Source organism: Mycolicibacterium austroafricanum, from assembly GCF_902705885.1.
GTDB classification, from domain to species: Bacteria; Actinomycetota; Actinomycetes; order Mycobacteriales; family Mycobacteriaceae; genus Mycobacterium; species Mycobacterium vanbaalenii_A.
In genome coordinates this window covers 1-55,719 of sequence record NZ_CACSIP010000040.1, presented here as the reverse complement: position 1 = coordinate 55,719, position 55,719 = coordinate 1, and the positions used below count along the sequence as shown (strand labels likewise).

Here is a 55,719-nt window from a genome sequence, read left to right as displayed (position 1 = left end):
GCCCAACCGCCCCCGCCGCCCCCCGGCGCCGAATGCAACTACCCCAACTGCACGCCGGGCATCGCGCCCAACATCGTGTTGGGCTCTTACTGCAACAACACCACCTACTACGTGTTCGGGGTGACCGACTGGGGTCGGCTGGTGTTCTGCGGATCGCCGCGGCGGTATGAGCCACGATGGTTCCGGTCACCGGAGATGCACGGCATCAAGAACGAGGGTGACCTGTGCCCGAGCCTCGACGGGGAAGTGGCGCAGGCGCCGGACGGACTTTTCCTGACCTGCGTGGCGAAGGACAACCGGTCCTACTGGGCGCGCGGGGACCAGTCGGTGGGCGGCGGCAATCCGCCACCGCAGTAGTCACCAGGTGCGCAGCGAACAGAGCGCACCCTTGGTTCCCGAATCGGTCGCCACCACGACGTCGTCGACACGCAATTCGCAGACAAAGCCCGGCTCCGTCAGTGGCGCGGTGGTGGGTCCCGGCAGGCCGACGACCACCATCGCCCAATCCTCGGGGTCGGCCAACATCGCTTCGAGCACCCACGGCTGTCCCGGACCGAGGTTGGCTTCGGCGTTGGGCGTGTAGAGATAGGTGTTGTGGCTGTACTCGGCCCAGTTGGGCGGCTGGGTATCGCGGTAGTAGATCTCCGCGTTCGCGATGTCCTCGCTGGCCCCCACCGTGTAGCGCACGTGGTGCAGGCCCGGCTGGGCGCCGGCGTCCACATCGGCGATGACGGCACTGGCTGCGAACAAGCCGACCGCGGCGGCAGCGACAAGTGGAAGCGGTTTGCAGAACAGCATTTTCAGATCTTAGAACACGCTTCCCGCGGTGTGCCCGAATTGGCCGACCCACCTCCCGCCGGAACGGTATTCCAGCAGCCGATCTGCGAGTGGGCGCCTGCTGGAATGCAATTCCGGCGGCAAGAATGGGCTACCCCTGCGGGGTGAACGTGATGTTCAGCTCGGTCAGGCCCCGCAGGATGAAGGTGGGCTCGTAGTTGTAGGCACGGTCGCCGGCCGGGCCGTGCTTCTCCTCGTCGATGGCGATGTCGCCCATCCGGTCCAGGATGCGCTCGATGGACACGCGCCCCTCGACGCGGGCCAGCGGGCCTCCCGGGCAGGAATGCACGCCCCGGCCGAATGCGATGTGCTCCCGGACGTTCTTGCGGTTCAAATCGAACTCGTGGGGATGCTCGAACCGCTTGGGGTCCCGGTTCACCGCCCCGGGGCACACCATCAACGTGGTGCCCGCCGGCACCTCCATGTCCCCGACCGTGGTGTTCTTCTTCGCGAGCCGGAACTGACTCTTGACCGGGGCGTCCATCCGCAGTGCCTCCTCCACGAACACCGGGATGCGGCTGCGGTCGTGACGCAGGGTGTCCTGGATGTCGGGGTGGTCACCGAGCACCCGCAGCGAGGCGGAGAGCAGCTTGGTGGTGGTCTCCTGCCCCGCCGCGAACAGGAATGTCGCCGAGCGCGCCACTTCGAGCACCGGCGGTGTTGATCCGTCGGGGTACTTGGCGGTGGCCAGTGCCGTCAGTACGTCGTCGCGGGGTGCGGCGCGACGGTCCTCGAGGTATCCGACGAACTTGTCGTCGAGCCACTCCAGCGGGTTGAGGCCCACCAGGTCGCTGTGGTCGAGAGATCCGACGGTCGCGCCCGGCCTGGGTGAGCCGAGGACTATGCGGAACTCTTCGTGATCAGCTTGCGGAACACCGAGCAGATCGGCGATCACCAACAGCGAGAAAGGTTTTGCGTATGCGCTCAGGAATTCGCATTTGCCCGCGGAGATGAAGTCGTCCAGAACCTCGTCGGCCAGCCGCCACATGAAGTCCTCGTTCTCCTTCAACCGGCTGGGGGTGAGCAGGCGGTTGAGCAGCGAACGCGCGTTGGTGTGTTCGGGCGGGTCCATGGTGACCATGTGCTCGAACATCGGCATCTGTGACCGGTGAGCGATGATCTGTGCGGTGATGTCGTCACCCTCGGGCGTGAACGGCAACGGCGGGAACGGACCGGCCACGGCGATGCACGATGAGAACGTGTCGGGGTCCTTGAGGACGGTCGCGGCCTCGTCGTAGCCCGTGATGGCCAGGACGCCGTAGTTGGGCTCGCGCACCACCGGACACTTGCTCCGGAGATGGTCGAAATACGGGTGCGGGTCCGGCACAAGAGACTGATCAGTGAAGTAATCGATCGTGTCGAAGTCGCTCATGTGCTGTTGCCTCCCGGGGCTGCTGCTGATCGAGGGATCGGCTGATTCGCTCAATGTGGGTGTTTCGCGATAATGCTGAGCACCTGCTTAGCATGGTGTAAGAGTTAGGGTCAAGATCGAAGCGACACGCAGGCAATGAGCGGGCGAGTTGGGGAAGCGGGAATTGGGCATGGCATCGCCGCGACGGATCGGGGCGCCGGACGCGAAGAACCGCGTCGTGTTGCTCGATGCGGCCGAGCAGCTGCTGATCGAGGAGGGCTACGCGGCGGTGACCTCGCGCCGGGTGGCCGACCGGGCAGGGTTGAAGCCGCAGCTGGTGCATTACTACTTCCGCACCATGGAGGATCTGTTCCTGGCGGTGTTCCACCGCCGGGCCGAAGAGGGTCTCAGGGTCCTCACCACGGCGCTGCAGTCGCCGCAGCCGCTGTGGGCGCTGTGGCGGTTCAGCACCGCTCCCGAGGCCACTAGACTGACCATGGAGTTCATGGGTCTGGCCAACCACCGCAAGGCCCTGCGCGCGGAGATCGTCTACTACGCCGAGCGGTTCCGCGACGAGCAGAACCGGGCCATCGCCGCTGCGCTTCGAAGCCATGGCATCGAGGTCGCCGACGTGCCACCGGTGGTGTGGACGGTGTTCGCGACGAGTGTCTCGCAGGCGATGGTGATGGAGCGGGCGCTCGGGATGTCCACCGGTCACGAAGAGACTTTCGCGTTCTGTGAAGGATGGCTGCGGCGCCTCGAGGGCGAGCCACAGGAGGACATGGCGCCTGCCGTCCCGGTCGCCGACGACGGCGACGGCGCCGGCGCTCACCAGAGGTAGATCACCAGGATCGTCGTCCACAGCACGGTCAGCCAGAGGTCGGTGCTGTGCCGCAGCCACCCCGGGGCGCCGCGGACCTCCATGAAATACCGGATGATCAGGCGGCCTTTGATGAACCCCAGCAGAATCGCCGCGACGGTGATGGGCACGCTGGCGCTCGCGTGAGCTCCGGAATGTCCCGGAGCGAGCCACCACGAGACCACCGTGATCGCCGACAGGGCGAGCCAGGCAACTGTGATCGCGCGGGTGGACGCGGTCGCGTGGGGTGTGGTCGTGGTCAACCGGTCACCTCATCACATACAGCAGGCCGAAGATCACGACCCACAGCAGATCGACCATGTGCCAGTAGGTCGCGCTCGACTCGACCATCGACATCCGGCGTTTACGCGGATTGTGCAGTTCCCGCACGACGATTCCCAGGATCAGCAGTCCCAGCGAGACGTGGAACAGATGGACGCCGGTGAGCATGAAGTAGAACATGAAGAACTCGCTTCCGGTCATCGTGTGACCCTCGGCGACCTTCGTCGTCCACTCGTAGGCCTTGATGACGATGAACAGCGCCCCGCACGCGCCTCCGGCGTAGGTCAGGCGGAGCGCTGCATGGTGGTCGCCACTGCGGGCGGCCAGCACGCTGCGCGCCACAAACCACGAACTCGTCAGTAGCACAAGGGTGTTGAGGACTCCGACATTGAGGTTGAGATGCTGCTGCGCCTCGAGGAACTCCTGTGGCGCCATCGCACGGTGCACCATGAAAATCAGGAAGTAGGACCCGAAGATGACCAGGTCGCCGAGCACCATCACCCACATGGCCCCGTCGCCGGGCAGGTGCGTGTCCTGTGCCCCCTTGGCGTGTGCAGGTGCCTCCTGCGTCGTGTCCGTCATGGCAGCGGAGCCTGGTCGGCGGGTTGTTCCTCGTTGGCCTTCTTGAGGAAGAAGATCACGCACGACAGCCAGAAACCGAAGATCACCGTTCCGGTCCAGAACGACATCGAACCGTTCCAGGCGAACGGACCCGCCGGTGAAATGAACACCGGCACTGCCATGATCTCCGTGACGATCTGCCAGATGGTCACGTAGCCAAGCCATTTCGGAAATATTCGGTTGCGGTCGTAGAGGATCGCGATGGCGAAGCCGAAGTATGCGGCGGTGAAGCAACCCAGCGAACCGACGTAGGACAGGCACCCCAGGTCGTAGAGCAGGGCCAGCACCTCGGGATCGCGGTCGGGACGGAAGGCGGCCACCAGGAAGCAGAAGGCGACCAGAAGGCAACCCGGAAGCGCCCCGACGGCCATCCCGCCCATGTACACGTAGGCCATCGTCGAACCCGCCGACATGCGCTTCATGTGGTACACGACGATGCCGTTGGCAACCCCGGCGCCACCGACGATCAGGATCAGAAAACCGAACCCGATCTGGATCGTCAGGCCGTGCGTGGTGAAGAACTCGACCTTCTGCTCGGTGGTCACGTCCGGCCGCGGCGGCGGCATCGTCCTGGCGAGCAGGAAGAAGATCGCGCCGAATGCGGCGTAGAACGCCGGCACTATCGAGAAGACGATCCAGATGTCGCGCTTGCTCGTCGTGGCGAAGGGCTGACCGGCCGCAGCGGTTTTCGAGTCCGGTGAGATCACCGCACTCATCGCGCCACGCCCTCCTCGACGGCCTGCCTGTGTACCGCCGACCGCAGCACGAAGAACATCACCACGACGAACAGGGTGAAGGCGCCGGCGCGCAACCAGAAGGAGATCGCGCCGTTCCAGGCGAGCGGGCCGGTCTGAAACACCGCTGCGGCTGCCGCCGGGGCCATGGCCAGCCCGGTCACGACCGCGAAATGGCCGACCCAGCGCGGAAACACGGGTTTCGGCCCGGTGTCCAGGTAGACAGCGAGCGCGAGCAGGAGGTTCTGCGCCACGAGCATCCCGACCGGAGCCACCAGTGTGATCCACGCCAGGTCGTTGAGCAGCAGCAGGAGCTCCGGGCTGCGCTCCGGACGGAACGCCGCGACCAGGTAGAAGATGTCGGCCAGCGCGAAGATGGTAGCGCCGCTGACCACCGCGGTGAGATAGCAGTAGGCCAGCGCGTGGCTCTGGGTGGCCATGCGCTTCATCTGCACGACGATCACCGCGAAGAACGGCAAAAGCATGATGGCGCACAGGTTGTAGGTGATCATGCTGAACCGGATCATCGCGGTGTTGTCCGCATAGAACGCGGCGACCTCGTCGGCTGACATCGTGGGTGACATCGGCGGCAGGAAGCCGGGGAAGGCCAGGAACGCGACCAGCAGGATCGCACCGATGACCGGGGTCGTCCACAGGGCGATCAGCTGGGTCCTGATGTTCGCCGTCTGCGGCAACTCCTCGGCCTCAGCAAGAACCTGCATGACGCCCCCCGTCTATTGGTTGCCGATCGGCTACTCGACCAAAGAGTAGCCGATCGGCAACTGGAGCTCCAGGGGGGTGGGTGGCTACCGCGAGAGAATGGTCGCCGAGGCGGTGCCGGGGGCGCCGTAGACCTGGGCGAGACCCACGCGTGGCTCTCCGGGGACCTGGCGATCGCCGGCCTCACCGCGCAGTTGGCGCACCAGTTCGTGTACCTGCCGAAGTCCGGAGGCGCCGATGGGCTCGCCGTTGGCAATCAAACCGCCATCGGTGTTGACGGGTATCGTGCCGTGGATCTCGGTGGCGCCGTCGGCAAGCAACTTCTCCTGTTCGCCGTCGGCGCACAGTCCCGTCTCGGCCATGTGGATGACCTCGGCGCCGGCGTCGGTGTCCTGCAACTGGGCGATGTCGATGTCCTCGGGACCGATGCCCGCCGCCTCGTAGGCGGCCTTTGCCGCGTACACGGTGGGGGAGGCATCCTCGTCGAGGGGTGCCGACGTGGCGTGGACTTCGTAGGCGCCGAAGGTGCGCGTACGAATCTCGCTGGCGCGCACGAATACCGGCTTGTCGGTGTACTTGTGGGCGAGGTCGGCCCGGCACATGATGACTGCGGCCGCACCTTCGTCGGGAGCGCAGAACATGTACTGCCGCAGCGGATAGTTCAGCACCGGCGAGGCCATGATCTCTTCGACCGAGATTTCCTTGCGCCGAAAGGCATTCGGGTTCAGTGCGCCATTCCGGAAGTTCTTGTTGGCCACCCGCGCCAGCGTCTCCTCCGAGATGCCGTGCTTGTGGATGTAGTGGTTGGCCTTCATGCCGAAGAACTTGGTGGTGACGAACTGCCCGTTCTCGGCATACCACTGCGGTAGCGCGAGCTTGGCGGGATCGTCGGTGAACGCGCCGCGCGGGTGCTTGTCCAAGCCGATGGCGATCCCGATGTCGTACTTGCCCAGCCGGATCGTGTCCGCGGTCTGCTGGATCGCCGAGGCCGCGGTGGCGCAGGCATTGAACACGTTGGTGAACGTGATGCCGGTCAGGCCGACCAGTCGGGTCACGGCGTCCGGATTCGACACCTCATAGCTGCCCCCGAAGCCGAACTGAATGTTCTTCCATTCGATTCCGGCGTCGGCCAGCGCGAGATCGATTGCCTCGGCGCCCATCTCCATGGCGGTCTTGTCGAACCGGCCGAACGGATGAAGGCCGACGCCGATGATCGCGACGTCGTTGGCGGAGTCGGAATTGCTCATCTTCAGTCCTTTAGCTGCTGACCGGCTGGAATGCGAAGGTGACGACGTCGTTGCCATCGGCGTCGGTGGTGAACGGGATCATGGTCAACTCGACGGCCTGCCCGAATTCCAGCTTGGCCGGGTCGTTCTCGGTGAGCCGGCCCTCGACGCGGATGACGGCGTCATCTCCCATGCCGAGCTGCACCAGACCCACGCCGAATGGCACGAAGTCCCTACCTGTCGGGCCGGCGTACGGCGCGCCGGGTGGAAAGCCCTGGGTGGTCCAGGCGATCAACGTGCCTTCGCGGGGAAGTAGCAGCTCCGACATCGACCCCGAACTGCATCGGGGGCAGCGTTGCTGCGCCGGAAAGGTGGCTGCGCTGCAGCTGTCACATCTGCTGCCGATCAGCTGGGGATTGTCTTCCGGCCAGGTGGAGATCTCGGGTGCGAGTGCCCGCTGCGTTGTCGACACGCGATTGACCATAATCGGAAACGACATTCTCGTCTAGAGAGAACACATGCGGGGGAACGCGCTGTGACTCGTCTGCGCACAACAGCAATTCCCCCTGGGGGGTCACTTGCCTCGCTTGACGACCTTGTCCGCCGCCTCCCAGTGTTCCTCGGAGACCCACAGACGGGCGAACGCCGCGACGGCCTCGGTGGTGGGCACGCCGCGCAACACCTTTTTGACCTCACCGGCGGGGGCGGTGGCGAGCGACCGCGCGATCAACCGCCATTGCTCGTCGAAGGATGCGCGAGGGATCACCTGGTCGATCAGTCCGATTCGCTCGGCCTCGGGTGCCCCGACGATACGACCGGTGCCCGCCAACAACAGCGCCCTGCTGTAGCCGACCAGGGCGGCGAGGCGCTCGGCACCACCCCAGGCCGGCATGATCGCCAGCGCGACCTGGTTGAACCCGATCTTGATGTCGTCGGCTGCCACCCGGATGTCGGCTGCCACCGCGAACTCTGCGCCACCGCCGAGTGCATGACCGTTGAGCGCGGCCACCGTGGGCGCCGGGAAGGCGCCGATGCGGTCGCAGATCGACCTCATCCGGAAGGCCATCGCGGAGGCCTGCGCCTCGGTGCGCAGCGCGCTGAGTTCCTTCAGGTCTCCGCCCGAGACGAACGCCCGGTCGCCCGCCCCGGTGAGTGCGAGGGCGGCCGCCCCTGCCGCGCCGTCGAGCGCTTTGTCCAGTTGGTCCATGGTCTCCAGCGAGATCGCATTACGCGCGTGCGGCCGGTCGATGGTGATGATCGCCAGACCGTCGTCGACTTCAAGGTCCACCATCAACGTTCTCCATCTGCGGTATTGGCATTCTCGCGAGCGGAGAATAGCATCGCCTCCCGAACGGGAGGTGGTCCCAGGCATGCGAGAAATTCCTGTTGAGCTGACCAAGCTCTACCAGCAACAGGGCTGGTGGACCCAGGAAACCCTGGGTGATCTTCTCGCTCAGGGCCTGGCGGCCAGTCCCGACACCGGCTTCCATGTCCATTCGGCAGTGCGGCCGTACGCCGGTACCTTCGCCGAGGTCGAACACGACGCCCGCCGCTTGGCCGCCGGTCTGCGTTCGCGTGGGATCGGCGCCGGCGATGTCGTGGCGATACAGCTGCCGAACTGGCGCGAAGCGGCCGTCGCGTTCTGGGCGGCCTCGTTCCTGGGGGCCGTCATCGTGCCGATCGTGCACTTCTACGGCCGCAAGGAGCTGGCGCACATCCTGGCGGCGGCCAAGCCGCGGGTGTTCATCACCGCCGAGGCGTTCGGTCGGATGCAGCATCAGCCCGATCTGTGTGCCGACGTGCCGATCGTCGGTCTTGTGGGCACCGCCGGCTTCGACGAACTCTTCGACGACGAGCCCCTGGCCGGGACGTTGGCGACCGACCCGGTCGGTCCCGCACTGATCGCGTTCACGTCGGGCACCACCCGCGCTCCCAAGGGCGTCATCCACAGCCATCAGACGCTGAGTTGTGAGACGCGCCAGCTCCTGGCGAATTATCCACCAGACCGCGGCCGCCAACTCACGGCCACGCCCGTCGGGCATTTCATCGGAATGCTCGGTGCGTTCCTGATACCGGTGCTCGAAGGTGCCCCGATCGATCTGGTCGACGTATGGGATCCCGGCAAGGTCCTGGCGCTGATGAAATCCGACGGTCTGTCGATCGGCGGAGGGCCCCCGTACTTCGTCACCAGTCTGCTCGACCACCCCGACTGCACCGACGACCACCGTCGGCTGTTCACCACGGTCGGCCTCGGTGGGTCCACGGTGCCGGCGGCGGTGACCCGCCGGCTCGCCGACCTCGGCATGTACGTCTTCCGGTCCTATGGCAGCACCGAGCACCCGTCGATCACCGGGTCCGGCCCACAGGCGCCGGAGGACAAGCGCCTCTACACCGATGGCAATCCGCGACCCGGCGTCGAGATCAGGATCGCCGAGGACGGAGAGATCCTCTCGCGCGGTCCCGATCTGTGCCTGGGGTACACCGACGACGAGTTGACTGCCAGCGCCTTCGACGACGAGGGCTGGTATCACACGGGCGATGTCGGCGTACTCGACGAGGACGGCTATCTGACGATCACCGACCGCAAGGCTGACGTGATCATCCGCGGTGGTGAGAACATCAGCGCCGTCGAGGTCGAGGAAGTACTGCTGGCGATGCCGGAGGTGGCCGAGGCTGTCGTCGTGGCGGCGCCGGATGCCCGCCTCGGCGAGCGGGCCGCGGCCGTGCTGCGCATTCGGCATGGCCACCGGATGCCGTCGTTGGAGGACGTCCGCGTTCACTTCAAGGACGCCGGGATGGCACGTCAGAAGTGGCCGGAGGAGCTGCACCGGGTCGACGACTATCCGAGGACGGCGAGCGGCAAGGTCCAGAAGTTCGCCGTGCGGGAGCACGTGAGGGCGGAGTGCGGGAGCACGTGAGGGTGGTGTGCGGGAGCACGTGAGGGTGGTGTGCGGGAGCACGTGAGGGCGGAGTGCGGGAGCACGTGAGGGCGGAGTGCTCATTGCGGCGGACAGCCAATGAGAATAGGATTCTCCCAAGAAGAAAAGGAGTGTTCCATGGGTCAACTATCGCACCGGGTCGACATCCCGTTTCCGTTGTTCGACGCGGACAACCATCTGTACGAGCCGCCGGAGGCGCTGACGAAGTTCCTGCCCAAGGAGTACAAGGACATCGTCCAGTACGTGGAGGTCAACGGACGCACCAAAATCGCCCTGCGCGGCCAGATCAGCAACTACATTCCCAACCCGACCTTCTCGGTGGTGGCCAAGCCTGGTGCGTGGGAGGAGTACTTCAAGTTCGGCAACCCCGACGGCAAGAGCAAGCGCGAACTCTTCGGCGAGCCGATGAAGGCGATCCCGGCGTTCTTCGAGCCCGGGCCGCGGCTCGAGAAGATGAACGAGTTGGGTCTGGACCGCACGCTGATGTTCCCGACGTTGGCCAGCCTGATCGAGGAGCGGCTGTCCGACGACCCGATCGCCATCCACGTCATCGTCCATGCACTCAACGAGTGGCTCCACGAAGTGTGGGGATTCAACTACCAGAATCGCATCTTCACCACCCCGGTGATCACGCTGCCGATCGTCGAGAAGGCGATCGAGGAACTGGAGTGGGCGGTCAAGCGTGGCGCCAGGGCCATCTTGATCCGCCCTGCGCCGGTGCCCGGATTCCGTGGCCCGCGGTCGTTTGCGCTGCCGGAGTTCGACCCGTTCTGGCAGAAGTGCGTCGAGTACGACGTCTTTGTCGGAATGCACTCCAGTGACAGCGGCTACTCGCGCTACACCTCGGAGTGGGATGGCGCCGCGCAGGAGATGCTGCCGTTCCAGACCAACGCGATGTCGATCCTCAACGAGTGGCGACCGATTCAGGATGCGGTGGCGTCCTGGGTGATCCACGGTGCGCTGTTCCGATTCCCGACGCTGAAGGTGGGCATCGTCGAGGCGGGCTCGAAGTGGATGTTCCCGCTGCTGGACTCTATGACGGAGGTGTACAAGAAGGCCCCCGAGGCCTTCCTGGGCAACCCGATGGAAGAGATCAAGAAGCGCATCTATGTCAGCCCGTTCTACGAGGAGGGCATCGACGACCTGATCAACCTGATCGGGGTGGACCAGGTGCTGTACGGCTCGGACTGGCCGCACCCCGAGGGCCTGGCGGAGCCGACGCACTACGTGACCGCGCTCGAGCATCTTGCCGTCGAGGACCAGGCGAAGATCATGGGCGGCAACCTGGGTCGCCTCGTCACGGTGTGACGTACCAGCCACGCGCGGTGACAGCCAACGACGCCCGGCGCCCGTCGAGGGACGGCGCGAGATGACACGCTGGTCGACCATCCCCGAGATGGTCGCGAGCGCGGCGGACCGATTCGGCGACGCAGAGGCAGTTGTCGACGGTCCGCTGCGCTTGACCTTCGTCGAACTGGTCGAGCGGATCCGTTGTGCTGCAGGAGCGTTCGCCGAGCTCGGTATCGCGAAGGGGGATCGCGCCGCGATCTGGGCGCCCAATGGCGTGGAGTGGATCGTCGCGGCGTTCGGTCTTGTCAGCGCCGGCGGCGTGCTGGTTCCCGTCAACACCCGGTTCAAGGTCGACGAGGCAGCCGACATCATCAGCCGCAGCGGGGCCAAAGCGGTGCTCGTCCAGCAGGGCTTCCTCGGCGTGGACTTCGTCGCGCCCCAGGGTGTTCCGGTCATCGACGTGAAGTCCGACTTTCTGTCGAGCGGTCGCCCGTTCAGCCGTCCGGTCGACGGCGAGGACATCTCTGACATCATCTTCACCTCGGGCACCACCGGGCGACCCAAAGGCGTGATGATGAATCATCGGCAGAATCTGCGCCTGTACGAGGAGTGGTGCGATCTGGCGGACCTCCGCCGAGATGACCGCTACCTGATGGTCAATCCGTACTTCCACACCTTCGGTTACAAGGCCGGCCTGATCGCCTCGTTCATCCGGGGTGCGACGATGCTGCCGGTTCCGGTTTTCGACATCGACCGTGTCGTGGAACTCATTGCCGCAGAGCGGGTCACGATGTTGCCTGGACCGCCGACGCTGTATCACTCGCTGTTGGGGGTCGAGGACAAGGCCGCCCTCGCGACGCTTCGCGCGGGGGTGACAGGTGCCGCCGACATCCCGGTCGAGCTGGTGCGCCGGGTGCACGAGGAGCTTCCGTTCCAGACCCTGGCGACCGGGTACGGCCTCACCGAGGCGGGCACGGTGACCTTGTCGCGGCCGGGAGACTCGTTCGAGGACATCGCGACCACTGCCGGGGTGGCCTGCGACGGCGTCGAAATGCGTATCGCCGAGGACGGTGAGGTGCTGGTCCGCGGTTACACCGTGATGCAGGGATACCTCGACGACCCGGTGGCCACGGCTGAGGCGATCGACCCGGACGGGTGGCTGCACACCGGCGATCTCGGCACCATCGACGACGCCGGTCGGTTGCGTATCGTCGGTCGGAAGAAGGACATGTTCATCGTCGGGGGCTTCAACGCCTATCCCGCCGAGATCGAAGGATTCCTACTGGAACACCCCGCGGTGGCCCAGGCTGCGGTCATCGGGGTGCCCGATGACCGCCTGGGCCAGGTGGGGAAGGCGTTTGTCGTGCCGAAGACGCACGAGGACACCGATGGTGTTGTGACCGCCGAGCAACTGATCGCGTGGAGTCGCGACCGAATGGCCGGTTTCAAGGTGCCGCGGTATGTAGAGTTCCTCGACGAGTTGCCGTTGAACGCCACCGGCAAGGTGATGAAGGACAAGTTGCACGAGCGTCACCGCTGAGCATCCGCACAGCGCGTAAACAGTATTTCCGCAGACGAGGGCTCTTTGCCGGGCCTCGCAGAGACGGGTATCGTCGCGGCAATACTCAAAAATGAAGAATGTCATTCTCGCAGAAGTGCACGCGCATGCGCGTGCCTGACGGTTCAGATCAGGAGGTCGGTGTGCCGTCTTTCAGGCGCCGTGACTCGGTGATCGACGCAGACCGCGTCGATCCGCCGCCGCAGGCCGCTGACCGTCCGCTCGACGCCGAGCAGGCGCGAGCGCTGGCGGAGGAAGCCGAAGCAGAGGCCGCTGAGGCCGAGGCGATGGCGGCCGCCGCCCGCGCGCGGGCGCGCGCGATCAGGTTGCGGCGCGAAGCCGGAGAAACCGTCGAGGTCGACGACCACTCGGTCGAGGTCGAACCGGAACCGGATGCCGAGCTCATCGTCACCGAAGCCGTCGATCCCGAGCCCATCGACACCGAAGCCGTCGATCCCGAGCCCATCGACACCGAGCCCGTCGATCCCGACACCGGCGACGAGGCGATCGTCGAAGAGTCCGCACCGGCCGGCCGGCGCACTCGCCGGTTGCCGCGGCCGGGCTGGAAGGGGCTGCTCGCCGCGCTGGTCATCGTGTGCACGGCGGCCCTGCTGGCTGTCAGCGGATACATGGTCTGGCACCATCGCGAAGCGGTCGCACTGCAGCAGTTGGACGCCGAGTACACCGCGGCGGGTCGACAGAGTGTGGTGACGCTGATGTCCCTGGACTTCAACCAGGCGCAGGAGGACGTGCAGCGCATCATCGACAACTCGACAGGTCAGTTCAAGACCGACTTCGAGCAGCAGGCTGCCGACTTCGTCGAGGTGGCGCGCGCGTCGAAGGTCATCACCGAGGTCACGGTGAACTCCGTCGCCGTGGAATCGATGACCGAGGATTCGGCGGTGGTGCTCGTCGCGGCCTCCTCCCGCGTCACCAACTCCGAGGGCGCCAACCAGGAGCCGCGGACGTGGCGACTCAGCGTGGACCTGCAGCGAGAAGGTGACCAGATCAAGATGTCGAAAGTCGAGTTCGTCCCGTGAGCGATGGAGACAGCGAAAAAGACAAGGACGTCGACGCGACCGTCGTTGCGGACGACGGTGGGGTCGGTGACGAGCCCGGCGACACCGACACTGAGTCCGCTGACGTGACGCCGAGCTCCGAGACCGTTGATGACAGTCCCCGCAGTTCGCGGCGCGGCGTCCGATCGAAGGTGACCGCCGTCCTGCTGGCCGGCGCACTGCTCGGGTCCGCGGGACTGGCCGGCTGGCTGTATGTCAACCAGTATCGACCGGACGAGCAGACCGATGCCGCCGCAGCCAAGGTCGCGCTCGATGCCGCCACCACCGGGACGATCGCGCTGCTGTCGTATTCGCCTGAGTCGCTCGATCAGGACTTCGCTGCGGCCAAGGCCCGCCTCACCGGTGACTTCCTCTCGTACTACACACAGTTCACCGAACAGATCGTCACGCCGGCCGCCACCGAGAAATCGGTCAAGACCGCGGCATCTGTGGCGCGGGCCGCGGTGTCGGAGATCCATCCGGATTCTGCGGAAGTCCTGGTGTTCATCAACCAGACCACCACCAGCAAGGAGAACCCCGACGGGGCGTTCGCAGCCAGCAGCGTCAAGGTGGGCCTGACGAAGATCGACGGCGCTTGGCTCATCGAGTCGTTCGACCCGGTATAGCGGTATAACCTCAGCGCCGTGACTGTGACGGCGATCCTGCCGGTGCCGATGGTGTTCGCGCGGCGCCGGGACGCGGTGTTCGCCGCGGTAGCGGGAGTCTCTCCGCTGATCCGGGCTGTCCGGGCTCTCGAGGCGGCAGCTGACGTCGTGATCGCGGTGGCCGTCCCTCTTGCCGATGAGGTTGCTGAAGCCCTTGTCGGACAGTCTTTTTCGAGGGTGCGGGTGGTCGTTTCCGATTCGCCCGGTGAACGCGTGCACTGCCTGGCCGCCGGTCTGGCGGCCGTCGACACCAGTCATGTGGTCGTGCACGACCTCCAGTGGCCCACGATCGGTACCGGTGTCGTCGACCGCATCGCGGTCGCGCTGCGGGAGGAGGCCGTGGCGGTGATGCCCGCCCGGCCGGTGACCGACAGCGTGAAGGCGGTCGACTCGGGTGGTGTCCTGACCGCGACGTTGGACCGCTCCCAGCTGCGTACCGTGCAGTATCCCCGCGGGTTCACCGCCGACGTGCTGGCGCAGCTGGTGCACCGGCACCGATCGGGCCCGTTCGATGAACTGGAGGCGGCGCTGTCGGCAGGGATCCCGGTGACCCTCATCGAGGGTGACGACGAAGCGCTGCGCGTCGAGTTGCCGCGTGACGCAGGCTATCTCGCGGCCCTCATCGCGACTCGGCAGGACCCGCCGGTGCGGTGAGAAGGCGTTCCGCGACGGCGATGTCACGCGCGTAGGTGACCTTCAGGTTGGTGGCGTCGCCAGGGATGGTGCGCACCTGGGCATCCGTGTAGCGCTCGATACACGACGACGTGTCCGTGCCTTCGAACCCGTCGGCTTCGGCGCAGCGATACGCGTGCAGCAGCTCACGCGCCCGGAATGCCTGGGGCGTCTGCACTCTGACCAGCGCGCCGCTGTCGGCCACCGATTCCAGCCCGCCCGCGCCCACCCGGACAAGCCCGCCGATCGGCAGCGCGGGCAGCGCGCCGCCGAACTCCCGGGCCACCGAGATCGCCGTCCGGAACAGCTGCGGTCCGGCCAGCGGGCGCGCGGCGTCGTGGATGGCGACCACGTCCACGGCACCCGATTCGATGTCGGCGGACAGGTACTGCAGCACCCGGAACTCCGACCCGTGCCTGGTCTGGCCACCTTCTACCAGTTCCACGTGCGCGTCGGGAAGTTCGCTCGCGACGCTGTCGCGGGCTAACTCGCGCTCGCCCTGGCGGTACACCAGGACGGTTCGCGTGATCTCCGGCAGCGTCGACAGCGTGTGTAGGGACCAGGTCACCATGCTGCGCCCGGAAAGCGGCAGATATGCCTTGTTCCCGTCGGCGCCGACCCGGGTCCCCAGGCCGGCTGCCAGCACCACACCGACCGCCTCACCCATGGACGCACAGTATCGCGGCGGGCGCTTGGCCCGCGCCGACCTGCCCAACGGCTGGGTCGGGTGAGCGATACGGTCTACATCCAGTGGAAAGGGGACGCTCTGTGAGCGAGCAAGCGCAGCAACGTGGCGGCCGGGCCCATCGGGTGCGGCGGATGGTCGGACGGGACCCGCACGAGTCGACTCGCGCGGCGACGCCACTGGAGCTGCTCTTCGACCTCACGTTCGTCGTGGCCTTCGCCATCGCCGCCTCGGAGTTCACGCACGCGCTCACCGGCGGGCACATCGGCGCCGGGCTCGCAGGTTTCTTCTTCGCGATGTTCGCGATCTGCTGGGCGTGGATCAACTTCAGCTGGTTCGCCTCGGCCTACGACACCGACGACTGGATCTATCGCCTCATGACCATGGTCCAGATGGTCGGCGTGGTGATTCTGGCGCTCGGGCTCCCACAGCTCTACGCATCGATCGAACACGGCGAGCACGTCGACAACACCGTCGTCGTCGCCGGTTATGTGGTGATGCGGACCGCGATGGTCGGCCAGTGGTTGCGCGCCGCCAGGCAGGACCCGCCGCGGCGGTCAGCGTGCCTGACGTATGCGTTGTGGATCACCGTCGCCCAGTTCGGCTGGGTGATCGCGATATTCGTCCACACCCCGGTTCTGGCGACCGCGGCCGTCGTGGTGGCGCTGATCCTCGTGGAGATGATGGGGCCGGTCATCGCGGAGTCACGGCAGGGGGGCACCCCATGGCACGCCCACCACATCGTCGAGAGATACGGACTGTTCACGATCATCGCCCTCGGCGAGGGCGTGGTCGGGACTGTCGCGTCGTTGTCGGCGGTGGTGGGCGAGCAGGGCTGGTCTGTCGAGGCGGTGTTCATCGGTGTCGCCGGGATGGGTCTGACGTTCGGCATGTGGTGGACCTATTTCGTTCTGCCGCAGGCCGACATCCTGCACGCCCGCCGCGAACGGTCCTTCTTGTTCGGCTATCTGCACATTTTGGTGTTCGCCTCGATCGTGGCGACCGGGGCCGGACTGCACGCTGCGGCCTACTACATCGAGCGGCACTCGGAGCTGGGATCGGTGGGCACGGTGCTGTCGGTGGTGATTCCGGTCGGGGTGTACATCTTGATGATCTACGTGCTCTACGCGGTGATGACGCACACCGTCCGGCTCTTGCACCTGCTGCTGTTCGCCGGTGGTGCCGCCGTGCTCGGCGTGTCCGTGCTACTGGCGGTCAACGGATTCTCGATGGCCAACTGTCTGCTTGTGGTGACGTTGGCGCCGGTGGTTTCCGTCGTGGGGTACGAGTGGCGAGGACATCGACACGCCGCCGAGGCCGTCGAACGCAATCACCGCGACCCCTGACCGTCGAGGCTCCCCGCGCCCTCGAGAAGCAGCTGGTCGTTCTGCTGCTGTAGTAGTTTGCGCGCCTTGCTCCGGGTGATCAGGATGCCGACCACCGCGAGGGTCCACACCGCGTATTGCAGCGTCCAGGCCACCCGAAACGAATCGAAGGAGATACCACCCCGCGCCTCCAGGATCAGCCCCATTCCCTGCATGAGCAGCAGCGACGCAAGGAAGCCGCCCATGTTGACCATGCCCTGGGCAGTGCCCAGGGTGGCGGTGGGGTTGAACGTGCGCGCGAAGTCGAAACCCACCATCGACCCCGGCCCGCCGACGGAGATGACCACGACCAGGACAACGAGCAGCCAGGCCGGCGCCGGCCCGGGAAGCGCCAGCACCACCGTCCACACCAGAGCGTTGCTGGCGATGATGGCGAGCACCAGCCGGGAGCGTCGCTGGGGGTGTCGGCCGGTGAAGATACCCACCAGCACGCCGGAGGAGATCGCGGCGACGACCGACACGGTCAGCAGAGTTCCGGCTGCCGCTGCGGACAGTCCCTGGGCCACCGTCAGGTAGGGCACGCCCCACATGAGCGCAAACACGGTGACCGAGAACTGGGTTCCCATGTGGGTGAAGAACCCCAGCCGAGTGCCCGGCCGTAGCCACACTGTCCGGACGCTGATCAGGGTCTGCCGGACCGACATCGCTTCTGCGGTGACGACATGGCCCTCGGGGGCGTCTTTGACGACGAGCATGATCAGGACGATCGACAGCACGCCCAGGGCCGCCACTGATGCGTAGGCGACAGACCAGCCGGCGGCGGACAGCACCGCGAGGAACGGCACTGCCGAGAGCACCTGACCCAGTTGCCCGCAGATCCCGGTCAGCTGCGTCACCAGCGGGACCTGGCGCGGGGTGAACCAGTGAGGCACCAGGCGCAGTACCGAGATGAAGGTGACCGCGTCGCCGAGACCGACGACCGCCCGCGCCGCGATGGCCGCCGGCAGCGACTCGGTGAATGCCAGGACGAGTTGGCCGGACGCCATCAGCGCCGCCCCGGCCACGATCAGCGCTTTCGACCCGAATCGGTCGAGCAGCAACCCCGCGGGTACCTGAGCGCCGGCGTATACGACGACCTGGAGGACGACGAACGTCGCCAGCAGGCTCGGGCTCGCATTGAACCGGTCGGCGGCCGCCAGTCCGGAGACGCCCAGCGTCGTGCGGTCCAGAACAGCCACGATGTATGCGAGAAGCCCGGTCGCCCAGATTATCCAGGGACGCACGCGGCACCTCTCGCAATTTGTCTTAATGTCCTGCAACTGCAGGGGCGGCCTACCCATGATTCCCCAGACTCGGGGGCCGGCGCCAACTGATATGTCGCGGGAGGGTAGGACGGTGGGGTCCCGCGACCGCCCAGTAGTTGGCTGAAAGTGTGGACCCACGTCGAAAGTCGTGTGCTGCTACCAGGGTTTGCCCAGATAGAGAGGGTCTGATCGTCGTAGTTCGCTGGGTCCTGCCCGGTGAAAATACTTCGCTCGTCCGGTTGGCGGCGCGGTTACAGTTGATCCATGGAGTGCTGCGGTCCCGGTTCATCCGGCCTCAGGCAGAGCACGGGGAAGCGATGCGATGGCTGAGTATCGGCTACAGGAGCTCGCGCGGGTGTCCGGTGTCAGCACCCGCAACATTCGCGCCTACCGGGAACGCGGCCTTCTCGACCCGCCCCGCAGGGTGGGTCGATCGGCTCTCTACGACGACTACCACCTCTCGCAGCTCAACACCATCAGCGAGTTGCTGCGCAAGGGCTACACCTCGACCCACATCGCGGAGTTCTTCACGAGCATGCGCCAGGGCACCGACCTGGCCGACATCCTGGGGCTTCAGCGGGCTGTGCTCGGACCGCCGACCACGCCGGAGGACCGGGGGGAGGCCGTCGGTCTCGACGCCGAGACCGAGGAGGCCCGTAGGTTGGTGTCCTATGGTCTGGCCGAGATCGTCGACGGCGAGGTGGTGATGGCGGTGGACGGCGTGATCGGCGAGATCCTGGGCCGGTCGCCGGACCGCCTGCTGCATGTGCGTGCGCTGTTGAAATTCATCGAGGCCGCCGATGGCCCCATCGACGATGCCGCCAAGGCGTTCCAGGCGAGCTTGACCAGTTTGTACCGTGCCCGGGTCGGCACTCATTACCTGCCCCGGCCCGACGAGATGGACAGCTTGCGTCAAGTGGTCCAGGACTTTCGCGAGCTGGTGGCCGCCGTCCTGGGCGCGCGCTTCGACGAGGCCACCCGGCGCCTGATGGTGAACTCGGCGACCGATTACACCGCCGGGATCCTGTTCAGCGGCGAGTGGGAGCCACGGGGAACGCAGAAGGCCGAATGACGATCTGGGAAATTCGACGCCTCCCTCGATCGACGACCCGACGCGCGCTTCGCCGGCGCTGCGGGTGTGGGCGACGACAACAACCACATTTTCAAGCCGCGTTTTTGTCAGTGGACTGAGACTTACCGACTAGTAAGTTTCGTCAGCAAACTTGGACACATCGCGAAAACACGGGACAAGACGTTTGCGCGTACGTTGTCGTGTAGGCACCTGCCCATGCCAACGCATTTGCGAACAGGCATTCTCACATAACGATTGTGTAACAATACTGCCTTGATCTGCGCTTCTATCCTACTCGACCGTAACCACCTGCATGCAGGACGTTTGTCCCGGAAGGGTTTCGGCCGTCCTGAACAGCGTGTTATGCAATCTCTGTTACCCATGCGTAGAACTCGCCAGTAACCATTCTCGGCGCAAAAATGGTGCTGTCTCTTATGACACTCTTAGTACGGCTGGAGTGTCCACCGCGATCCGCGAGGATGCGTCGGAGTGCTCGCGCGTTTCTTGGCGGCACCCAGGTCGCGGACGACACCAGCCGGATTCGACGCCGAATCGCACGGCCCAGCCGGAGTGCAGACCAGCACCCTGACGAGGCCGCCCAGAGCCCACGACGAGCCCAGAGCCCACGACGAGCCCAGCAGACGACGAGCGATGCAGCGCGCAACACCCGCGCAACACCGAGGAGACAACAAGACGTGACGATCAACGACCAGCAGCGTGCCACCCAAACCTCCGAGCACGGGGAGGTCTTCGAACCGTTGTCGGGGACGCACGCACTCGTCGATCGACTGCACGCCGGGGAGCCGTACGCAGTGGCGTTCGGCGGCCAGGGCGGCTCCTGGCTGGAGAATCTGGAAGAGCTGGTCAACTCGGCCGGCATCGAGTCCGAGATCACCGCACTGGTCGGCGAGGCCGAACTGCTGCTGGAGCCGCTGGCGCGGGAACTGGTCGTGGTACGCCCGATCGGCTTCGAACCGATGAAGTGGATCCGCGCGCTGGCCGCCGACGAGCCACTGCCCGCCGCGAAGGACCTGACGACCGCGGCCATCTCCGGCCCCGGGATCCTGCTCACCCAGATGGCGGCCATGCGCGCCCTCAAGCGACAGGGGCTCGACCTCACCGGTCACCCGCCGGTGGCGATCGCCGGCCACTCGCAGGGCGTCACCGCGGTCGAGGCGCTGAAAGCCGGCGGAGCCCGCGACGTCGAGTTGCTGGCGATCGGTCAGCTGATCGGTGCCGCGGGATCGCTGGTCTCGCGCCGCTGCGGCATGGTCGGCCGTGGTGACAAGTCGCCGATGGTGTCGGTGACCAACGTCGACCCCGGCCGCGTGGCCGAACTCCTCGATGAGTTCGCCCAGGACGTGCGCACCGTGCTGCCGCCCGCCCTGTCGATCCGTAACGGCAGGCGCTCGGTGGTCATCACCGGGACGCCCGAGCAGTTGGCCCGGTTCGAGCTCTACTGCGAGAAGATCACCGAGAAAGAGGAAGCCGAGCGCAAGAACAAGCTGCGCGGCGGCGCCGTCTTCCGGCCGGTGTTCAGCCAACTCAACGTCGAGGTCGGATTCCACACCCCACGGTTGGCAAGCGGCGTCGATCTGGTCAACGAGTGGGCCTCGCGCACCGGCCTGGACCCCGAGCTGACGCGTCGACTCACCGAGATCATCTTCGTCAAGCCGGTCGACTGGGTCGCCGAGGTCGAAGAGCTCGCCGCCGCGGGCGCCAAGTGGATCATCGATCTTGGCCCCAGCGACACCGTGACGCGACTGACGGCGCCGGTGATCCGCGGCCTGGGCATCGGCATCGTGCCCGCCGCCACCCGCGCCGGTCAGCGCAGTCTGTTCACCGTCGGTGCCGCGCCTGCTGTCGCGCCGGCCTGGTCGAGCTACGCACCCTCGGCGATCCGGCTGCCCGACGGCTCGGTCAAGGTGGCGACCAAGTTCACCCGCCTGACCGGGCGGTCGCCGATCCTGCTCGCGGGCATGACCCCGACCACTGTGGACGCCAAGATCGTGGCCGCTGCGGCGAACGCCGGCCACTGGGCCGAGTTGGCCGGTGGCGGTCAGGTCACCGAGGAGATCTTCGACGCCCGGATCGCCGAACTCACCAAGTTGCTGGAGCCGGGTCGCGCGGTGCAGTTCAATTCGCTGTTCCTCGACCCGTACCTGTGGAAGCTGCAGGTGGGCGGCAAGCGCCTGGTGCAGAAGGCCCGGCAATCCGGTGCCCCCATCGACGGGCTGGTCGTCACCGCCGGCATCCCGGACCTCGAAGAGGCCGTCGACCTGATCGCGGAGCTCAACACCGTCGGCATCAGCCACGTGGTGTTCAAGCCGGGCACGGTCGACCAGATCAAGTCTGTCATCAAGATCGCCGCCGAGGTGCCTGACAAGGACGTCATCGTCCACATCGAGGGTGGCCGCGCCGGCGGGCACCATTCGTGGGAGGACCTCGACGACCTGCTCCTGGCGACCTACGGCGAGCTGCGCAAGTACACCAACGTCGCGATCTGCGTCGGCGGCGGAATCGGCACCCCCGAGCGGGCGGCCGAATACCTGTCCGGTGACTGGGCCAAGGACTACGGCTTCCCATCGATGCCGGTGGACGGCATCCTGGTGGGCACCGCCGCGATGGCCACCAAAGAGGCGACGACGTCGCCCGCGGTCAAGCAGATGCTCGTCGAGACGACCGGCACCGAGACCTGGGTCGGAGCGGGCAAGGCCATCAACGGCATGGCCAGCGGCCGCAGCCAGCTCGGCGCCGACATCCACGAGATCGACAACACCGCATCGCGGTGCGGACGCCTGCTCGACGAGGTCGCCGGCGACGCCGACGCCGTGGCCGAACGGCGCGACGAGATCATCGCCGCGATGGCCGACACCGCCAAACCGTATTTCGGCGACGTCGGAGACATGACCTACCTGCAGTGGTTGCAGCGCTACATCGAGCTGGCGATCGGTGACGGTGACAGCACCGCCGACACCGCGGCGCCCGGCAGCTGCTGGCTCGCCGACACCTGGCGGGACCGCTTCGCCGAGATGCTCAAGCGCACCGAGGCCCGGCTGAACGAGAAGGACTTCGGCCCGATCGAGTCGTTGTTCGCCGACTCGGACACCGAAGGTGAAGCGCTGCTGGACGATCCGAACCGGGCGATCGCCGAACTGGTGGCCCGTTACCCCGACGCGGAATCGGTCCGGCTGCATCCCGCCGATGTGCCGTTCTTCGTCACGCTGTGCAAGAAGCCCGGTAAGCCGGTCAACTTCGTGCCGGTGATCGACAAGGACGTGCGACGGTGGTGGCGCAGTGACTCGCTGTGGCAGGCCCACGACGCCCGCTACACCGCCGATCAGGTGTGCATCATCCCCGGCACGCAAGCCGTCGCGGGCATCACCCGCGTCGACGAACCCGTCGGCGACCTGCTGGACCGCTTCGAGCAGGAGATCATCGACCGCGTGGCGGGTTCGGGCGCCGAGCCGGTCGCCGTCGTCTCCCGCCGCCAGGCGCGTGCCGACGTCACCGGTCCGCTGGCCGTGGTGCTCGATTCGCCCGACGTCCTGTGGGCGGGGCGCACCGCGATCAACCCGGTTCACCGCATCGGTGAGCCGCGTGAGTGGCAGGTCAACGACGTACCCGGAAAGCCCAGCGCCACACATCCATCCACGGGTGCCCGGCTCGAGCTGGCGCAGGATTCCGTCACGCTCAGCGTTCCGCTCTCCGACATCTGGATCGACATCCGATTCACGCTGCCGGCCACCACGGTCGACGGCGGTATGCCGATCGTGACCGTCGAGGATGCATCGACGGCGATGCGCGCGGTGCTGGCCATCGCCGCCGGTGTCGAAGGGCCCGAAGCGCTTCCGCCGGTTCACGGCGACACCGCGACGGTGACCGTCGAATGGGATCCGGAGAAGGTCGCCGACCACACCGGGGTCACCGCGACATTCGGCGCGCCGTTGGCGCCGGGCCTCACGCTGGTGCCCGACGCGCTCGTCGGGCTGTGCTGGCCGGCCGTGTTCTCGGCGATCGGCTCTGCGCTCACCGACGACGGATTCCCCGTCGTGGAGGGGCTGCTGAGCCTGGTGCATCTCGACCACGCGGCGCATCTGCTGGCTTCGATGCCCACTGCCAAGGCCCAATTGACCGTCACGGCAACCACTTCGGCGGCCTCGGACACCGAGGTCGGGCGAGTCGTCCCGGTCACTGTGACGATCAGGGAGGCCGGCGCCGACGACTCGCCGGTGCTGGCGACCCTGGAGGAGCGGTTCGCGATCCGTGGCCGGACCGGACCGATCGAGCTGACCGACCCGCCGCGCGCCGGTGGCGCCATCACCGACAACGCCACCGACACGCCTCGGCGCAGGCGCCGCGACGTCGCGGTGACCGCACCCGTGGACATGAGTGCGTTCGCGGTGGTCTCCGGTGACCACAACCCGATCCACACCGACCGGGCGGCCGCGCTGCTTGCCGGTCTGAAAACCCCGATCGTGCACGGTATGTGGCTCTCGGCGGCAGCCCAGCACGCCGTCACCGCCACCGACGGGCGCGCCACCCCACCGGCCCGCCTGGTGGGTTGGACGTCCCGATTCCTCGGGATGGTGCTGCCCGGTGACGAGATCGAATTCCGGGTCGACCGCGTCGGCATCGACCGCGGCGCCGAGATCATCGAGGTCTCGGCCAAGGTCGACAACGAACTGGTGATGGCGGCGACGGCCCAGCTGGCCGCCCCCAAGACCGTGTATGCGTTCCCCGGCCAGGGCATCCAGTCCAAGGGCATGGGTATGGACGTGCGGGCCCGGTCGAAAGCCGCCCGCAAGGTCTGGGACTCCGCGGACAAGTTCACCCGGGAGACCCTGGGCTTCTCGGTGCTGCACGTGGTGCGCGACAACCCGACCAGCCTGATCGCCTCCGGGGTGCACTACCACCACCCCGAGGGGGTGCTCTACCTGACGCAGTTCACCCAGGTCGCGATGGCGACGGTGGCGGCGGCCCAGGTCGCCGAGATGCGCGAGCAGGGTGCTTTCGTCGAGGGCGCCATGGCCTGCGGCCACTCGGTGGGCGAGTACACCGCGCTGGCGTGCGTGTCCAACGTCTACCAGCTCGAGGCGCTGCTCGAGGTGGTGTTCCACCGCGGGTCGAAGATGCACGACATCGTGCCGCGCGACGCCCAGGGCCGGTCGAATTACCGGCTGGCCGCCATCCGGCCGTCGCAGATCGACCTGGACGACGACGACGTCACCGAATTCGTCGCCGAGATCGCCGAGCGCACAGGTGAGTTCCTGCAGATCGTCAACTTCAACCTGCGAGGCGCGCAGTACGCGATCGCCGGCACGGTGCGTGGTCTGGAGGCGCTCGAGGAGGAGGTCGAGCGACGTCGCGAGATCAGCGGCGGCAAGCGCTCGTTCATCCTGGTACCCGGTATCGACGTGCCGTTCCACTCCTCGGTGCTTCGGGTCGGCGTCGCCGATTTCCGCCGCTCGCTGGAGCGGGTCATGCCGCGGGACGCGGATCCGGCGTTGCTCGTCGGCCGCTACATCCCCAACCTGGTGCCGCGACCGTTCACCCTCGATCGCGACTTCATCGAGGAGATCCGGGATCTGGTTCCCGCCGAGCCGCTCGACGAGATCCTCGCCGACTACGACACCTGGCGTAACGAACGGCCTCGCGAGCTCTGCCGCAAGATCGTCATCGAGCTGCTGGCCTGGCAGTTCGCCAGCCCGGTGCGCTGGATCGAGACCCAGGATCTGCTCTTCATCGAGGAAGCCGCGGGCGGCCTCGGTATCGAGCGGTTCGTCGAGATCGGCGTCAAGTCCGCGCCCACGGTCGCGGGCCTGGCCACCAACACGCTCAAACTGCCGGAGTACTCGCACAACACCACCGAGGTGCTCAACGCCGAGCGCGACGCGGCGGTGCTGTTCGCCACCGACACCGATCCCGAGCCCGACGACGAGGACGTCGCCACTCCGGCGGCAGAGGCCGCACCGGCGCAGGCCGCTCCGGCCGAGGCAGCACCTGCCGCCCCGGCGCCGGCGGCCCCGGCGCCGGCGGCNGCCCCCTCGGGCGCCGCCCGGCCCGACGATCTCGGGTACGACGCATCGGACGCCACGATGGCGCTGATCGCGCTCTCAGCCAAGATCCGCATCGACCAGATCGAGGCGCTGGACTCCATCGAGTCCATCACCGACGGGGCGTCCTCGCGGCGCAACCAGATGCTGGTCGACCTCGGTTCGGAGCTGAACCTCGGTGCCATCGACGGTGCCGCGGAAGCCGACCTGGCCGGTCTGAAGACGCAAGTGAGCAAGCTGGCCCGGACGTACAAGCCTTTCGGCCCAGTACTTTCCGATGCGATCAACGATCAGCTGCGCACCGTCTTCGGACCGTCCGGCAAGCGTCCCGCCTACATCGCCGAGCGGGTCAAGAAGACCTGGGAACTCGGCGACGGCTGGGCCAAGCATGTGACCGTCGAGGTCGCGTTGGGCACCCGCGAGGGATCCAGCGTGCGCGGCGGTGCGCTCGGTGGTCTCCACGACGGCGCGTTGGGGGACGCCGCCAGTGTCGACAAGGTGATCGACGCCGCGGTCGCCGCGGTGGGAGCGCGTCGCGGTGTGCCGGTGTCACTGCCGTCCGCCGGCGGTGCCGCGGGTGGAGTCGTGGACTCCGCTGCTCTGGGCGAGTTCGCCGAGCAGGTCACCGGACCCGACGGTGTGCTCGCCACGGCGGCGCGGGCGATCCTCGATCAGTTGGGACACGGTCCCGCCCTCGTCACTCCGGAGCCGTCCGCGGACGCGGAACTCATCGACCTGGTCACCGCCGAACTCGGTTCGGACTGGCCACGCCTGGTCGCCCCGGCGTTCGACAGCCGCAAGGCGGTGTTGTTCGACGACCGGTGGGCCAGTGCCCGAGAGGATCTGGCCAAGATCTGGCTGATGGACGAGGACGACCTCGAGGCCGACTGGGTCCGCCTGTCGGAGCGCTTCGAGGGCGCGGGCCACGTGGTGGGTACCCAGGCCACCTATTGGCAGGGCAAGGCCCTGTCGGCGGGACTGAACATCCACGCGTCGCTGTACGCCCGCGCCGCAGCGGGTGCGGAGAACCCGGGCAAGGGTCGCTACACCGAAGAGGTCGCCGTCGTGACGGGCGCCTCGAAGGGTTCGATCGCGGCATCGGTGGTCGCCCAGCTGCTCGACGGCGGCGCCACTGTCATCGCGACGACGTCCAGGCTCGACGACAGCAGGCTGGAGTTCTACCGCAGCCTGTACCGCGACCACGCCCGCTACGCCGCGCAACTGTGGGTGCTGCCCGCGAACATGGCGTCCTACAACGACATCGACGCGTTGGCGGAGTGGATCGGCAACGAGCAGACCGAGAGCCTCGGGCCGAAGTCGATCCATGTCAAGGATGCGCTGACACCGACGCTGCTGTTCCCGTTCGCAGCGCCGCGGGTGGCCGGTGACCTGTCCGACGCCGGATCGCGCTCCGAGATGGAGATGAAGGTTCTGCTGTGGGCCGTGCAGCGGCTGATCGCCGGTCTGTCCCACATCGGCGCGGACCGCGACATCGCGGCACGCCTGCACGTGGTGCTGCCGGGCTCCCCGAACCGCGGCATGTTCGGCGGTGACGGCGCCTATGGCGAGGCGAAGTCCGCACTGGACGCGGTCGTGTCCCGGTGGAAGGCCGAGACCTCTTGGGCGCAGCGAGTCAGTCTGGCGCACGCGTTGATCGGCTGGACCCGCGGCACCGGCCTGATGGGCCACAACGACGTCATCGTCGACGGGGTCGAGGAAGCCGGCGTGACCACCTACTCCACCGAGCAGATGGCGAGCATGCTGCTGGCCCTGTGTGACGTCGAGACGAAAGTCGCGGCGGCGCGGGAACCTGTGCAGGCCGACTTGACCGGTGGACTGGCCGAGGTCGATCTGGATCTGTCCGCACTGGCGGCCAAGGCCCGTGAGCAGGCGGTGGCAGGCCCGGTCGACGCCGATGCCGACGAGGAGGCCGCGGGTCATCTGATCGCGGCACTGCCCTCGCCGCCGCGACCCGCCGTCGCGGCGCCGCCGCCGGAGTGGGACGACCTCGATGTCGACCCCGCCGATCTGGTGGTCATCGTCGGCGGTGCCGAACTCGGCCCGTACGGGTCGTCGCGGACCCGCTTCGAGATGGAGGTCGACAACGAACTGTCGGCAGCCGGTGTTCTCGAGCTCGCCTGGACGACCGGTCTGATCAAGTGGGAGGACGATCCTCAGCCGGGTTGGTACGACACCGAATCCGGCGAACTGGTCGACGAATCCGAGATCGTGGAGCGCTACCACGATGTGGTCGTCGAACGCGTGGGCATCCGCGAGTTCGTCGGTGACGCGGCCATCGATCCGGATCACTCGGCGCCGCTGCTGGTGTCGGTGTTCCTGGACAAGGACTTCTCCTTCGTGGTGTCGTCCGAGGCCGACGCGCGTGCGTTCGTCGAGTTCGACCCGGAGCACACGGTCATCAGTCCGGTGCCCGACAGCGCCGACTGGACCGTCACCCGCAAGGCCGGCACCGAGATCCGGGTTCCGCGTAAGTCGAAGCTGTCCCGCACTGTCGGCGCGCAGATTCCGACCGGATTCGACCCGCAGGTCTGGGGCATCACGCCGGACATGGCGAACTCGATCGACCGCGTGGCGTTGTGGAACCTCGTCGCAACCGTCGACGCGTTCCTGTCCGCCGGGTTCTCCCCGACGGAACTGATGCGCTGGGTGCACCCCAGCCTGGTCGCCAGCACCCAGGGCACCGGCATGGGTGGGCTGACCTCGATGCAGACCATGTTCCACGGCAACCTGCTGGACAAGAACAAGCCGAACGACATCCTGCAGGAGACGCTTCCGAACGTTGTTGCCGCGCATGTGATCCAGAGTTACGTGGGCAGCTACGGATCGATGATCCACCCGGTCGCGGCATGTGCCACGGCAGCAGTCTCGCTCGAGGAGGGCGTCGACAAGATCCGGCTCGGCAAGGCCGAACTCGTCGTCACCGGCGGTTACGACGACCTGACACTGGAAGCCGTCATCGGCTTCGGTGACATGGCCGCCACCGCCGACACCGAGGTGATGCGGGCGAAGGGCATCAGCGATTCGCGGTTCTCCCGCGCCAACGACCGTCGCCGGCTCGGCTTCGTCGAGGCGCAGGGCGGCGGCACGATCCTGCTGGCCCGCGGTGACCTGGCAGTCAGGATGGGCCTGCCGGTGCTCGCCGTCGTCGCCTACGCGCAGTCCTACGGCGACGGTGTGCACACCTCGATCCCCGCTCCGGGGCTTGGTGCTCTGGGCGCGGGTCGCGGTGGCAGGGAGTCGATGCTGGCCAAATCGCTCAACAGGCTGGGAGTGGGAGCTGACGACATCGCCGTCATCTCCAAGCACGACACCTCCACGCTGGCCAACGATCCCAATGAGCAGGAGCTGCACGAGCGGCTGGCCGACTCGCTGGGTCGATCTGACGGCGCCCCGCTGTTCATCGTCAGCCAGAAGAGCCTCACCGGGCACGCCAAGGGCGGCGCGGCGGTCTTCCAGATGATGGGTCTGTGCCAGATCCTGCGCGACGGCGTCATCCCGCCGAACCGCAGCCTGGACTGTGTCGACGAGGAACTCTCGACGTCGGCGCACTTCGTGTGGCCGCGCGAGACGCTGCGACTGGGGGACAAGTACCCGCTGAAGGCCGGTCTGGTGACCAGCCTGGGCTTCGGTCACGTCTCGGGACTGGTCGCCCTGGTGCACCCGCAGGCGTTCCTGGCCTCCCTGAACGCCGAGCAGCGTGATGATTACGCGGCTCGGGCACTGGAGCGGAGCCTGGCCGGGCAGCGCAGGCTGGCCTCGGCGATCGCCGGCGGCAAACCGATGTACGAGCGACCTGACGGGCGCCGGTTCGACAACGACCATCCGGAGAAGGTGCAGGAGGCGGCGATGCTGCTCGACGCGGCATCGCGACTCGGCGTCGACGGCGCGTACTAGCGTCGCCGAGTGAGATAGCGTGCTGCGGTGTGGGCATCGTCGGGATAGGCATCGATCTCGTCTCCATCGCGGACTTCGCGGAACAGGTGGATCGGCCGGGCACGGTGTTCGCCGAGACGTTCACCCCGGGTGAGCGCCGCGACGCCGCCGACAAGAGTTCGTCGGCGGCGCGCCACCTGGCCGCGAGGTGGGCGGCCAAGGAGGCGGTGATCAAGGCGTGGTCCGGGTCGCGGTTCTCCAAACGGCCGGTGCTGCCCGAAGGCATCCACCGCGACATCGAGGTCATCACCGACATGTGGGGACGCCCTCGGGTGCGGCTCTCGGGTGCGATCGCCGAACACCTCAAAGAGGTGACGATCCATCTGTCGCTGACCCACGAAGCCGACACTGCAGCCGCGGTCGCGGTCCTCGAGGAGCGCTGACCCGTCTGCCCCGCGAGGGCGCGTGTCTGCACGTCGGCGCGCCGCCAACCGTGTGCATGCGCGCGCGGTCGCGGCGATCGAGAGCAACTAGCGTGTACACCATGACTGATCTGGTGGCCAGGGTGCGCGACGTGTTGCCGTCGGTGCGGGCCGACCTCGAGAATCTGGTGCGCATCGAGTCTGTGTGGGCCGATCCGGCCCGCCGCCCTGAGGTGCACCGCAGCGCCGACGCGGTGTCGAAGCTGTTGACCGAGGCGGGGTTCGGTGATGTGCGGATCGTCGCCGAGGGAGGGGCTCCGGCGGTCATCGCGCGGCACCCCGCGCCTGCCGGAGCGCCGACAGTGCTGTTGTACGCCCACCATGACGTGCAGCCGGAAGGCGACCGTTCGCAATGGCACTCGCCGCCGTTCCAGCCGACCGAACGCGACGGGCGCCTCTACGGGCGCGGGACTGCGGACGACAAGGCCGGGATCGCAACACATCTGGCCGCTTTCCGGGCCCTCGGTGGCAATCCGCCGGTCGGTGTGACGGTGTTCGTGGAGGGGGAGGAGGAATCGGGTTCACCGTCGCTGGCGCGCTTGCTGTCTGCGCACCGCGAACTGCTGGCCGCCGATGTGATCGTCATCGCGGACTCAGACAACTGGAGCACCGAGGTCCCGTCGTTGACTGTGTCGCTGCGCGGCTTGGCGGACTGTGTGGTCGAGGTCGCCACTCTCGACCACGGTCTTCACTCCGGCATGTGGGGTGGCGTGGTGCCGGACGCGCTCAGCGTTCTGGTACGCATACTGGCCAGTCTGCACGACGATGACGGCAACGTCGCGGTCGCCGGTCTGCATCAAGCCTCCGCCGCGGACGTCGACTACACCCCGGAGCGGGTCCGCGCAGACACCGGCCTGCTCGACGGGGTGCGCGAAATCGGTTCAGGTTCAGTGGCGCAACGGTTATGGGCAAAGCCGGCGATCACGGTGATCGGCATCGACGCCACCCCGATCGCGCAGGCGTCGAACACCCTGATCCCGCGGGCCCGGGCCAAGATCAGCATGCGGGTTGCGCCCGGCGGTGTCGCTGCCGAACATCTCGCCGCGCTGACCCGTCATCTGGAGTCGCACACACCGTGGGGCGCCCGCGTCACCGTCACTGCCGGTGACCTCGGTGAGCCGTACGCGATCGATGCCAGCGGACCGGTCTACGACGTGGCACGCGAGGCGTTCCGTGAAGCCTGGGGATTCGACGCCGTCGATACCGGTGTCGGGGGATCGATCCCGTTCATCGCCTCGTTCGCCGAGGCGTTCCCCGAAGCCAAGGTGCTGGTGACCGGCGTCGAAGACCCGGACACACAGGCGCACAGCATCAACGAGAGTCTGCACCTGGGCGTTCTGGAGCGCGCCGCGACCGCCGAGGCGCTGCTGCTGCAGGGGCTCGGCTCGATCTAGCTCAGAGCGCGCCGGGCCGGACAGCCGATCACCTCACGCGAGGGCTGGCCATCGTCGACCACTTACGCAGCAGCAACCTCGCCAACGGCGCCGGTCGCTGCCGCTGTCGCGCAACACATCTCGGGCAGAGCTTCTCGTCGATCAGGACAGCGCTGTTACACGCGTCGCATCGGTTGTCCACTGGGGTTTCGCCCCCTATGCCGTCAACCCACCGCCGGAGTTGGCGCGTTCCTCAGATTCTGGCGACTGCATTTTGAGATGGTCGGCTCGGCCTCGTGGCGACTTCTAGTGGGCGGTGGACGTGAACGGCCCTCTAGCAACCCGACCCGGCTGCGTGGCGCAACATCGACAAGGCTACGGGCAGGAAAGCCGATGGGCAATCAGCGCTGATCCCGCACAGGTCTATCCGCCGAACTCCGAGATGAAGCGGGTGATCTTTGTTGCCGTATGCGAGGCCTTGACGTTGTACTGCGCCGCGGCGATCGCGCCCTTTTCGTCCACCACGAAGGTCGACCGGATCACGCCCTGGACAGTCTTGCCGTACATCTTCTTCTCGCCGTACGCCCCCCACGCCTCGAGAACCTTCCGTTCTGGGTCCGACAGCAGCGGGAAGGTGAGCTGTTCCGCGTCGCGGAATTTGGCGAGCTTCTCGGGCTTGTCGGGGGAAATGCCCACGACGTCGAGTCCCGCGTTGTTGAGTTCGGCGAGGTTGTCCCGGAACTCGCAGGCCTGTTTCGTGCAGCCGGGCGTCGATGCGGCCGGGTAGAAGTACACGACGACCTTTCGCCCTTTGTAGTCCGAGAGCTTCACGGTGTTCCCGTCGGCGTCTGGGAGGCTGAACGCAGGCGCTTTGTCGCCCACTTCGAGTCGAGTCTGCGGCATCGGCGATGTTCCTTACGATCGATCTTGTCGACCGGAGCGCTGCGGTGCGCACCGGCTGCTCTAGGGTAGTGCGGCAAGGCAGCGTGTTCGGAGACTGCTGCAGGGGATCGTCGTCGATGGCGACGTGGAATGGCGTTGAGGCAGCGGAGGCAGAAGTGGCGGACCGGGATCCCGACACCATCAAGGCTGAGATCGACGAGGCTCGCGAGCAGCTGGCGTCGACGGTCGATTCGCTCGCCGAGCGGGCCAACCCCAGCAGGGTCGCTGAGGACCTCAAGGCCGGTGTGATCCGGTTCGTCAAACAGCCCCCGGTGGCGATGTCACTGGCTGCCGTGGGCGCCTTGGTGCTCGTGCTGACGGTGCGCCGGCTGCGGCAACGCTGAGCGACGGTCAGCGCACGCGGCCGGACCGCAGCCAGGTGGCAAGCGAGAATCCGGGCGGATTGGCGACCCGACCGAGGCGGCTGCACGAGTACACCGCCAATGGCCGTTGCGCGGCAACACCGATAGCCGAGTCCTCACCGTCGGCACCGGGAACCATCGGTTCGCCCGAGCTTGACATCAGCTAATTCCTCATTTCGCACCCGCTGGCGGCAATCGGCGTGACGATCAGCCGTGCCAGCTAACAGACTCTAGCACCACTGTATCTCTTTTGCCCAGCGCAACGACCATATACGTGACCAGATTGGTTATTGCCGTTACTGTCGACGACCTTGTTCGCCCGTCGACGACGTGCACAAGGGCCGACATTCAGCACATCCATCAACCCCCGGGTGCCGATACGCAGGACCTGTTTCAGGTCGGCGGCCGAGGACGAGCTTGTTATTTGCCGGGAATCGCAGGTGCGCCCCGCGTGCCGGGGGACACCCCATAAGACGTCAGTGGCGGTGTCCTCTACGCTGGCGCTGTTCACGACGAGCAAAGGAGACGCACCTATGGCGTGGTATCTCGCCCTGCAGGGCCCGGCGGTGCCCAGCCATCAGTCATCGGTGTACGAGCTTCAGGACGGTACCGACGTCGACAAACTCGCCCAGGAATTCGTGAGCGCGGTGACTCTGGACCGGGTCGTGCCCATTCCGGCGATGCTCCCCCAGGGACCCCGCAAGCGGCAGAAGGTCACGCTCTACGTCCGACCCGCGGCATGGGGGATGTGGACGTTCTACGAGCTCTCCGATGAGGACCGACGTCAGCTGATGAAGGACAATCCTTTGATCAACGCGATCCAACAGCATCAACGCGAGCACACCGGACCGGGCGGCGGTCAGGTGAACCCCCTTCTGGGGCAGCCCGGACCCGGCGCGCGCTGACGCCATCAGCCCCAATTCAGCTGCGCGGCCGCAATTCTCGACGCCGCACCCCGGCGTCTGACTCACCTCCGTTCGGGAGGCGTCGCCCCTCCGGCGCCACCGCCGGTTGTCCGGGTATTTAGGCACGGTAAGTTCCTTTTACGGTCACGTTCCGATAACGCCCGAGAAGGGGGTGAGTTGTGCTGATTCGCCCTCTGGTCCTGTCGGTCGGCTTCCTGCTCGCAAGTGCGATCGTCGCCCCAGCCGCATCGGGGGAGCCGGCGGTCGAACCGGCCGCCACCGAAGCGTCGCCGTCGGTGGCCGCGGCTCCAGGGCAGCCCGCGGAGGCGCCGTCCGGCATGGTGGTCTCCCCGCCACCGGTGACGACGACAAGCCCCGATGGGTGGACGCTGTCCCTGGCGGCCGAGGAGGAGACCCAACGGCCCATTGCGCCGCTGACCACAGCGTTGTCGACGCGTGAATACGAGGTCGGCGGCACGTACACCGGCACCATGACGGGCCCGGCCGAGGACGAGCCGCCGCGCGGCATGCTCGAAGTCGGCTATCAGATCGGCTGCGGTATCGACATGAGCACGTCGAACGGTGTGGCACTGACGGGCACTGCCGGCATCACTCCCTCGATCGGCATCCTCGGGGTCGACGTGATCGGGCCGTTCCCGGACGCCATCCTCCCGGGCGTCGCCGGCAATCTGGGCGGTGCCATCACCATCGGCCTCAAGCCGGGGATCATCAACGTCGTCACGGTCGCCGAGAAGGAGTTCACCGGCGCCGAGCCGTGGGTCATGGTCGACGGATTCCGTATCAAGATCGACGGGTGTGTCGGTGAATCCTTCATCCGCTCGTATGCGGTATTGACCCGCTCGACCGACGTCTCCGACGCGATCCTGGCCTACTACGGGGAGACGACGAAGGTCTAGGTCGGTTCCGCCATCGAACCGGCGAAATCAGGTTGTTACATATCCCGCTGTTCGCCGGTTTCGGGGAGACGCCCGGGGATATAGTTTGCCGCGTTGCTCGACTGCCCTGGGGGAACCATGAGCGCTGCAAGCTATATCGGTCGTGTCGGTGGCCTCGCGGTGGCCTTCGGGGTCGGGACAGCGGTCTTCGCCGGCCACGGTGTCGCGGCCGCAGAGCCCGCTGCCGGCGGATCCGAATCGAGCTCCTCCTCGCAGGGTGCTGAGGGTTCTGCCGGCTCGTCGGAATCGACCTCGGAACGGAAGAGGTCGGACCGAGACACCGCCGCCGCCGATGACGCCGCCGCCGCCGACGCCGACGCCGCCGATGACGCTGGCTCTGACGATGCGGACGACGCTGACGCTGACGCCGCTGACGATGCGGACGACGCTGACGCTGACGCCGCTGACGATGCGGACGACGAGATCGACCTGGCGGAGGAGCCGGCCGCGGACTCCTCGGACACCGACGGAGCAGACCTCGACGCGCAGCAAGCAGAGGCGAGGTCCGGTTCCGGGAAACGATCCCGCGACAGCTCCGAGACCATCACGGCGATCGCTACCGAAACTGCGGCAGCGGACCAGTCCGAGGCTACGGCCTGGCTGTCCAGCCCGGAGGCCACCGCCGGTCGGGCGCCCGCAGCGCCGACTCCGGTCGCTCAGCCGGTGCTGACGACATCCGCGGTGCTGCCGACAACAGCTGAATCAGCGGAATCGGTGTCGCAGGCGACCGCTTCGGTGACCCCGGTCTTGCAGCTCATCAACGGTGTGCTGAACCCCTTCGCCGAGGACGGGCCGACAGCGCCGCCGACAGGTTCGCCGCTGGAGTGGGCGATGGCGGCGGCGGCACGCCGCGACCAACTCGTCGCCAGCGGACCGATTTCGGTCAGCCCGGCGTTCGAGTTCACCAACGGCGTCATCTACGGCGACATCGGCGCCACGGACTCGCGCGGTCGTCCGCTGATCTACACGATCGTCGACGACCCGAACCAAGGTGGGAAGGTGACGCTCAACACCGACGGCACGTTCTCGTTCCTGCCCGATCTGTCGGTGGTGGACTCGCGTGGCGTCGAACAGTTCACCGTGATGGTCAGCGAGAAGACCGCGCTGGTGGCGCTGCTGGAGCAGGTGCCGATCCTCGGTGACTTCGTCCAGCCGATCGTGCTGGGCCTTCAGCAGGTGCCGATTCTCGGTGCCATCCTGCAGCCGTTCATCGGCTATCGGGTGTTCGCGCCGATCGACGTCAACGTCGGCGCACTGGTGCCCGAGGGTGCGCCGGTCGCGTTCACCACGATGGTGACCTCGTTCGACGGTGTGCAGATCAGCACCAATTTCTTCCCGGCGACCGGGCTGGCGGCCGGCGAGACCGCCACGACGGTGCTCAACGGGCCGGGGCTGGGTAGCGCGGGCAACATCGACCCGGCCTCCGAGACGATCGTGTTCGACCTCGTTCCGGGCCTGGTGCCGTTGCGCGACGCCGGCTACAACGTGGTCACCTGGGACCCCCGCGGCGAGTTCGCTTCCGGTGGGGTGCTGCAGCTGGACAATCCGTTCTTCGAAGGTCGCGACGTGCAGGCCATCATCGACTGGGTCGCCACGCGGCCGGAGACCGAACTGGACGCGCCGGGGGACCCGACGATGGGGATGGTCGGTGGCTCGTACGGCGGCGGAATTCAGCTGGTGTCGGCAGGCATTGACGATCGGATCGAGGCGATCGTCCCGGTCATCGCCTGGAACTCGCTGATCGAGGCTCTTTACCCGACCGCGGCGTTCAAGTCCGGCTGGGGCACCCTGCTCGGGTTGGATCTCCTCGAGGCCGGTGCCCGGATCAATTCGCAGATCTACCCGGCACTCATCCTCGGTGACCTGTTGGGATTCCTCACCGAGAGCCAGCAGGCCATCTTGGCGAGCAGCGGCCCCACCGTTCTGGTGAGCAGCATCACGGCGCCGACACTGCTGATCCAGGGCACGGCCGACGGACTGTTCACCCTGGCGCAATCGGTCACCAATGCGCTGCTGCTCGACGAAGCCGGTACGCCGGTGAGCATGATCTGGGCCTGCGGCGGGCACGGGATCTGCCTGAACCCGGAGAATCCGCTGCAGACACCGCTGCTCATCGACTCCACGTTGGACTGGCTGGACAAGTACGTGAACGGAAACGAACTGGTTCCGACCGGCCCGCGGTTCGAGTGGTTCGACCAGAACGGCGACTACCACTCGTCGGAGCTGCTGCCGTCGGATCCGGCGTTTTATGGCGACCCGCTGGTCACCACCGGCTCCGGGGGGTTCCTGCCCCTGATCCCGCTGCTCGGCGGTTCCGGGCCGCAGACGAAGTCGCCCACGCCGCTGCTGTTGTCACCGGCGGTCGCATCGGAAGCGTGGTTGGCCCTCGACGTCGAGATTCCCGGCCAGGAGGCCACTACCGAAGTCGTCGGGGCGCCCGTCCTGACCTTCAGCTACTCAGGGCTCGGCACAAGTCGGCACATTTATGCCCAGCTGGTCAACGAGGCATCGGGGCTGGTGCTGGGCAACCTCGTCACCCCGGTGCCGGTGACGCTCGATGGACGCACTCGGACTGTGACCATCGACCTGGAGCAGATCGCGTACACCATGGCGCCGGGGGACAAGCTGACGTTGCAGTTGGTCGGCTCGGCCACCCCGTACGAGAACTTCACCCAGTGGGGCTTCATCGACATCGGCGACATCGAGCTCGCGTTGCCGACGGTCGCCGGGGCGGTCGAGGACGAGCTGGCCGAGGCGGCCGAGGACATGGTCGCTGCCTGATCGGTCAGCCGCAGCGCACGTCCGCGGCTCAGCGGCTGCGCGCGGTCTCGCGACGGTTGGCTTTCTTGATCGCGGAGACCAGCTCGTCTTTGTTCATCGTGGAACGGCGCGGGATGTCGAGCTTGCGGGCCACCTCGGTCAGGTGCTTCTTGGTCGCCTTCGCGTTGACGCCCTCAGCGGTCTTGCCCTTGGGATTCGGGCCACCGCTCCGGGCGCGCTCGTCTGACGGGCCCTTCTTCTCCTTCTTTTCCCAGTGATCGCCGACCTTTTCGAACTTGCGTTTCAGCGTGCTGTAGGCCACGCGGTGAGCGCGCTCGCGGTCGCCGTACTCCTTCGCCGCCGCATCGTGGGCCTTGGCGAACGTGCGCTGAGCCTTCTTGCCGGACTTGCGTAGCGTGCTGGGCAGTTCCTTCTTCTTCGGCTTGCCGCTCTTCTTGGTCATGGGCATGGCAGTGCTCCTTCCAGTTCGACTGGCCACGAGAGCGCCGGAGACTGTTACGGCGTTTGGTCCTGTTCACGGACTCACTCGGAGGATCGCGGCCACCTTGCTAAGCGGTACCCGCTGTCGGGGCGGGCAAACGCGGAGAGTAGGCCGTCGGGCGGGAAGCAGGCCGGGAGAATGACAAGTAACCCGCCTGAGCGGGTACTTGTCCAGAGTTGCAGTGCCGAAGCATCGTGTGCTGAAGTGCGCCGTCAGGGTTTCGAACCCCGGACCCGCTGATTAAGAGTCAGCTGCTCTACCAACTGAGCTAACGGCGCGCGTGAGAGACAATAACAGGCCGTTGGCAGACGGAGAAATCCCAATGTTTCCGGCGCGACCGAAGTGCGGTCGCGATCATGCCTGTTGTCGGATCTAGCCGTAGAATGATCGCTGTCGGTCGAACATTCCTGTACGTGAGGTGGAACGAAGTATGTGGCAGGTCAGCACGGTGACCCGTCTGCGACGGAATCGGTCCCGGTTGGTGGCCGCCGCGATCGTTCCCGCGATGGTGTTCGCCTTGGCAGCGTGCGGCGGGAGTTCCGAATCGCCTCAGCCGGCGGTGATCTCCGACAAGGGCACACCGTTCGGTGATCTGCTGGTCCCGAAGCTGACCTCATCGGTCGAGGACGGCGCCGTCGGAGTGAGCGTCGACTCGCCCGTCGCTGTCAGCGCGGAATTCGGTGTTCTGGGCGCAGTCTCGATGGTCAACGAGGATGGCGAGGCGGTCGACGGTCAGCTGTCCAAGGACGGTCTGAAGTGGGAGACCGCTGAGCCGCTCGGGTACAACAAGCGCTACACGCTGACCGCACAGTCACTCGGCCTCGGCGGAGCCACCAGTCGGCAGATGACGTTCGAGACGCATTCGCCCGAGAACCTCACCATGCCCTACGTCCTTCCGAACGAGGGCGAGGTCGTCGGTGTCGGTCAGCCGGTGGCCATCCGTTTCGACGAGAACATCCCTAACCGGCTCGCCGCGCAACGTGCGATCACGGTCAAGACCAACCCGCCCGTCGACGGTGCCTTCTACTGGCTCAGCAACCGCGAAGTCCGTTGGCGCCCAGCGGAATACTGGAAGCCCGGTACCACAGTGGACGTCGCTGTGAACACCTACGGCGTAGACTTGGGCGACGGCTTGTTCGGTCAGGACAACGTGTCCACTCGGTTCACCATCGGTGACGCGGTGATCACGACCGTCGACGACAGCACCAAGACGCTGACGGTCCGCCGCAACGGTGAGGTCATCAAGAGCATGCCGGTGTCGATGGGTAAGAACAGCACCCCCACCAACAACGGCGTCTACATCGTCGGCGACCGCCGCGCGGAGATGGTGATGGACTCGTCGACCTACGGCGTGCCGGTCAACTCGCCCAACGGGTACCGCACCGAGGTCGACTGGGCCACCCAGATTTCCTACAGCGGGATCTACGTGCATGCCGCGCCGTGGTCGGTGGGCAGCCAGGGCAACAGCAATGTCAGCCACGGCTGCATCAACGTGAGTACCAGCAACGGCCAGTGGTTCTACAACAACTCCAAGCGGGGCGACGTGGTTGAGATCATCAACACCGTCGGGTCGACGCTGCCCGGTACCGACGGCCTGGGGGACTGGAACGTCCCCTGGGAACAGTGGGAAGCCGGCAACGCCAACATCTGACGACCGTTTGTTCACGCGTCACGGGTGAACCAACCGTCCTCGTGACGCGGGCCGTCGATGCCGCGAGGAGTTTCATAGGTGTACCCACCCCGCCCGTCACGCATGGGTGGCGGCCAGACGCCAGAAGCGCCGCCCACCTGAGTGGACGGCGCTTCTGAGAGCGGGTGGCTGACGGGACTCGAACCCGCGACAGCCAGGATCACAACCTGGTGCTCTACCAACTGAACTACAGCCACCATTGCCGCTCGCGCGGCGACGTCGATACTAGCCGGTGGAACCCTCAGTAGCCGAATTGGTAGCCCGGTCGTCGTGCGTCGGTGGCCCGAGTTCGGCCGCTACCGCCGCGATATCGCTGGTCGACGGGCCCGGCGGGGTCACGAAGGCCGTCTGCCGGTAGTAACGCAACTCACGGATCGATTCGTGGATGTCAGCCAGCGCCCGGTGGGCGAGTCCCTTCTCCGGCTGACCGAAGTAGATCCGCGGATACCATCGGCGACACAACTCCTTGATCGAGCTGACGTCGATCATCCGGTAGTGCAGGTAGTCGTCGAGCTTGGGCATGTCTCGGGCGATGAACCCGCGGTCCGTGGCGATCGAGTTGCCGGCCAGCGGCGCGGTCTTGGCCTGCGACACGTGGGTGCGGATGTAGTCGAGCACCATCGACTCCGCGGTGGCCACGTCGGTGGTCGAAGCTCGTACCTCCTCGACCAGACCGGACTTCGTGTGCATCTGCGCCACGACGTCGACCATCGATGACAGGGCGTCGTCTCCGGCGTGGATCACCACGTCGAGGCCGTCGCCCAGGATGTTGAGCTCGGAATCGGTCACGAGGACCGCAATCTCGATGAGTAGGTCGGACTTGAGGTCCAGGCCGGTCATTTCGCAGTCGATCCACACCAGTTCGTCTCGCACAGCGCTCAACAGTAAGCCCCACGACCTCAGCCGGCTGCTCAGACCCGCCTTCTCGGGTTGTTGGCCAAGTAAGGTTCCACGCATGGCCGCGGAGTCCACAGCTTCCCCCGCAAGACAGATCGCCGCAGGTTACAGCGCTGAAGGTGCAGCTCTGGAGCTGGGCGCGGTGCTTGTCGACGGGGTCTGCGACCCGGCGGCGCCGGTGCGGATCCCGCTGGCGACGGTCAACCGGCACGGGCTGGTCGCCGGCGCGACCGGCACCGGGAAGACGAAGTCGCTGCAGGTGCTGGCCGAACAGCTGTCCGATGCCGGCGTGCCGGTGCTGATGGCCGACGTCAAGGGTGATCTGTCCGGGTTGTCGCGCCCCGGGGAGGCCGACGACAAGATCAACCAACGGTCCCTCGATACCGGTGACACCTGGACGCCCACCGCGTACCCGGTGGAGTTCCTGTCACTGGGCACGACCGGAATCGGGGTGCCGGTCCGCGCCACCATCACCAGTTTCGGGCCGATCCTGTTGTCGAAGGTATTGGGGCTCAACCAGACTCAGGAATCCACCTTGGGTCTGATCTTTCACTGGGCAGACCAGCAAGGTCTGCCGCTGCTCGACCTGAAGGATCTGCGATCGGTGATCCAGTACCTGACGAGCGAGGACGGCAAACCCCAGCTCAAGGCGCTGGGCGCGGTCTCGACCAGCACCGCAGGGGTGATTCTGCGCGCACTGGTCAACCTCGAGGCCGAGGGTGCCGACACATTCTTCGGCGAACCCGAACTCGAGCCCGCCGATCTGATGCGGGTCGACGAGTCGGGGCGGGGCATCATCACGCTGCTCGAACTCGGAACCCAGGCTGCTCGGCCGGTGATGTTCTCCACGTTCCTGATGTGGGTGCTCGCTGATCTGTTCACCACACTGCCCGAGGTGGGTGACCTCGACAAACCCAAATTGGTGTTCTTCTTCGACGAGGCTCACCTGCTGTTCACCGACGCTTCCAAGGCGTTTCTGCAGCAGGTCGAGCAGACGGTGAAGCTGATCCGTTCCAAGGGCGTCGGCGTGTTCTTCTGCACTCAGCTACCCACCGACGTGCCGAATGCCGTGCTGAGCCAACTCGGTGCCCGCATCCAGCATGCGCTGCGCGCCTTCACGCCGGACGATCAGAAGGCGCTGGCGAAAACGGTGCGAACCTATCCGACGACCGACGTCTACGACCTGGAGTCGGCGCTGACCTCACTGGGCATCGGTGAGGCCATCGTCACAGTGCTCTCCGAAAGGGGAGCGCCGACGCCGGTGGCTTGGACCCGAATGCGCGCGCCGCGATCACTGATGGACACCATCGGTCCGGACGCCATGGCCGGGGCGGCAGCCGTCAGTCCATTGCAAGCCGAGTACGGACAGTCCGTCGATCGCGATTCGGCCTACGAGCGGCTGGCCGCCAAGCTCGCGCCACCGCCGGCTATCGAGGTGCCTCCGGCTGTCGAGGTGCCGCCACCGTTCGAGGTGCCGCCGATGCCGGCGCCGGCCCAGCCGGCGGAACCGGGCTTTCTGGAGCAGGTGATGGACAGCCCGGCGTTCAAGAGCGCGATGCGCTCCGCAGGGACGGTGATCGGGCGTGAGATCACCCGAAGCATCTTCGGCACCGGCCGTCGGCGCCGCCGCTAACTCTGCCGGAATTGCATTCCAGCAGATTCCCACTCGGAAATCCTCTGCTGGAATACCGTTCCGGCGGGAGGGGGCGCCGTAGGGGGTCAGTCGCCGCCGAGCTTTTTGTAGACGGCGCCGACGATGGGTGCGACGATCGAACGCGGCGCGTAGCCGCTTGCCGCTGACATCGCCTTGGACGTGACGCCCGGGACCACCCGCATCTTGTTGCGTTCCAGGCCGTCCAGCGACACCTTGGCGGTGTATTCGGTGGAGATCCACAGGAAGTCGGGGATCAGCCGCTCCACCAGCGACTGCTCGTCGGGGTCGGGCAACTCGGTACGCACCGGTCCGGGAGCCAACACCGTGACGTGCACGCCCGCCGACTTCAGTTCTCCGCGTAGGGATTCGCTGAAGGTGTTCACGAATGCCTTGGTCGCGGCGTAGGTCGCGTTGTTCGGGATCGGGGAGTTGCCCGCAGCCGAACCGGAGATCAAGATGCCGCCACCGTTGCGTGCCACCATGCCCGGAAGCACGGCCAGTACCAGATCGTGCACGCCGAGGACGTTGAGCTGCACCTGTTTCCGTTCCTCGGCCGGATCCAGGTCGGCTACGGCTCCGAACGTCGCGGTGCCGGCGTTTGCACACAGGATCGAGATGTTGCGACCGGCGAGCTCTTCGCACAACTCGTCGCGTCCGGCTGGGTCGGCAATATCGACGGCGCGCACCTCGACCGTCACCCCGTACTGCTCGCGCAGACGGCTCGCCAGCGCGGAGAGCACATCCTCACGCCTGGCGGTGATGATCAGGTGGTGGCCACGTGCGGCGAGTTCGACGGCCAGCGCCTCGCCGATGTTCTGCGACGCACCGGTGACGACAGCACGGGCATCGGTGCTGGGAGCGGGTACTGCCATGGGCCGGACTATATCGTGGGCGTTCATGAGCGAGCTGCCGCCTCCGGTCCAGACGTCAGCTATCGCCACGGCACGATCGCGCGTGATGGCGTGGGCGCTGTGGGACTTCGGCGCCACCGCTGTCAACGCGATCGCTGTGACGTTCGTGTTCTCGGTTTACCTCACCGGAACCGTCGGCGACGACCTGCCCGGGGACACCAGCCCGGCCAGCTGGCTCGGCCGGGCTCTCGGCGTTTCCGGGCTCGTCGTGGCCCTGTTGGCGCCCGTCACTGGCGTGTGGGTGGACGCCCCGGCGCGCCGACGGCGTGTCCTCGCCGCCCTGACCGGGATGGTGGTCGTGCTGACCGCCGCGATGAGCCTCATCCGTGACGACCACCGCTACCTGTGGCCGGGTCTGGTCCTGTTGGCGTGCACCGCGGCGTGCAGCGAGCTCGCCACGGTGCCGTACAACGCGATGCTGCGGGAGCTGACCAACCCGGGAAACGCCGGCCGGATATCAGGGATCGGCCTCGGGCTCGGCTATTTCGGCAGCGTGCTGGCGCTGCTCGTGGTGTATCTCGGGTTCATCTCGGGATCCGGCGACACCCGTGGGTTGTTGAGTCTGCCGGTCGACGACGGGCAGAACGTCCGGGCGGCGATGCTGCTGACCGCTGCCTGGTTCGCGCTGTTCGCCCTGCCGCTGCTGATCTCTGTGCCGCCGCCCGCCGCGGTGGAGGGCGCTGAGCGCGTCGGTGTCCGCGGTGCCTACCGCAGGCTGATCGCCGAGATCAGGCGCGAGTGGCGCCGCGACCACAACTTCGTCTACTTCCTCGGCGCCAGCGCGGTGTTCCGTGACGGGCTGGCCGGCATCTTCGCGTTCGGCGCAATACTCGGGGTCACCGTGTACGGGGTGTCGGCCGCCGACGTGCTGCTGTTCGGTGTCGCGGCGTCGGTGGTGGCCGCGATCGGAGCGGTGCTCGGTGGTCACGCCGACGACTGGTTCGGCGCCAAACGGGTGATCGTGTTGTCTCTTGCGACGATGATCGTCGTCGGACTGACCCTGATGGCCCTGTCCGGAGCACTGGCCTTCTGGGTGTGCGGTCTGCTGCTGTGCCTGTTCATCGGCCCGATCCTGTCGGCGTCCCGGACCCTGTTGCTGCGGATGTCCGCAGAGGGCAGCGAGGGGGTGGCCTTCGGGCTCTACACGACCACCGGACGTGCGGTGTCTTTCCTTGCGCCGTGGCTGTTCTCGGTGTTCATCGACGTCTTCGGTACAGATCGGGCCGGGATGGGCGGTCTGTGTGTGGTGCTCGCTCTCGGGCTGGCAGCGATGCTGGCGGTCCGCGCGCCGCACGTACGGGTGCGCGACTAGCCAGTTGTGCAGATGGTCAGACCGGCTCCGGTGCGCTTCTCCACCGCGACGCCGTTGACCGAGATCGAGCAGGTCACCTCGCGGCCGACGTTGATGATGCTGATGCTGGCCGAGCCCTCCGCGGGCTGGGGCAGCGACACCTTCTTGCTCCACGGGAGCAGCACGTTGAACTCGGTCTGCAGCAGGCCGCCGGTGTCGACGTAGGTGATGTTGATGGCCCGGCCGTCACCTCCGACCGTGTAGACGACGCTGTCCGTCGCGCCGGGGACGGTGGGGGCGGTGGTTGGTGCCCGCGACGGCAGGCTCGGCAGCGGCAGTATCGGCGTCGAGGGGGCGCGCGTCGTGGTCGGCGGAGTCCGCGGCGTCGTGGTGGGGGCGGAGAAAGTCGGTTCGGGCAGCGCGGGCAGCGGCGCCACCACGGTCTCCTGCCGGGAGCTGTTGACGATCACCAAGGCGATGACCAGGCCGACCACCATGACGACGGCGACGCCGGCGACGACCCACAGCCAGCGTGGTGACTTCGGGTCCTCAGGTGGCGGCGGCTCATTTCCGGGACCCGGCGGATAGGGCGGCCCGTACTGCCCGGTCGTCGAGGGGTCGTAACCGTAGGGAGAATACGCAGGTAGATGCTCGGTCGCGTGCGGTGGTGGCGCCTGGTACGGCGGCCCATACGGCGTCTGGCTCGCATAGGCCGGATCGGTGTACCCGGGGTAGGCGGGGTAGCCGTAGCCGAACTGCTGGGTCGGCTCCTCACGTCCGCGGGGGCTTGATTGCTTCTTACGTCCGCGTGGGCTTGATTGCTCCTCACGTCCGCGGGGGTCCGACTGCTCCTTACGTCCGCGGTCGCTCATGCCCACCTCATGGCTGCAGGGTACCTGTGCAGCCGCTCAATGCGCCGTGCGCCAGCCCGCACCCCGTCCCGCGCGCAGACCGTGCAGAATCAGGAACCGTGGTTCAGCAGGTTCGCAGGCTCTACGGCGCGTCGATGTCGCCGGACGCCACCGCCTTCGCCCACCTCGTCGACGCCGGCGGGTATCCGCGCGCGGTGCAGCGGTTCCTGCGGGGCTGGCGGGCGAGCTCTTCGCGCGACGTCGAGTTGCCCGTCGAGGGACCCGTCACGCGGGTGCTGCATTCGGCGGACGGATACTGGTTGGCGTGCCAGGTCGCCCCCGAGGGTGGCACCCGCAGTCAGATTTGGGTGGTGACAACCGATCCCGACGACCGTGATGCCCGCAGAATCGACCATTGGCCGACGGAGGCCGAGGGTACCGCTGAGTTGATCGGCTGGGACGGCACGCTCGTCGCAGCTATCCTGACCGGCGAAGACGGTGTGGGCAGCTCGTGTCTGATCGATCCATCCGCGGGAACGACCACCGTGCTCGATCGCCGCTCCGGCGGCAGGCTGGTCGATGCCTGGGCGGGAGCGTCGTTGATCCGTGTCGGTCCGAGGGGCTACCGCGACCTGATCATGTTGCGGGGACTCACCGAAATCGCGCTGCTGCCCTACGATCCGGGGTCGACGACAGACACCGGAGTCATCCTCGACGACCACACCCCACGCAGGCTGCGTTCGGGCCCGGAAGGCGAGCTCCTCGAGCTCTACCATCCGGCGAAGGAGTACGGCGTCAACAGCACCGACGGTTACGTGCGGGCGCTGGTGCGAAGCGAGAACGGTACCGAGCAGGCCCGTCTGCTCGAGGTGACGACGACCTCGGACGGCGTCGCCTACCAGGTTTTGGCCGAGCGGCCGGGTTACGTATTGGACGAGTTCACCGTCAGCGACGACCTCTCGACGGTGGCGATCCTGTGGAACAACCACGGCGCCAGCGAATTACAGATCCTCGAGTATGCCGATCGCACGCTGCACGATCCGATTCCGTTGCCCGGCATGGTCGCCAGCGAATTGAGCATCAGTGCGGGCGGGTCGATGCTGGCCATGACGGTGGAGGGCCCCTCCAAGCCCCCGACAGTCGAGCTGGTGGACCCACGAACTCGCGAGTGGGAGCTCGTCGACCGTGAACCCAGCAGCGGGCCGCTGTCCGCCGATCCCACGCTCGAGACCGTCACCGCACGTGACGGGTTGCAGTTCACCGGCTGGTTGTTCCAACCGCCGGACGGTGTGGAGACGATCGGCGCCATGTTGTTCCTGCACGGCGGTCCGGAGGGCCAAGGCAGACCCGGGTACAACGAGTTCTTCCCTGCGCTGCTGGAAGCAGGGATCTGTGTGTTCCTCCCGAACGTACGCGGTTCGGGAGGGTTCGGGCGGACGTTCATGCACGCCGACGACCGCGAGCGGCGCTTCGCCGCGATCGACGACGTCGCCGATGCGGTGCGGTTCCTCGTCGACAGCGGTCATGCCCCGCCGGGGCGGGTCGCCTGCTGTGGGTGGTCCTACGGCGGTTACCTGACACAGGCGGCGCTGGCCTTCCATCCCGACGAGTTCGCCGCAGGCATCAGCATCTGCGGCATGAGCGATCTGAACACCTGGTACCGGAACACCGAACAGTGGATCGCCGCGGCGGCCTACCCCAAGTACGGTCATCCGGTCAGCGACCGTGACCTGTTGGAACAATTGTCGCCGCTCCCGCGGGCCGAAGCCATCACCGCCCCACTCCTGTTGGTACACGGGCTCAATGACACCAACGTGCCCCCCAGCGAGTCCGAGCAGATGTGCCAGGCGCTGCGCACTCTCGGGCGCCGTACGGAGTTGTTGCTCTTCGAGGACGACGGTCACGAGATCGACAAACGTGAGAACCGTGCGGTGCTGCTGAAGGCCATGACCGGGTGGTTGACCGCCGCGTTCGCCAACTGACCTCGACCAGAGGTTTACGAAGTTGTCTGCAGGGTAAGTCTTTGTTGCGTGCCAGATGGGCGCGTATACGGAGGAGGCATGGCATGCGAGGAGTACTCGGGGTCATAGTGCTCGTCTGGCTGTTGATCGGCGTTTTCGCCGCCTATCAGCGGGACTATTTCACCGGTGGCGAAGCGAATTGCGCCACAGCGGGAACCATCGCGCTGACCGTGGTCGCAGGGCCGCTGAATTACGCGGGTGTCAATCCAGAAGTCACGGAGTGCAACATTCCCCAACCCAGCCAGTAGCCCGCTGACTGGTCATCTGACAGAAATGGAGTGGTCATGATCGTCTTGGGTGCGATCCTGCTCATCCTGGGTCTTTTGTTCAACATGGCAATCCTCACCTACATCGGTGTCGTGCTTCTGGTGATCGGCGCCGTCTTCTGGATCCTTGGATCTGTCGGGCGTCCGGTCGGCGGCAGGAAAGCCTGGTACTAGCTCAATCGGATAGTCGTTCGGCCGAGGTCAGCGCGGCGACCGTCATCGCTCTCAGGACGGTCCTCGTGCTTTCCTCGGCCGTTTTCGTGATCCCCGGCTTGACAGTGTGCGACGTGGAATTGAGAAGCCCGAACGTCGCATGAGCGGCCAGTCGGGCGTCGGCCTCGGTCAGCTCGATATCGCGCCGACGCAAGACATCCACCCAGACCTCCACGTATTGGCGCTGTTTGCGGCGGACCTGTCGCTTGGCCGTGGGCGGCAGGTTGCCGAGATCGCGGTCTTGGATCCGGATCAGATCGGACTCGCCGAGAGCGAAGTCGAGGTGAAAGTCGATCAGCCCCGCCAGCGCGGCGTCGGGATCGGCGGATCGGCCGACCACGTCTGTCGCGCCGACCAGCAATCGGGTGCTCACCCCCACCAGCAGTTCCACCAGCAGCGCTTCCTTGTTGGGAAAGTGCCGGTAGATCGCCGGCCCGCTGACACCCGCCGCCGCGCCGATGTCTTCCAGGCGCACGGCCAGGTAGCCGTGTTCGGCCATCAGTCGCTCGGCGGCCGCGAGCAATTGACTACGGCGGTCGGATTTGGCCTTGCTACGCCGCGAGGCGACCGCGGGCAGCGGTGACGGTGCATTGCGCGTGCTCATCACGCCGCCTCCTACCGATGGTGGACACCGAGAGTTAATGATGCTTAACATACCACCAGTTAGTCTCGATTAACTCAAGCAAGGCGGAATGAGCGATGGCAGCGCGGGCATCACATCGTGACGATCACGTGGCGCTGGTCGAACAGCTTCGAGCGAAGCTGGCCGGTGCCGCTCTCGGCGGCTCGGCGCGTTCCCGGGAGCGTCATGTCAGTAGGGGCAAGTTGCTGCCGCGGGATCGTGTCGACGGTCTGCTCGACCCGGGCAGTCCCTTCCTGGAGTTGGCCGCACTCGCGGCAGACGGCATGTACGACGACGAATGCCCCGGCGCGGGGATGATCGCCGGGATCGGCCGCGTATCGGGTCGTGAATGCATGATCGTGGCCAACGATGCGACGGTGAAGGGCGGCACGTACTACCCGATCACCGTCAAGAAACACCTACGGGCGCAGGAGATCGCCGCCCAGAACCAGCTGCCCTGCGTCTACCTCGTCGACTCCGGTGGTGCATTCCTGCCCCGCCAGGACGAGGTCTTCCCCGACCGCGAACACTTCGGGCGCATCTTCTACAACCAGGCGACCATGAGCGCCAGGGGAATCGCGCAGATCGCCGCTGTGCTCGGTTCCTGTACCGCCGGCGGCGCCTACGTCCCGGCGATGAGCGATGAGGCCGTGATCGTGCGCAACCAGGGCACCATCTTCCTGGGCGGACCGCCACTGGTGAAAGCGGCAACCGGTGAGGTCGTCACCGCCGAGGAACTCGGCGGTGGGGATCTGCACACCAAGGTCTCCGGTGTGACCGATCATCTCGCCCACGATGATCGCGACGCGCTGCGGATCGTCCGTCGGATCGTGGGTACCCTTGCACCGCAGGCAGATCCGCCCTGGAACGTGGTGCCGCCGGTCGACCCGGTCGCCGACCAGACCGAGCTCTACGACGTCGTCCCCATCGACTCGCGGGTGCCCTACGACGTGCACGAGGTGATCAACCGCATCGTCGACGGCGGCGAGTTCGCGGAATTCAAGGCAGAGTACGGAGCCACCCTGGTGACCGGGTTCGCCCGCATCCACGGCCACCCGGTCGGCATCGTCGCCAACAACGGCGTGCTGTTCGGCGAGTCTGCCCTCAAGGGCGCGCATTTCATCGAACTGTGCGACAAACGGGTCACGCCACTGTTGTTCCTACAGAACATCTCCGGCTTCATGGTCGGTCGCGACTACGAGGCCGGCGGCATCGCCAAGCACGGCGCCAAGATGGTCACGGCCGTGGCCTGCGCGCGTGTTCCCAAGCTGACCGTGGTGATCGGCGGCTCCTACGGCGCGGGAAACTACTCGATGTGTGGCCGCGCGTATTCGCCACGCTTCCTGTGGATGTGGCCCAACGCCCGGATCTCGGTGATGGGCGGCGAACAGGCGGCATCGGTGCTGGCCACCGTGCGCGGTGAGATGACCGCGGAAGAAGAAGAGGCCTTCAAGGCGCCGATCCGTGCGCAGTACGAGGATCAGGGCAATCCCTACTACTCGACCGCGCGCCTCTGGGATGACGGGGTCATCGACCCCGCTGACACCAGAACGGTTGTCGGGCTGGCACTCTCGGTGGTCGGACAAGCGCCGCTCGAGCCTGTCTCCTACGGCGTCTTCAGGATGTGATGATGGTCTTCGACACGGTACTGGTCGCCAATCGCGGGGAGATCGCGGTGCGGGTCATCCGCACGCTGCGGTCCATGGGGATTCGCTCGGTGGCGGTGTACAGCGACGCCGACGCCGACGCCCGCCACGTCGCAGCGGCCGACGTCGCGGTCCGACTCGGCCCGGCACCGGCCCGGCAGAGCTACCTGTCGATCGATGCGCTACTGGCGGCGATCGATCGCACCGGCGCGCAGGCCGTCCACCCCGGATACGGATTTCTCTCGGAGAACGCACAATTCGCCGACGCGCTGAACTCGGCGGGGGTGACGTTCATCGGGCCGGCAGCGGCCGCGATCCAGACGATGGGCGACAAGATCTCGGCCAAGGCAGCGGTGTCGACTTTCGGGGTGCCGGTCGTGCCGGGGATCTCCCGGCCCGGGCTCACCGACGACGACCTGATCGGCGGGGCTGCCGAGGTCGGCTTCCCCGTGCTGGTGAAGCCGTCAGCGGGTGGCGGCGGCAAGGGCATGCGGGTGGTGCACGACGCCGCAGATCTCCCATCGGCGTTGACCAGCGCACGGCGTGAGGCAGAGTCAGCGTTCGGCGACGACACGCTGTTTCTCGAGCGATTCGTGCTCAATCCGCGCCATATCGAGGTGCAGGTGCTGGCCGACACCCATGGCGACGTCGTGCATCTCGGTGAACGCGAGTGCAGCCTGCAGCGACGGCATCAGAAGGTGATCGAAGAAGCACCGTCGCCGCTGCTCGACGCCGCCACCCGCGCCCGCATCGGCGCGGCCGCCTGTGACACGGCCCGCAGCGTGGATTACACCGGTGCCGGGACCGTCGAGTTCATCGTCTCTGCCGATCGGCCGGACGAGTTCTTCTTCATGGAGATGAACACCCGCCTACAGGTGGAACATCCGGTGACCGAGATGGTCACCGGCCTGGACCTGGTCGAGCTCCAGGTGCGGATCGCCGCGGGGGAGAAGCTGCCGATCGTCCAGACCGACGTCCAGATGAGCGGCCACGCGATCGAAGCGCGCGTATACGCCGAGGATCCAGCCAGAGGTTTTCTGCCGACCGGCGGTGACGTCGTCGGCCTGCGGGAGCCATCCGGACCGGGGATAAGGGTGGACTCCGGATTGGCCGGCGGCACGGTGGTCGGCAGCGACTACGACCCGATGCTGGCGAAGGTCATCGCCCACGCCGGTGACCGGGCCGCCGCACTGCACGCGCTCGACGCAGCGTTGGCCGACACGGCGGTGCTGGGTCTGACCACCAATATCGAGTTCCTACGTTTTCTGCTCGCGGATGCCGACGTGGCCGAAGGGCGGCTGGACACCGGGCTGCTGGATCGCCGAACCCCGGATTTCGCACCGGCGCCACCCGGAGACGACGAGTTGATCGCGGGAGCGGCCTACCGGTGGCTGCAGTCGTGGCCGGCTGCCCCCGCCAGCCCGTGGGACGTGCCCTCGGGCTGGCGTATCGCCGGTCGTGCGCCCACGACGATCCGCCTTCGCTCCGGGGACCGAACCGACCACGTCTGGTTGAGCGGCTCACCGGAGAACGCCACGGCGACCGTCGAAGGCGGTCAAACCCGAACTCTGCGGGCATCTCTGGACGATGACCGGCTGGCGGTGACGATCGACGGGCTACGCTCCCAATACCTGGTGGCCGCCGTGGGCGCTCAGGTATGGCTGGCTGGAGCGGGTCGTGTCGCGTTGGTCGAGGAGATCCTGGAAGCGCCCGTGCGTCCCGACGACGCGCACAGCGGTGACGCCGAGCTGACCAGCCCGATGCCCGGCACGGTCGTCGCGGTCGGCATCGAGGACGGTACGACGGTGACGACCGGCGCGGTGGTGGTGACCGTCGAGGCCATGAAGATGGAGCACGCGTTGGCCGCACCGGTCGACGGTGTGGTGGAACTGCTCGTCGGTGTGGGCGAACAGGTGAAAGTGGGCCAGGTGCTGGCCCGGATAACGGCAACCGAGGAGCCGCAGCGGTGACGACCCACAATCAGGCGACCGACTTCCTGGCGACCGGCACGCTGCCCGATCACTATCAGCAGCTGGCCGAGACCGTGCGTGACTTCGCCCAGAGCGTGGTGGCGCCGGTGTCGGCCAAACACGATGAAGAGCACTCGTTCCCCTACGAAGTGGTGGCGGGCATGGCTGACATGGGGCTGTTCGGGTTGCCGTTCCCCGAGGAGTACGGCGGGATGGGCGGGGACTACTTCGCGCTGTGTCTGGCGCTCGAAGAGCTCGGCAAGGTCGACCAGAGCGTCGCGATCACGCTGGAAGCCGGGGTGTCGCTGGGAGCCATGCCGGTTTACCGGTTCGGCAGCGACGAGCAGAAGCAGCAGTGGCTGCCGCTGCTGGCGAGCGGAAAGGCGCTGGGGGCGTTCGGGTTGACGGAGGCCGGCGGAGGCAGTGATGCCGGCGCGACCAAGACGACTGCCCGGATGGACGGGTCCAGCTGGATCATCAATGGCAGCAAGCAGTTCATCACCAACTCGGGCACCGACATCACGAAACTGGTGACGGTCACCGCTGTCACCGGGGAAACCGATGGGAAGAAAGAGATCTCGTCGATCCTGGTGCCGGTGCCGACCGAGGGCTTCACCGCAGAGCCGGCATACAACAAGGTGGGGTGGAACGCCTCGGACACCCATCCGCTGAGTTTCGACGACGTAAGGGTGCCGCAGGAGAACCTGCTGGGAGAACGCGGCCGTGGATACGCGAACTTCCTGCGCATCCTCGACGAGGGCCGCATCGCGATCGCGGCACTGTCGGTCGGTGCCGCACAGGGTTGCGTGGACGAGAGCGTCAAGTACTCCAAGGAGCGGCAGGCTTTCGGCCGCGCCATCGGAGCGAACCAGGCAATTGCGTTCAATATCGCCCGAATGGAGACCAGAGCCCATGTCGCCCGCACGGCCTACTACGACGCGGCCGCGTTGATGCTCGCGGGCAAGCCGTTCAAGAAGCAGGCCGCGATCGCCAAGCTGGTGGCCAGCGAGGCGGCGATGGACAACGCCCGCGACGCCACCCAGATCTTCGGCGGCTACGGCTTCATGAACGAGTATCCGGTAGCCCGGCACTACCGGGACAGCAAGATCCTCGAAATCGGCGAAGGCACCACAGAGGTGCAGCTGATGCTGATCGGAAGAGAGTTGGGCTTGTGAGCGGGGCGAACGATCGGGCAGAAGTGAGCGGGGCGAACGATCGGGCAGAAGTGAGCGAGAAGCGAGTCGTCGTCCAGCGCGGTCTGTGGTTCGAGGAGTTCGAGACCGACGTGCTCTACCAGCACCGGCCGGGCCGGACCATCACCGAGGCCGACAATGTGCTGTTCACCACGCTGACCATGAACACGCAGGCGCTGCACCTTGATGCCGCGTTCTCTGAGGCGCTCCCGCCGTTCAACCAGCGGCTGGTCAATTCGATGTTCACCCTGTCGACGCTGGTGGGGTTGTCGGTTGCGCAGCTCACCCAGGGCACCATCGTCGGCAACCTGGGTTTCGGCGAGGTGGCGTTTCCCAAGCCGCTGTTCCACGGCGACACGCTCTACGCCGAGACCGAAGTCATCGAGATGCGTGAGTCCAAGAGCCGCCCGGGGGAGGGCATCGTCACCTTCGCCCACACCGGTCACAATCAGCACGGTGACGTTGTCGCGACCGCGTCACGAAAGACCATGGTGCGCAAGCGTCCCGAAAGCGGGGCGTGATGGCGCTGGCAGAGAACGGACCCGGCTGGCTGTTCTGCCCGGCCGACCGGCCGGAGCGATTCCAGAAGGCAGCTGCAGCAGCCGATGTGGTGATCCTCGACCTCGAAGACGGTGTCGCGGCGAAAGACCGGGAAGCCGCGCGCACAGCGCTCCTGGACACCCCGCTGGACCCGACCCGCACGGTCGTGCGCGTCAACCCGGTCAGCACGGCCGACCACGCGCTGGACGTCGAGGCCGTCAAAGCCAGTGACTACACCACCGTGATGCTGGCCAAGACCGAAACCGCCCAGCAGGTCGCGTCGCTGGCACCGTTCGACGTGGTCGTGCTGGTCGAAACGCCACGGGGAGCCTTGGCCGTCACTGAGACCGCTCGGGTCGACAACGCCTTGGCCGTCATGTGGGGCGCCGAAGACCTGTTCGCGGCAACCGGCGGTACCGCGAACCGCCGGCCCGACGGCAGCTACCGTGATGTGGCCAAGCACGTGCGGTCACAGAGTCTGCTGGCCGCCAAGGCCTTTGGCCGCCTGGCGTTGGACTCGGTCTATCTTGACATCAGAGACCTGGACGGGTTGCGCGCCGAGACCGACGACGCTGTCGCGGTCGGCTTCGACGCCAAGGTCGCGATCCATCCCACCCAGGTGGCGGTGATCCGCGCCGGGTACGCGCCGACCGACGATCAGATCGACTGGGCCCGCGCTGTTCTCGCTCGTGCGGCAACTGAGCGCGGCGTCTTCCAGTTCGAGGGGCAGATGGTCGACATGCCGGTGCTGCGCCGCGCCGAGCGCATCGTGGCGTCGGCGCCCTGAGTCACCGGCGTTTGGCCGCGGCCAACCTCTGCGCGAACTCGGGTGACTCGATCGACCTCGCCTGAGGGCCGATCTCGACATCGACGGCGAGGCGGTGCTGATCGAGGTCCACGGTGCCGGGGTTTGCGGTGGCACGCATCGAGGCTTTGGTCGCGATGACCACCTCACGGGGCGCAGACGCCGGTCCGGCCGCAAGAGTCCGGGCGGCCGCCACCGCGTCATCGGCGACCTGCAGTGCCAGGCCGTGACGGACGGCCGTCTCCGCGTCGAAGCGCATCCCGAACAGCAGTGCTGCCCGTGCCGCCTGGGGTCCGATCGCTCGCTGCAGCATCCACGTCGCGCCGCCCCCTGGGTGAATGCCCAGTTTCTGGAACCGCGGATCGAACATCGCCGCCGGACCGGCGATGCGCACGTCGGCGGCCAGCGCGAGGTTCAACCCAGCCCCTACCGCGGGACCGTTGACCGCGGCAATGGTGGGCAGTGTGCACTGTGCCACGGCGAGGAAACCGTCGTAGATCACGCGCAGTCCGTCCTCGGTCGCCTCACCCAGGGCGGTGAGGTCGGCGCCGGCGCAGAACGCCTTGCCGGCGCCGGTGACGACGACCGCATGGACATCGGTGTCGGCCTCCGCCGCCTCGATGGCGGCGCGAAGTGCCGCCGAACTCTCCGCGGTCACGGCGTTGCGGCGGTCGGGATCGTTGACAGTGATGACTGCGACGCGGTCGTCGACCTGCGTCAGTACGAGATCGGACACTCGCTCAGGGTAGTGGCGTGGCTGGGCGGCCCCGCGCTGGGCTACAGCTTGCGCAGCAGCGCCGCGGCCCGAACGTCGTCGCCGACAGCGAGAGCGATCTGCACGTCGTCGCCGTGGCGGGACCATCCGACGGTGATGTCCTCGCCGTACTTGATCGGCCTGCGGTATTCGACGACCGCGCGGTATGGAGGTGTGCAGACGTCGGGGACCAGTGCGATGACTTCGTGGATGGCGTGCCAGTAGGCGGTGTTGGTGACGTGTTCGAAGATGTCGATATCAGTGCGGCGCAAAGGGAACGGCATCGTTTCGTCCTGGGCGGCCGGGTTTTCCAGCCATGGGCTCCACTTCAGACGGTGGACATCGGTGGTGGATGCGAAACGGTCGATCAATGTGTCCGAAACACGTTGCGGTGTCAGTGTCTTCGAGTTGATGGCAATCCAGAAACCCTCGGTCTCGATGCGGCCGCCGTCGCTGCCGACGAGGTCGACGCGCATCGTGCACCAGCGCGAGGACAGTGCTGAGCACCATCGGCTGAATGACACCTCGTTCGGGAACTCGATCGGTTCGATGACGTCGATGACGGTGCGCTGTACCAGCCAGTGCGGATGGTCTTCGGCCTCACCGGCATCGACGAGATTCTCCGCGCCGACTTCCTGGATGTAGCGGGCCACGCCGTCGAGGCGCAAGTTGAGGTCGCCGCCTACGTCACCGGTCGCGACCCGCCACGAGGTGCGGTAGACGTATCCGGCTTCGGGCACAGAGCTCAGGCGATGATCGACGGCGTTGGTGGGCATCGCGGCTCAGCCTACGGTCCTTGGTCGTGTTCGGGGAGTAGGTATCGGTGGGGGGTGGTGGTAGTTGTTGATTCTGCTTTGTCCGGTGTGGTGGTGGGTGCCATTCGGTGTGGCCTTGGGGGTTTTCTGGTGGTGGTCCAGCCGGTGTTTTCGACCAGCCGGTTGTCGGGTCCGCAGGCCAGGGTGAGG

Annotated in this window: 48 protein-coding genes and 2 tRNA genes; 28 read left to right on the top strand and 22 right to left on the bottom strand. The window is 66.7% G+C overall.

Features of this window, described 5'->3' with window-relative positions; all coding sequences use genetic code 11:
* A partial coding sequence (locus BEMPMBAN_RS23990; RefSeq protein ID WP_159233763.1) for a hypothetical protein occupies positions 1-357 on the top strand: 357 nt, incomplete at its 5' end.
* On the opposite strand, the gene BEMPMBAN_RS23985 is transcribed toward BEMPMBAN_RS23990, so the two are convergent.
* On the bottom strand, positions 358-798 hold the full coding sequence (locus BEMPMBAN_RS23985; RefSeq protein ID WP_159233762.1) for an Rv2576c family protein: 441 nt from the start codon (positions 796-798) through the stop codon (positions 358-360).
* A gap of 130 nt (positions 799-928) precedes the next feature.
* A complete protein-coding gene (locus BEMPMBAN_RS23980) occupies positions 929-2,209 on the bottom strand; it encodes a cytochrome P450 (protein ID WP_159233761.1) in 1,281 nt (426 codons plus the stop codon).
* Positions 2,210-2,378: 169 nt separating this feature from the next.
* On the opposite strand from BEMPMBAN_RS23980, the gene BEMPMBAN_RS23975 reads away from it, so the two are divergent.
* Positions 2,379-3,029, top strand: a complete 651-nt coding sequence (locus tag BEMPMBAN_RS23975) for a TetR/AcrR family transcriptional regulator (protein ID WP_159233760.1) — start codon at positions 2,379-2,381, stop codon at positions 3,027-3,029.
* On the opposite strand, the gene BEMPMBAN_RS23970 is transcribed toward BEMPMBAN_RS23975, so the two are convergent.
* The 7 genes from BEMPMBAN_RS23970 to BEMPMBAN_RS23940 all read right to left on the bottom strand — a co-directional run bounded on the left by BEMPMBAN_RS23970 (position 3,017) and on the right by BEMPMBAN_RS23940 (position 7,921).
* On the bottom strand, positions 3,017-3,310 hold the full coding sequence (locus BEMPMBAN_RS23970) for a cytochrome C oxidase subunit IV family protein (RefSeq protein WP_159233759.1): 294 nt from the start codon (positions 3,308-3,310) through the stop codon (positions 3,017-3,019). The two genes, BEMPMBAN_RS23975 and BEMPMBAN_RS23970, sit on opposite strands and share 13 nt — an antisense overlap.
* Positions 3,311-3,314: 4 nt before the next feature.
* Positions 3,315-3,911: a cytochrome c oxidase subunit 3 family protein gene (locus BEMPMBAN_RS23965; RefSeq protein ID WP_159233758.1), complete on the bottom strand. Its 597-nt coding sequence runs from the start codon at positions 3,909-3,911 to the stop codon at positions 3,315-3,317.
* Positions 3,908-4,666, bottom strand: a complete 759-nt coding sequence (locus BEMPMBAN_RS23960) for a hypothetical protein (protein WP_234897670.1) — start codon at positions 4,664-4,666, stop codon at positions 3,908-3,910. The genes BEMPMBAN_RS23965 and BEMPMBAN_RS23960 overlap by 4 nt, the downstream gene beginning before the upstream one ends.
* A complete protein-coding gene (locus BEMPMBAN_RS23955; protein ID WP_159233757.1) occupies positions 4,663-5,406 on the bottom strand; it encodes a hypothetical protein in 744 nt (247 codons plus the stop codon). The genes BEMPMBAN_RS23960 and BEMPMBAN_RS23955 overlap by 4 nt, the downstream gene beginning before the upstream one ends.
* A gap of 84 nt (positions 5,407-5,490) precedes the next feature.
* Entirely contained in the window at positions 5,491-6,651 is a 1,161-nt protein-coding gene (locus tag BEMPMBAN_RS23950; protein ID WP_159233756.1) for a thiolase family protein, read from the bottom strand.
* Positions 6,652-6,661: 10 nt separating this feature from the next.
* Positions 6,662-7,114, bottom strand: coding sequence for a Zn-ribbon domain-containing OB-fold protein (locus tag BEMPMBAN_RS23945; RefSeq protein ID WP_159233755.1), 453 nt, complete (start codon positions 7,112-7,114; stop codon positions 6,662-6,664).
* 90 nt (positions 7,115-7,204) lie between these two features.
* On the bottom strand, positions 7,205-7,921 hold the full coding sequence (locus BEMPMBAN_RS23940) for an enoyl-CoA hydratase/isomerase family protein (protein WP_159233754.1): 717 nt from the start codon (positions 7,919-7,921) through the stop codon (positions 7,205-7,207).
* A 79-nt stretch (positions 7,922-8,000) separates the two neighbouring features.
* Between BEMPMBAN_RS23940 and BEMPMBAN_RS23935 the strand changes: the two genes are divergently transcribed.
* The 6 genes from BEMPMBAN_RS23935 (at position 8,001) to BEMPMBAN_RS23910 (ending at position 14,794) form a co-directional block, all read left to right on the top strand.
* Positions 8,001-9,548 carry an AMP-binding protein gene (locus tag BEMPMBAN_RS23935; protein WP_159233753.1) on the top strand — a complete coding sequence of 516 codons (1,548 nt, stop codon included), beginning with the start codon at positions 8,001-8,003 and terminating at the stop codon, positions 9,546-9,548.
* Between the two features lie 138 nt (positions 9,549-9,686).
* Positions 9,687-10,877: an amidohydrolase family protein gene (locus BEMPMBAN_RS23930; protein WP_159233752.1), complete on the top strand. Its 1,191-nt coding sequence runs from the start codon at positions 9,687-9,689 to the stop codon at positions 10,875-10,877.
* 61 nt (positions 10,878-10,938) lie between these two features.
* Positions 10,939-12,399: a FadD3 family acyl-CoA ligase gene (locus BEMPMBAN_RS23925; protein ID WP_159233751.1), complete on the top strand. Its 1,461-nt coding sequence runs from the start codon at positions 10,939-10,941 to the stop codon at positions 12,397-12,399.
* 161 nt (positions 12,400-12,560) lie between these two features.
* Positions 12,561-13,457: an Rv1363c family protein gene (locus BEMPMBAN_RS23920; protein ID WP_159233750.1), complete on the top strand. Its 897-nt coding sequence runs from the start codon at positions 12,561-12,563 to the stop codon at positions 13,455-13,457.
* Positions 13,454-14,101 carry a hypothetical protein gene (locus tag BEMPMBAN_RS23915; protein ID WP_159233749.1) on the top strand — a complete coding sequence of 216 codons (648 nt, stop codon included), beginning with the start codon at positions 13,454-13,456 and terminating at the stop codon, positions 14,099-14,101. Before BEMPMBAN_RS23920 ends, BEMPMBAN_RS23915 begins: the two co-directional genes overlap by 4 nt.
* 18 nt (positions 14,102-14,119) lie before the next feature.
* Positions 14,120-14,794, top strand: coding sequence for an IspD/TarI family cytidylyltransferase (locus tag BEMPMBAN_RS23910; protein ID WP_159233748.1), 675 nt, complete (start codon positions 14,120-14,122; stop codon positions 14,792-14,794).
* Here BEMPMBAN_RS23910 and BEMPMBAN_RS23905 read toward each other — a convergent pair.
* A complete protein-coding gene (locus tag BEMPMBAN_RS23905; protein WP_159233747.1) occupies positions 14,760-15,479 on the bottom strand; it encodes an IspD/TarI family cytidylyltransferase in 720 nt (239 codons plus the stop codon). The two genes, BEMPMBAN_RS23910 and BEMPMBAN_RS23905, sit on opposite strands and share 35 nt — an antisense overlap.
* Before the next feature lie 152 nt (positions 15,480-15,631).
* Between BEMPMBAN_RS23905 and BEMPMBAN_RS23900 the strand changes: the two genes are divergently transcribed.
* Entirely contained in the window at positions 15,632-16,843 is a 1,212-nt protein-coding gene (locus BEMPMBAN_RS23900) for a low temperature requirement protein A (protein WP_159233767.1), read from the top strand.
* Here BEMPMBAN_RS23900 and BEMPMBAN_RS23895 read toward each other — a convergent pair.
* Positions 16,828-18,105 carry an MFS transporter gene (locus BEMPMBAN_RS23895; protein WP_200846100.1) on the bottom strand — a complete coding sequence of 426 codons (1,278 nt, stop codon included), beginning with the start codon at positions 18,103-18,105 and terminating at the stop codon, positions 16,828-16,830. The two genes, BEMPMBAN_RS23900 and BEMPMBAN_RS23895, sit on opposite strands and share 16 nt — an antisense overlap.
* 343 nt (positions 18,106-18,448) lie before the next feature.
* Here BEMPMBAN_RS23895 and BEMPMBAN_RS23890 point away from each other — a divergent pair, with 343 nt between their 5' ends.
* From BEMPMBAN_RS23890 to BEMPMBAN_RS23875, 4 genes are all read left to right on the top strand, one after another.
* Entirely contained in the window at positions 18,449-19,198 is a 750-nt protein-coding gene (locus BEMPMBAN_RS23890; protein ID WP_159233745.1) for a MerR family transcriptional regulator, read from the top strand.
* 695 nt (positions 19,199-19,893) lie between these two features.
* On the top strand, positions 19,894-29,169 hold the full coding sequence (locus tag BEMPMBAN_RS23885; protein ID WP_159233744.1) for a type I polyketide synthase: 9,276 nt from the start codon (positions 19,894-19,896) through the stop codon (positions 29,167-29,169).
* Positions 29,170-29,198: 29 nt separating this feature from the next.
* Positions 29,199-29,591, top strand: a complete 393-nt coding sequence (acpS, locus tag BEMPMBAN_RS23880) for a holo-ACP synthase AcpS (RefSeq protein ID WP_159233743.1) — start codon at positions 29,199-29,201, stop codon at positions 29,589-29,591.
* Between the two features lie 101 nt (positions 29,592-29,692).
* Positions 29,693-31,024, top strand: coding sequence for a dipeptidase (locus BEMPMBAN_RS23875; RefSeq protein WP_159233742.1), 1,332 nt, complete (start codon positions 29,693-29,695; stop codon positions 31,022-31,024).
* A gap of 402 nt (positions 31,025-31,426) precedes the next feature.
* Here the strand turns inward: BEMPMBAN_RS23875 and bcp are convergent, their stop codons facing one another.
* Positions 31,427-31,906, bottom strand: coding sequence for a thioredoxin-dependent thiol peroxidase (gene bcp / locus BEMPMBAN_RS23870; RefSeq protein WP_159233741.1), 480 nt, complete (start codon positions 31,904-31,906; stop codon positions 31,427-31,429).
* A 155-nt stretch (positions 31,907-32,061) separates the two neighbouring features.
* On the opposite strand from bcp, the gene BEMPMBAN_RS23865 reads away from it, so the two are divergent.
* Positions 32,062-32,289, top strand: a complete 228-nt coding sequence (locus BEMPMBAN_RS23865; RefSeq protein ID WP_159233766.1) for a DUF3618 domain-containing protein — start codon at positions 32,062-32,064, stop codon at positions 32,287-32,289.
* A 7-nt stretch (positions 32,290-32,296) separates the two neighbouring features.
* On the opposite strand, the gene BEMPMBAN_RS23860 is transcribed toward BEMPMBAN_RS23865, so the two are convergent.
* Positions 32,297-32,467, bottom strand: coding sequence for a hypothetical protein (locus BEMPMBAN_RS23860; RefSeq protein WP_200846099.1), 171 nt, complete (start codon positions 32,465-32,467; stop codon positions 32,297-32,299).
* Positions 32,468-32,840: 373 nt separating this feature from the next.
* On the opposite strand from BEMPMBAN_RS23860, the gene BEMPMBAN_RS23855 reads away from it, so the two are divergent.
* From BEMPMBAN_RS23855 to BEMPMBAN_RS23845, 3 genes are all read left to right on the top strand, one after another.
* Positions 32,841-33,212 carry a hypothetical protein gene (locus BEMPMBAN_RS23855; RefSeq protein WP_159233740.1) on the top strand — a complete coding sequence of 124 codons (372 nt, stop codon included), beginning with the start codon at positions 32,841-32,843 and terminating at the stop codon, positions 33,210-33,212.
* 179 nt (positions 33,213-33,391) lie between these two features.
* The gene (locus tag BEMPMBAN_RS23850) at positions 33,392-34,129 is read left to right on the top strand and encodes an MspA family porin (RefSeq protein WP_234897669.1); all 738 of its coding nucleotides are present in this window, start codon (positions 33,392-33,394) and stop codon (positions 34,127-34,129) included.
* 117 nt (positions 34,130-34,246) lie between these two features.
* The gene (locus BEMPMBAN_RS23845) at positions 34,247-36,949 is read left to right on the top strand and encodes a CocE/NonD family hydrolase (RefSeq protein ID WP_159233739.1); all 2,703 of its coding nucleotides are present in this window, start codon (positions 34,247-34,249) and stop codon (positions 36,947-36,949) included.
* 28 nt (positions 36,950-36,977) lie between these two features.
* On the opposite strand, the gene BEMPMBAN_RS23840 is transcribed toward BEMPMBAN_RS23845, so the two are convergent.
* Together BEMPMBAN_RS23840 and BEMPMBAN_RS23835 are read right to left on the bottom strand one after the other, a co-directional pair.
* Positions 36,978-37,397, bottom strand: coding sequence for a ChaB family protein (locus tag BEMPMBAN_RS23840; protein WP_159233738.1), 420 nt, complete (start codon positions 37,395-37,397; stop codon positions 36,978-36,980).
* Positions 37,398-37,635: 238 nt separating this feature from the next.
* A tRNA-Lys gene (locus BEMPMBAN_RS23835) sits at positions 37,636-37,708 on the bottom strand.
* 152 nt (positions 37,709-37,860) lie between these two features.
* Between BEMPMBAN_RS23835 and BEMPMBAN_RS23830 the strand changes: the two genes are divergently transcribed.
* The gene (locus BEMPMBAN_RS23830; RefSeq protein WP_159233737.1) at positions 37,861-39,081 is read left to right on the top strand and encodes a L,D-transpeptidase; all 1,221 of its coding nucleotides are present in this window, start codon (positions 37,861-37,863) and stop codon (positions 39,079-39,081) included.
* Positions 39,082-39,244: 163 nt separating this feature from the next.
* On the opposite strand, the gene BEMPMBAN_RS23825 is transcribed toward BEMPMBAN_RS23830, so the two are convergent.
* Positions 39,245-39,317, bottom strand: a tRNA-His gene (locus BEMPMBAN_RS23825).
* A 28-nt stretch (positions 39,318-39,345) separates the two neighbouring features.
* Positions 39,346-39,993: an oligoribonuclease gene (orn, locus tag BEMPMBAN_RS23820; protein WP_159233736.1), complete on the bottom strand. Its 648-nt coding sequence runs from the start codon at positions 39,991-39,993 to the stop codon at positions 39,346-39,348.
* Positions 39,994-40,075: 82 nt separating this feature from the next.
* Here orn and BEMPMBAN_RS23815 point away from each other — a divergent pair, with 82 nt between their 5' ends.
* Entirely contained in the window at positions 40,076-41,650 is a 1,575-nt protein-coding gene (locus BEMPMBAN_RS23815) for a helicase HerA-like domain-containing protein (protein ID WP_159233735.1), read from the top strand.
* Positions 41,651-41,736: 86 nt separating this feature from the next.
* Here BEMPMBAN_RS23815 and cmrA read toward each other — a convergent pair whose 3' ends face one another.
* Positions 41,737-42,543, bottom strand: coding sequence for a mycolate reductase (gene cmrA, locus BEMPMBAN_RS23810; RefSeq protein ID WP_159233734.1), 807 nt, complete (start codon positions 42,541-42,543; stop codon positions 41,737-41,739).
* 25 nt (positions 42,544-42,568) lie between these two features.
* On the opposite strand from cmrA, the gene BEMPMBAN_RS23805 reads away from it, so the two are divergent.
* Positions 42,569-43,894: an MFS transporter gene (locus tag BEMPMBAN_RS23805; protein WP_159233733.1), complete on the top strand. Its 1,326-nt coding sequence runs from the start codon at positions 42,569-42,571 to the stop codon at positions 43,892-43,894.
* On the opposite strand, the gene BEMPMBAN_RS23800 is transcribed toward BEMPMBAN_RS23805, so the two are convergent.
* Positions 43,891-44,745, bottom strand: coding sequence for an MmpS family transport accessory protein (locus BEMPMBAN_RS23800; RefSeq protein ID WP_159233732.1), 855 nt, complete (start codon positions 44,743-44,745; stop codon positions 43,891-43,893). The genes BEMPMBAN_RS23805 and BEMPMBAN_RS23800 overlap by 4 nt on opposite strands.
* 134 nt (positions 44,746-44,879) lie before the next feature.
* On the opposite strand from BEMPMBAN_RS23800, the gene BEMPMBAN_RS23795 reads away from it, so the two are divergent.
* From BEMPMBAN_RS23795 to BEMPMBAN_RS23785, 3 genes are all read left to right on the top strand, one after another.
* On the top strand, positions 44,880-46,706 hold the full coding sequence (locus tag BEMPMBAN_RS23795; protein WP_159233764.1) for an alpha/beta hydrolase family protein: 1,827 nt from the start codon (positions 44,880-44,882) through the stop codon (positions 46,704-46,706).
* Between the two features lie 83 nt (positions 46,707-46,789).
* Positions 46,790-46,993, top strand: a complete 204-nt coding sequence (locus BEMPMBAN_RS23790) for a hypothetical protein (protein ID WP_159233731.1) — start codon at positions 46,790-46,792, stop codon at positions 46,991-46,993.
* Between the two features lie 36 nt (positions 46,994-47,029).
* Positions 47,030-47,185: a DUF6131 family protein gene (locus BEMPMBAN_RS23785; protein ID WP_159233730.1), complete on the top strand. Its 156-nt coding sequence runs from the start codon at positions 47,030-47,032 to the stop codon at positions 47,183-47,185.
* A gap of 1 nt (position 47,186) precedes the next feature.
* Here BEMPMBAN_RS23785 and BEMPMBAN_RS23780 read toward each other — a convergent pair whose 3' ends face one another.
* A complete protein-coding gene (locus BEMPMBAN_RS23780) occupies positions 47,187-47,828 on the bottom strand; it encodes an SACE_7040 family transcriptional regulator (RefSeq protein WP_159233729.1) in 642 nt (213 codons plus the stop codon).
* A 95-nt stretch (positions 47,829-47,923) separates the two neighbouring features.
* Between BEMPMBAN_RS23780 and BEMPMBAN_RS23775 the strand changes: the two genes are divergently transcribed.
* Genes BEMPMBAN_RS23775 through BEMPMBAN_RS23755 form a run of 5 tightly spaced genes read left to right on the top strand, consistent with a single transcriptional unit; the run spans position 47,924 to position 53,982 of the window.
* Positions 47,924-49,474: a carboxyl transferase domain-containing protein gene (locus BEMPMBAN_RS23775; protein ID WP_159233728.1), complete on the top strand. Its 1,551-nt coding sequence runs from the start codon at positions 47,924-47,926 to the stop codon at positions 49,472-49,474.
* A 2-nt stretch (positions 49,475-49,476) separates the two neighbouring features.
* Complete coding sequence (locus BEMPMBAN_RS23770; RefSeq protein ID WP_159233727.1) at positions 49,477-51,462, top strand: acetyl/propionyl/methylcrotonyl-CoA carboxylase subunit alpha; 1,986 nt, start codon at positions 49,477-49,479, stop codon at positions 51,460-51,462.
* Positions 51,459-52,637 (top strand): acyl-CoA dehydrogenase family protein, encoded by a 1,179-nt coding sequence (locus BEMPMBAN_RS23765; protein ID WP_159233726.1) that lies wholly within the window; start codon positions 51,459-51,461, stop codon positions 52,635-52,637. Before BEMPMBAN_RS23770 ends, BEMPMBAN_RS23765 begins: the two co-directional genes overlap by 4 nt.
* A 50-nt stretch (positions 52,638-52,687) precedes the next feature.
* Entirely contained in the window at positions 52,688-53,176 is a 489-nt protein-coding gene (locus BEMPMBAN_RS23760; protein WP_159233725.1) for a MaoC family dehydratase, read from the top strand.
* Positions 53,176-53,982 (top strand): HpcH/HpaI aldolase/citrate lyase family protein, encoded by an 807-nt coding sequence (locus BEMPMBAN_RS23755; RefSeq protein ID WP_159233724.1) that lies wholly within the window; start codon positions 53,176-53,178, stop codon positions 53,980-53,982. Before BEMPMBAN_RS23760 ends, BEMPMBAN_RS23755 begins: the two co-directional genes overlap by 1 nt.
* A 1-nt stretch (position 53,983) precedes the next feature.
* Here BEMPMBAN_RS23755 and BEMPMBAN_RS23750 read toward each other — a convergent pair whose 3' ends face one another.
* Positions 53,984-54,736, bottom strand: coding sequence for an enoyl-CoA hydratase (locus BEMPMBAN_RS23750; protein ID WP_159233723.1), 753 nt, complete (start codon positions 54,734-54,736; stop codon positions 53,984-53,986).
* Between the two features lie 41 nt (positions 54,737-54,777).
* The gene (locus BEMPMBAN_RS23745) at positions 54,778-55,530 is read right to left on the bottom strand and encodes an acyl-[acyl-carrier-protein] thioesterase (protein WP_159233722.1); all 753 of its coding nucleotides are present in this window, start codon (positions 55,528-55,530) and stop codon (positions 54,778-54,780) included.
* Positions 55,531-55,719: the final 189 nt, after the last annotated feature.

Coding starts and splice junctions, on each gene's coding strand:
- BEMPMBAN_RS23985 (WP_159233762.1), bottom strand. CDS start 798: ATGCTGTTCTGCAAACCGCTTCCACTTGTCGCTGCCGCCGCGGTCGGC.
- BEMPMBAN_RS23980 (WP_159233761.1), bottom strand. CDS start 2,209: ATGAGCGACTTCGACACGATCGATTACTTCACTGATCAGTCTCTTGTG.
- BEMPMBAN_RS23975 (WP_159233760.1), top strand. CDS start 2,379: ATGGCATCGCCGCGACGGATCGGGGCGCCGGACGCGAAGAACCGCGTC.
- BEMPMBAN_RS23965 (WP_159233758.1), bottom strand. CDS start 3,911: ATGACGGACACGACGCAGGAGGCACCTGCACACGCCAAGGGGGCACAG.
- BEMPMBAN_RS23960 (WP_234897670.1), bottom strand. CDS start 4,666: ATGAGTGCGGTGATCTCACCGGACTCGAAAACCGCTGCGGCCGGTCAG.
- BEMPMBAN_RS23955 (WP_159233757.1), bottom strand. CDS start 5,406: ATGCAGGTTCTTGCTGAGGCCGAGGAGTTGCCGCAGACGGCGAACATC.
- BEMPMBAN_RS23950 (WP_159233756.1), bottom strand. CDS start 6,651: ATGAGCAATTCCGACTCCGCCAACGACGTCGCGATCATCGGCGTCGGC.
- BEMPMBAN_RS23945 (WP_159233755.1), bottom strand. CDS start 7,114: ATGGTCAATCGCGTGTCGACAACGCAGCGGGCACTCGCACCCGAGATC.
- BEMPMBAN_RS23940 (WP_159233754.1), bottom strand. CDS start 7,921: ATGGTGGACCTTGAAGTCGACGACGGTCTGGCGATCATCACCATCGAC.
- BEMPMBAN_RS23935 (WP_159233753.1), top strand. CDS start 8,001: ATGCGAGAAATTCCTGTTGAGCTGACCAAGCTCTACCAGCAACAGGGC.
- BEMPMBAN_RS23930 (WP_159233752.1), top strand. CDS start 9,687: ATGGGTCAACTATCGCACCGGGTCGACATCCCGTTTCCGTTGTTCGAC.
- BEMPMBAN_RS23925 (WP_159233751.1), top strand. CDS start 10,939: ATGACACGCTGGTCGACCATCCCCGAGATGGTCGCGAGCGCGGCGGAC.
- BEMPMBAN_RS23905 (WP_159233747.1), bottom strand. CDS start 15,479: ATGGGTGAGGCGGTCGGTGTGGTGCTGGCAGCCGGCCTGGGGACCCGG.
- BEMPMBAN_RS23900 (WP_159233767.1), top strand. CDS start 15,632: ATGGTCGGACGGGACCCGCACGAGTCGACTCGCGCGGCGACGCCACTG.
- BEMPMBAN_RS23890 (WP_159233745.1), top strand. CDS start 18,449: ATGGCTGAGTATCGGCTACAGGAGCTCGCGCGGGTGTCCGGTGTCAGC.
- BEMPMBAN_RS23875 (WP_159233742.1), top strand. CDS start 29,693: ATGACTGATCTGGTGGCCAGGGTGCGCGACGTGTTGCCGTCGGTGCGG.
- bcp (WP_159233741.1), bottom strand. CDS start 31,906: ATGCCGCAGACTCGACTCGAAGTGGGCGACAAAGCGCCTGCGTTCAGC.
- BEMPMBAN_RS23860 (WP_200846099.1), bottom strand. CDS start 32,467: ATGTCAAGCTCGGGCGAACCGATGGTTCCCGGTGCCGACGGTGAGGAC.
- BEMPMBAN_RS23855 (WP_159233740.1), top strand. CDS start 32,841: ATGGCGTGGTATCTCGCCCTGCAGGGCCCGGCGGTGCCCAGCCATCAG.
- BEMPMBAN_RS23845 (WP_159233739.1), top strand. CDS start 34,247: ATGAGCGCTGCAAGCTATATCGGTCGTGTCGGTGGCCTCGCGGTGGCC.
- BEMPMBAN_RS23840 (WP_159233738.1), bottom strand. CDS start 37,397: ATGCCCATGACCAAGAAGAGCGGCAAGCCGAAGAAGAAGGAACTGCCC.
- BEMPMBAN_RS23830 (WP_159233737.1), top strand. CDS start 37,861: ATGTGGCAGGTCAGCACGGTGACCCGTCTGCGACGGAATCGGTCCCGG.
- BEMPMBAN_RS23815 (WP_159233735.1), top strand. CDS start 40,076: ATGGCCGCGGAGTCCACAGCTTCCCCCGCAAGACAGATCGCCGCAGGT.
- cmrA (WP_159233734.1), bottom strand. CDS start 42,543: ATGGCAGTACCCGCTCCCAGCACCGATGCCCGTGCTGTCGTCACCGGT.
- BEMPMBAN_RS23805 (WP_159233733.1), top strand. CDS start 42,569: ATGAGCGAGCTGCCGCCTCCGGTCCAGACGTCAGCTATCGCCACGGCA.
- BEMPMBAN_RS23800 (WP_159233732.1), bottom strand. CDS start 44,745: ATGAGCGACCGCGGACGTAAGGAGCAGTCGGACCCCCGCGGACGTGAG.
- BEMPMBAN_RS23795 (WP_159233764.1), top strand. CDS start 44,880: ATGTCGCCGGACGCCACCGCCTTCGCCCACCTCGTCGACGCCGGCGGG.
- BEMPMBAN_RS23790 (WP_159233731.1), top strand. CDS start 46,790: ATGCGAGGAGTACTCGGGGTCATAGTGCTCGTCTGGCTGTTGATCGGC.
- BEMPMBAN_RS23785 (WP_159233730.1), top strand. CDS start 47,030: ATGATCGTCTTGGGTGCGATCCTGCTCATCCTGGGTCTTTTGTTCAAC.
- BEMPMBAN_RS23780 (WP_159233729.1), bottom strand. CDS start 47,828: ATGAGCACGCGCAATGCACCGTCACCGCTGCCCGCGGTCGCCTCGCGG.
- BEMPMBAN_RS23775 (WP_159233728.1), top strand. CDS start 47,924: ATGGCAGCGCGGGCATCACATCGTGACGATCACGTGGCGCTGGTCGAA.
- BEMPMBAN_RS23770 (WP_159233727.1), top strand. CDS start 49,477: ATGGTCTTCGACACGGTACTGGTCGCCAATCGCGGGGAGATCGCGGTG.
- BEMPMBAN_RS23755 (WP_159233724.1), top strand. CDS start 53,176: ATGGCGCTGGCAGAGAACGGACCCGGCTGGCTGTTCTGCCCGGCCGAC.
- BEMPMBAN_RS23745 (WP_159233722.1), bottom strand. CDS start 55,530: ATGCCCACCAACGCCGTCGATCATCGCCTGAGCTCTGTGCCCGAAGCC.